The organism is Qipengyuania pacifica (assembly GCF_019857205.1).
Taxonomy (GTDB): Bacteria; Pseudomonadota; Alphaproteobacteria; order Sphingomonadales; family Sphingomonadaceae; genus Qipengyuania; species Qipengyuania pacifica.
Window position 1 is genome coordinate 1 of the sequence record NZ_JAHWXO010000014.1, and the last position, 44643, is coordinate 44643.

Genomic DNA, 44643 nt, shown 5'->3' on the forward strand with positions numbered 1-44643 from the left:
CGTCATTCCCATCGCGTTCGCGGTCATTCTCCTGTTGCTCTACATGGCGGTCGGGGGCTGGGTGCCGGCGCTCGCCGTATTCAGCGCGATCCCGCTGGCCCTGGCAGGCGGAATATTCTCCTTGGCCCTGCGCGGGATGCCATTCTCGGTTTCTGCGGCGGTAGGCTTTATCGCCCTGTCGGGCGTAGCGACCTTGAACGGGCTCGTGATGGTGACTGCGATCCGTCAGCGGCTCGACAAGGGCATGGCGCTCGATGACGCCATCGTGGCCGGTGGCCTGGCGCGCCTGAGGCCGGTTCTCATGACCGCGCTCGTTGCATCGCTCGGCTTCGTGCCGATGGCGATTGCGACGGGGACCGGCGCGGAAGTGCAGCGTCCTTTGGCGACAGTGGTCATCGGAGGGTTGATCACCGCTACCGCTCTGACCCTCTTCGTCTTGCCCGCAATCTTGAAGCTGGTTTTCAGTACCAGAGAAGATGACCGGACCTGGCGACAGCGCTGGTGGGATCGGCTGCGGCGCAACGTGACAAGCGATGAGCAGCGCGAGCTGAAGGACATCGCATGACCGATCGGGAAAGGAAAAAACGGTGCTGGCACTGAAGGAAGAGAACGGACTGCTCTGGATACGCGCCGGAGGCAGGCTGGGGGATGAAGCCTATGACCGCTTTGTTCCCCAATTCGAACATATCGCAGAGCGCGAGGCCGGTACCGTCCCGATGGTGATCGAGCTCGCGCCTGACTTTTCGGGTTGGGACTTCGGAGGTCTCTGGCGCGATCTCAAGTTCGACATCCGGCATAAGGATTGTTTCGGCCGGATCGCCATGATCGGCGACAGCAAATGGGAAGAGCGGGGCTGGAAATTGTCATCCTCACTCTTCCGCGCCGAAATGAAGTTTTTCCGGCCATCACAGCGTAGTCATGCGGAAAGCTGGGTACAAACCGGGGAGGACGCAGCATGAGTGGCGGACATGAGGTCGATGCCGGGTCGCCCGAAAAGCGCAAGACCCTGTGGGTTGTCCTGTGGCTTAACGTCGCCATCGCGATCGGCTTCTTCGCGGTCGGATATTTTGCCGATTCCAACGCGCTGTTGGCAAACGGCCTCGATAATTCATCGGATGCAATCGTTTATGCGCTCAGCCTGCTTGCGCTAACCCGCTCGCGGACCTGGAAACGCGGGGCCGCGCGTTTCTCCGGCATCATGCTGCTGGTCTTCTCCGCTGGGGTCATTTTCGATGCTTACCGACGGTTCGTGGAAGGTTCCGATCCGGGCGGCATGCTGATGATGGCGATGGCGTTCGTCGCGGGACTGGTGAATCTCTATTGCCTGCGCCTGTTGCAGAAGGTGGAGAACAAGGACGTCAATATGCGGGCGGCGACAACCTTCAGCTTCAACGACTTCATCTCCAATGGCGGGATCATCATCGCCGGCATCGTTGTGCTGATTACCGGTGCCAACTGGCCCGACCTAGTGGTCGGAATAGCGGTCGCCTGCATAGCGCTTTACGGCGGAGTGCAGATCCTGCGCGATACGCATATGGATGTGCACGACGAGGCGGGAACCGTCCACGGCGAGAAGAGGAATTGACGCTAATCGATACCTTGTTTGCCGCGCAGGACCTTTCGCGGGTCCTTGTCCTAGCGATGCTATCAGGCATCGGGGTCATGATTGGCGGCAAATTGGCAAAAGGCAGTTGGAGCTTCCTGCATCCGCTCCTGCCGGGCGGCGTTTCGGGTGCTTTTGCCGCCCTTGCCGTCTTGCTAACTCTTCCGCTGGGACAATCTCCTCTCACCCGCTGGACACTCACTGGTTTGATGCTGGCGGGCGGCCTGCTGCTTCTGATTTTCAACGAGCTTGGTCGATACGCAAAACTCAGACCGGATGATGACGGACCTGAGCGATGCTCCGATAGGCCAACCCTGGTACGTCGCATCTCGGTGTCGATGGCGTCCGATATCCTGCCTTACAGCGTTATCTTGGGTGCTGCCGCTGCTGCATCCGCGACGACAGCAATGGCGGTGTCTGCAGCGCTTGTTTTTGCGAACCTGGAAATAGGACGCCAGGCGATCGATGAATACCGATCCGCCCAAGTGAGCAGGATGGACCAGCTTGCGCTACTTGTCCTCTTTTCCCTGTTTTTCATCGGGATCGCTCTCTTGACCTTTTGGGCGCTGCACGGATTCACCGACAACGGGCGAGGTTGGCTAGCGGCTATTATCCCGGGCTTTCTTATAGTTGCATCGGCGCGCGCGCTGCTTCGCATGGGAACCGGATCGGTCGCCGCCAATCATATTACGCTCCTGGCATTCGTCGGAGGGTTCGCGCTGCTCGGCCTCGCGATCTCGGCGCTTGGAGAACTGTCGCGCGAACTCGATGTCTCGAACAGCACGTTCCAGCATTCCCCCGCGCAGTCCGTTACGACGACCAAGAGAACAGAAAAAGGAGGCAGGTAGTGGCACAATCGGGCGGTCATGCCGGGCACAGTCACGGCGAAGAAAGCATGAGCGACGGCCGCCTTGTATTGGCCGTCGCCCTCAACGTCCTGCTGACTGTCGCCCAGATCATCGGGGGGATATTGTCGGGTTCGCTCGCACTGATCGCCGATGCGCTGCACAATTTCAGCGACGCGGCATCGCTTGGACTGGCTCTGTTTGCGAGGCGGATCGGGCGCCGGCCAGCCGACAAGCTTATGACCTTCGGCTATGCTCGTGCGGAAGTCGTGGCGGCGCTCATCAATCTGACGACTTTGCTTATCATCGGTTTCTATCTGCTCGTCGAGGCGATCAACCGTTTCGCAGACCCTCAACCCGTTGAGGGGTGGACCGTAATCTGGGTCGCCGGGATAGCGCTGGTGATCGACGTGGTTACGGCGGTGATGGTTTACGCCAGCTCGAAGAACTCCCTCAACATGAAAGCCGCCTTTCTGCACAATGTGTCCGATGCGCTGGCGTCGGTCGGTGTGATCGTGGCTGGCGTACTCATTCTGCGATACGAACTTTATATTGCCGATCTGATCATCACTGTGGTCATTGCTGCCTATGTGATCTGGCAGGGCGTCACTTTGTTGCCTCGCACGGTGCGGCTCTTGATGGGTGCGGTGCCGGACGAAAGCGAGTTCGATCGCATTGTGAGCGACCTGCGTGACACAGAAGGCGTGGCCGACGTCCATCACGTCCATGTCTGGAGCATCAGTGAGCATTATCGCGCGCTTGAGGCGCATATCGTTCCTGCCGAATCTTCGTTGCAGGCTTTCGAGGATGTGAAGGCGCGGGCTCGCGGTATGCTCGAGACGCAGCACGCCATCGCCCATGCAACGTTCGAAGCCTGTCTCGCTGCAGACTGTGATCCCGACATGATCCCGGACCATCAGGTCGAGAAGAACCATCATCACGACCATGACCGCGACCATTGACAAGCGCGGCGATCGGGTCGGTCGCTGTGGGTAAGCTGCTTGGCAGCGCACGACATGAACCGCCCTGCAACCCGTAAAATGAGGACCAACGAATGAAAGCTTCCGATCTTATGGTCGCCGCGCTCGAGGCCGAGGGCGTCGAATATGTTTTCGCCGTTCCAGGCGAAGAGAACCTGGATCTCCTGGAATCGCTGCGAACTTCCGCCATCACGCTGGTTCTGGCCCGTCACGAACAGGGCGCTGGCTTCATGGCGGCGACCTATGGCCGCCTGACCGGCAAGGCAGGTGTGTGCCTGGCAACGCTCGGGCCTGGTGCCACGAACCTGACCACACCGGCGGCCTATGCCGCGCTCGGGGCCTTTCCGCTCGTCATTATTACCGGGCAGAAACCGATCAAGACCTCGAAACAGGCCCAGTTCCAGATTGTCGACGTCGTTTCCCTGTTTACGCCGCTCTGCAAGGCTTCGACCCAGATCGTGAACGGCAATCGCATTCCCTCGCTCGTTCGCGAAGGGTTCCGTCTGGCGCAGGAAGAAAGACCCGGAGCCGTCCTCCTGGAACTGCCCGAAGATATCGCTGAAGAGGAAACGATCGAACCGGTCATACCGCCGCATGACAGGCGTTATGCGGTCGCCGGAGATGCTGCGCTCGACGAAGCGGCCCGGCGTATTCTTGCTGCGGAACGGCCCTTGCTATTGATCGGAGCTGGAGCGAACCGCCGCCGCGCTTCGAAAGCGTTGCGCAAATTCGTGTCTGATACCGGCTTTCCCTTCTTCGACACCCAGATGGGCAAGGGCGTGGTCGATGAAGATAGCGAACTCTATCTGGGCACTGCGGCGCTATCGTCGGGCGATTATGTTCACTGCGCGATCGAGAAGGCCGATCTGATCGTCAATATCGGTCACGACGTGGTGGAGAAGCCGCCCTTCTTCATGGAGCCGGACGGTCAGACCGTCATCCATATCAATTACAAGGCGGCTGAAGTCGATCAGGTCTACTTCCCGCAGCTCGAAGTCATCGGCGACATCGCCGGATCGGTCGAGCGGCTGGGAAGCCGCCTCGATGGCAAGCTGCAGTGCGACCGCAGCTATTATACCGCCCTGCATCACGAGATTGCTTCGCACATCTCCGAGACCAGCGACGACGAACGTTTTCCGATGGTCCCCCAGCGCGTGGTTGCCGACGTACGCAGCGTAATGGCGCGCGATGATATCGTTGCGCTCGACAACGGCATCTACAAGATCTGGTTCGCCAGAAACTACATCGCCCACGAGCCTGGCACCATCCTGCTCGACAATGCATTGGCGACGATGGGCGCGGGCCTTCCATCGGCCATGATGGCTGCGATGCTGGCGCCGGGGCGCAGAGTGCTCGCGGTATGCGGCGATGGCGGGTTCATGATGAACTCGCAGGAACTGGAAACGGCCGTCAGGCTTGGACTGAACCTTGTCGTTCTCGTTCTGAATGATGCAGCATACGGGATGATCCGCTGGAAGCAGGACCAGCTTGGCTTTCCGGACTACGGCCTGACCTTTTCCAATCCCGACTTTGTCACCTACGCACAAAGCTATGGAGCGACCGGCCACCGTGTCGAGCGAAGCGCGGATCTGGTTTCGGTCCTGAACGCCGCATTCGAGGCTGGCGGCGTGCACCTTGTCGACCTGCCCGTCGATTATTCCGAAAACAAGAAGGTGCTGATCGACGAACTCGGCGCAAAGGTGTGCGAGCTATGAAAACGATCGTTCACAATCCCTTCGACCGCTCGCCGATTGCAGAAGTAGCGCTTGTCGACTGGGCTCAAATCGATGAATGGCTGAATGAAGCGCAGTTGCTCCACCGCGACCGCCATGGCTGGCTTGCCGTGCACGAGCGTATCGCCATCCTCCGGCGGGCTGCGGATATCATGCGCGAACGAGCCGAGGATCTGGCTCTCCAGATCGTCAGGGAGGGCGGCAAACCCCTGGTCGATGCGCGCGTGGAAGCCAGTCGCGCAATCAACAGCGTCGACTTGTGCGTTCAGGCGCTCAGCGATGGCGGCGGTCACAAGATCCCCATGGACCTGACAGAAGCGGGTGCGGGAAGGACGGCATATACATTCCGCGAACCGATCGGTCCTGTCGTGGCGATCTCGGCATTCAATCACCCCCTCAATTTGATCGTCCATCAGGTTGGACCGGCGGTAGCAGCCGGGTGCCCCGTTCTCATCAAGCCTGCGCTGGAAACGCCTCTGTCATGCCAGAGCTTCGTGAGCATTCTTCATGAAGCCGGCCTGCCCGAGGCCTGGTGCCGGTTCGCACCTTGCGGCAACGATATTGCCGAAAGAATGGTAACCGATCCGCGCACGGAGTTCTTCTCATTCATCGGTTCTGCGAAGATCGGCTGGATGCTTCGCTCGAAGCTGGCGCCGGGAACCCGCATTGCTCTCGAGCACGGCGGCGCGGCGCCGGTAATCGTGGACAGCGGCGTGGAGCGCGCAGCAGTGATCGCCTCGTTGCTCAAAGGCGGGTTCTATCATTCGGGTCAGGTCTGCGTTTCCGTGCAGCGCGTGTACGTCCCTGCTGCAGAATTGAAAGACTTCGCTCATGACCTAAGGCGAGCTGCCGAAAAGCTGGTAGTGGGCGATCCCGCCGATGCTGAGACCCAATGCGGACCCCTGATCCGAACGGAGGAAGTTGACCGCGTCGAACGCTGGGTCGATGAAGCCATCGCAGCAGGAGGCACCCTGGTGTGCGGGGGAAGCCGTCTGAGTGACACTCTTTTCTCCCCGACCGTCATTGTCGATCCTCCCGAAAGTGCCAAGATATCCCGGGAAGAAATCTTCGGCCCCGTGATCTGCGTGTATGGCTATGACGATATCGACCTGGCTATCGAGCAGGCCAATGCCCTGCCTTACGCCTTTCAGGCCGCTGTATTCAGCGATCGGCTGTCAATCGCCAATCATTGCATACAGTCTCTGGCGGGATCGGCTGTGATGGTGAACGACCATACGGCATTCCGCGTGGACTGGATGCCTTTTGCAGGGCTGCGCCGCTCCGGGCTGGGCGTCGGCGGGATCCCCTACACTATGGCGGATATGAGCATTGAAAAAATGGCCGTCTGGAACTGGCCTGCGGCGGCATCATAGCCCGTTCGACAGACCCGGGATGGCGACACGGGCAGCTTCGCACTCGTCGGCCTTTCCCGAAGTTAAGTCTCTTATGGGCGGCCGACAAAAGCCGTGCATTGGCGAGCCTGACCGAACTGGCGCACGAGGCGCGGACATCAAGGCTCGGCGGTACCCGCAAGTGCATCGATGATGCGGCAATCGCCTACAGTGTCTTGCTCGCAGGCAGCGATCATACGCCCAAGTTCCGTCCGCAACGCCTCCAGGCTCGCGATCTTGCGCTCGACCTCGCCGAGATGGCTTCTGGCCAGAGCGTCGATGCCCGCGCAGGACCGGTCGGCATCATCGGAGAGATCGAGCAATTCCCTGATGCGTGCCATGGAGAAGCCGAGATCACGCGCGCGCCGTATGAAGTTAAGGCGCGCTTCCTCTGCTGGTCCATAATCGCGATAATTGGCCCGCGTGCGTGGAGGGGCAGCGAGGATACCCTCACGCTCGTAGAAGCGGATTGTTTCGGATTTGACGCCGGTTATCCGGGCAAGTTGACCAATTCTCATGACAAAGGCTCCTGCCGCTTGACCTTGTAGTTACTACAAGGTGCATAGGGCGGATCGACGCAAGGAGTCGAGTAAATGGGAAAGACCTGCTGCGGCCCCGATGAGGCCGGTGCAAACAACAACGATCCGACATGGCGGCGCATTCTGTGGATCGCACTGGGCCTTAATGCAATCATGTTCGGCGTGGAGATCGTGGCAGGCATTGCTGCGGATTCGCGCGCCTTGCAGGCCGACGCGCTCGACTTTCTCGGTGATGCGGCAAACTATGCTATCAGTCTCGGTGTAGCGCGGATGGCGCTCGTCTGGCGCGCGCGTGCGGCTCTCGTAAAGGCGGCGACCATGCTGGCTTTCGGCCTGTGGGTGCTCGGCTCGGCCATCTGGGGTTTCTTTGTCGGGGCGTCGCCCGACCCGGGAACGATGGGCGCCATCGGTTCTCTTGCTCTGGCGGTAAATCTCGCCGTCGCCGCGATGCTGTTCCGGTATCGCTCGGGCGATGCGAACATGCGCTCGGTGTGGATCTGTTCGCGCAACGACGCGATCGGTAATATCGCCGTGCTGGCGGCAGCGATTGGCGTTTTCGGCACCGGCCGTGCGTGGCCCGATCTGGTTGTGGCGAGCATCATGGCAGGACTGGCGGTGTGGGGAAGTGCCGAAGTCTCCAAACAGGCCCGTGGCGAACTGCGCTCTACCTAAACTCCAGAATATCCCCGCGATCGGGGGTTGGAGGAAATACATTTCCGTCTACACCCTGCTATTGCGGATTAATTGCAACAGATATAGAGACCCCTCATGCATCGCATCGTCTCCGCCACCGTCCATCCGGCACTGCGGCTCATTCTGCTGGCGCTTGCGCTGTGTCTGTCCGTCACCGCGAACGCGGAAGAACCCGACGTGCGAACCACCTGGCGTCTGCTCGATTATATCGCGGTCGACTACGCCTCCGCCGTTTCCGAGGGACGTGTTGCCGACGAATTCGAATATCGCGAAATGGTGGAGTTTTCCGATGTCGTGGCGCGGCAGATCGCTGCATTGCCGGATACTAAAGACAATCAAGCACTCATCCGCCGATCGGACCAGCTGCGAGCTCTGATCGCCAATAAGGAACCCGCCGAGCGAGTTGGGCGCTTAGCGCGCGCGCTGGCAGCCTCGTTGCTGACAGCCTACCCGGTTCCGCTTGCCCCTTCGCAAGCGCCCGACCTTGACCGCGCCCGCACTCTCTTCGCGCAGAACTGCGCCTCGTGTCACGGCGCCGCCGGAAGTGCGCCACCGGCCGCAATGCAGGCACTTGATCCCCCGCCGATCGACTTCACCGATATCGACCGGGCGCGGCAGCGCAGTGCGTTCGGGCTTTACCAGGTCATCACGCAAGGGCTGGAAGGAACGTCCATGGCCAGCTTCGCATCGCTGTCCGACGAGGATCGCTGGGCGCTTGCATTCCATGCCGGCAGCATTGCTTTTGAAGATGTGGCCAAGGGCGAGCGTATTTGGCGGGAAGATGATGGCATACGCCAGCTTGTCCCCGATCTCGAGACGCTCGCCGCGCTCACACCGGAAAGTCTGGCCGAGCAGATCGGCGAGGACCGTGCGCTCGCCGTCATGGCCTATCTTCGCGCCAATCCCGATGCGGTGGGACAGGCAAATGACGCAGGTTCGCTCGCCTTCGTTCGCGATACGCTCGATCGCAGCCTGTCAGCTTATCGGGCTGGCAACCGAGAGGAAGCGCGGCAGCTTGCCCTGTCTGCCTATCTCGACGGGTTTGAACCCCTGGAGGCCCTCCTGGCAACGCGCGATGGCGGTTTGATGCGGGAGGTAGAACAGGCGCTCGGGCAATTCCGGGCCGGAATAGAGTCCGGTGCGAATCCATCCGAACTACAGCAACTAAGGGCTCGCATCGATAGTCTGCTGGCAAGAGCCGAGGAAGCGTTGGCTCCTGAGGCGGCCAGCGAAATCTCGACCTTTCTCGGGGCGTTCACCATTCTCCTGCGCGAGGGGATCGAAGCAATTCTGGTTGTGATCGCCATGATCGCCTTTGTGAAAAAGTCGCAGCGCTCCGAGGTATTGCCCTATATCCATGGTGGGTGGATCGCTGCTCTTTTCGCAGGTGTCGCCACCTGGGTCGTAGCAACCTACTTCGTAAGCATCAGCGGGGCGAGCCGCGAGATGACCGAAGGGATCGGCGCGCTGCTTGCGGCTGTCATTCTCGTATCGGTCGGGATCTGGATGCATGGCAAATCCCAGGCCGAGGAATGGCGGCGCTATATCCAGGAAAAAATGGGCAAGGCGCTTTCGCGCGGATCGGCATGGTTTCTCTTTGGTCTTGCATTCGTGGTCGTCTACCGGGAAGCGTTCGAGACTATCCTGTTCTACGCTGCCCTGTGGAACCCGCAGAGCAGCGGCATCATACTGGCAGGTGCCTTGTCCGCAGTAGCGCTGCTGGCGCTCATTGCATGGGCCATGCTGCGCTACAGCCGCAAACTGCCGATCACCCAGTTCTTCCGCTACAGTGCTATCCTGATTGCGATCCTTGCGGTCATTCTCGCGGGCAAGGGCGTGGGCGCTTTCCAGGAGGCCGGAGTTCTTTCCGCCACTTTCATTGCCGGCTTGCCGCGCCTCGCCGAACTCGGCTTCTTCCCGACTGTCGAGACGATCGGCGCGCAATTGCTCACGCTGCTGGCCCTGATTGCCGGATTTCGGGTAAGTCGATCACCATCGGGACCGCAGCCGGCAGCTGTCGAGGGATAGGAGATCCCGGTTTGCGATCAGCGGGGTCCGGTGCCGAGACGGCGCGCGAGCCACAAGGTGGCCGTGGGAACCGCGACCCACATCACGATCGGTACCAGGCCGATTTTGGTCCCGGGCACAAGCGGCATGATTGCACTATAGGACCACCCCCAGTCGGCACCGACAGCCAGCACTTCGACCATGGCAGTAATGGCCAGGCCGATTCCCAGGAACACGACAAAACGCGAGATCGGCCAGTCTACGAGCCACGGCGTTTTACCACTGCCGACAGAGGCACCGAGATAAGCGGCCACCATGATCCCGGCATCGCCGAACGAGGCCAGGCCGCAGCGACGTGCTGCCTCGGCAGGCGACAGACCTCCCGACTGGTAGAAAGGAAGCTGGAGCATCTCCCAGGCGAAAGCGATGAGAATTCCGAATATCGCGATCCAGAGGGCTGGATGAGCACCGCGCCATTCGCGCGATTCCTCAGAGATTTGGTCCTGATCCTGCATCGTCTGATTCGTCACTCCTGCGATCTCCGTCCCGTCCCCATCGCTCAGGTATCGAATTTGGGAAGAGCGAGGCCGCGCAGGCGCAGGGCGTTGCCGATCACCGATACCGAAGACAGGCTCATCGCTGCGGCCGCGATCATCGGGTTCAAAAGCAACCCGGTCCATGGATAGAGGACACCTGCTGCGACCGGTATGCCGAGCGCATTATACGCAAAGGCAAAGAACAGGTTCTGCCTGATGTTGCGCATAGTGGCCCGAGACAGGACGAGCGCCTGAACAACGCCGACGAGGTCGCCGCGCACCAATGTCACGCCCGCGCTTTCGATCGCGACATCGGTACCCGTTCCCATCGCGATGCCGACATGCGAAGCGGCAAGCGCGGGTGCGTCGTTTATGCCGTCGCCGGCCATAGCGACCCGGCGACCCTCGCTCTTCAACTGCTCGATCTTGCGATGTTTGTCCTCGGGCGAGACGTTCGCTTCGACTTCGTCGATACCGACCTGGCTTGCTACCGCACGCGCGGTGGCTTCGCTGTCGCCGGTAAGCATCACGATCTTGATGCCGCGCTCATGCAACGCGGCAATAGCGGTGCGGCTGGTTGCCTTGATCGGATCGGCGACCGCGATAAGGCCTGCCGGTGCCCCGTCCACGGCCACGAACATCACCGTCTGTCCGAGGCTTCGGCCTTCGTCCGCCGTTGACCGCCAGCCTTCTTCGAGCGCCCCTATACGCTCCATCATCTTTTCATTCCCGATCGCGACCAGGCGCTTGTCGACATTTGCCTGGATACCTTCGCCGGTCACGGATTCGATATCGGAAGCGTCGAGAATGGCAGCGCCCCTGTTTTGAGCCCCTTCCACGATCGCGTGGGCGAGCGGATGCTCGCTTCCTCTCTCAACGGCAGCGACAAGGCTCAGCAATTCCTGCTCGTCGAAATCTGACTGCGGTTTTACGTCGACAAGATCGGGCTTGCCCCGGGTCAGTGTGCCGGTCTTGTCGACAACCAGCGTATCGATCTTTTCCAGCGTTTCGAGCGCTTCGGCGTTCTTGATCAGGATGCCGTGCTGGGCTCCCTTGCCGGTGCCGGTCATGATCGACATTGGCGTCGCCAGTCCGAGCGCGCAGGGACAGGCGATGATCAGAACGGCGACCGCGTTGACGAGCGCGTAGGCAAGGGCCGGTGCCGGTCCCCAGATGGCCCAGACGACAAAACTCACGATAGCGACAAGGACGACGATGGGCACGAACCATCCGGTGACTTGGTCGGCGAGCCGCTGGATCGGTGCCCGGCTGCGCTGCGCCTCCGCCACCATCTGCACGATCTTCGAGAGCATGGTGTCCGCGCCGACCTGCGTCGCGCGCATGGTGAAGCTGCCGGTCTGGTTGACAGTGCCCCCGATTACCTGATCGCCCGCGCTTTTCTTGACGGGAATGGGCTCGCCACTGATCATGGATTCGTCGATGGCACTGCTTCCATCCTCGAGCGTGCCATCGACGGGGACCTTGTCGCCCGGACGCACGCGCAGAAGGTCCCCAGACGTCAATTCATCAAGCGGAACTTCGCGCTCGTCCCCGCGACCGAAAATCTTCATCGCGGTCGGGGGCGCGAGCTCGAGAAGCGCCCGCAAGGCGCTCGATGTGGATCCGCGCGCCTTGAGTTCGAGCACCTGCCCGAGCAGCACGAGGGTCGTGATAACCGCTGCTGCCTCGTAATAGACGCCGACCCGGCCCGCATGATCGCGGAAAGCCTCGGGAAAGATGTCCGGGGCGAGGGTTGCCACAAGGCTGAACAGATAAGCGATGGCAACGCCGAAGCCGATCAGGGTGAACATGTTGAGGTTCATGGTTCGGACTGATTGCAGCGCGCGGGTGAAGAAGGGCCAGCCGCCCCAAAGCACCACCGGAGTGGCCAGCAGAAGCTGCAGCCACTGCGCGAAAGCGGGTTCGATGATCTGATCGAACGGTCGCGACGGGATCATGTCGCCCATCGCATAAGCGAAGAGCGGCAGGGTGAAGAGCGCGCTCCACCAGAACCTTCGCCGCATGTCGACCAGTTCGGGATCGGGACCCTCGTTCAAGGTGACCGTTTCGGGTTCGAGGGCCATCCCGCATATCGGGCAGGAGCCCGGCCCCGGCTGCCGGATCTCCGGATGCATCGGACAGGTGTATATCGTACCTTCCGGGACATCCTCGACAGCATCGAGGTGCGCCTTCGAAAGGTAGAGCTCAGGATCGGCCCGAAATTTGTCAAGGCAGCGCGAGGAGCAGAAATAATGATGTGAGCCTTTGTGCTCGTGGACGAAGCTGGCGCCCTCGATTTCTACGCTCATGCCGCAGACCGGATCGACGGCAGTTCCGCTGGGGACCGGCTTGTCAGCCGTGTCGGAAAGAGTGTCGGTCATCTGTCATTCCCTATTAAGAGCGCGTCGTTCGAATACTCTGTCGAAGCACCAGGCGTTCCACAATGGCCGAATAGCTGATCCCGCCAGATTTTTGTCTGCAGACGCCACGAGGACAGCTCATGACTTGAGATATTTTATGAGTGCGAAGATCCCGAGTATTATTAAGCCCAGCAATCCAATCCAGACCGCACCCATGGCCAGCATCATCATGGGGTTCTGCATCATTCCATCGCAGGTCATCGTCATCTCCAGTATCAATGGTCAGGTCGGATTTCAGAAAGCTCGGAAGCCAGCGCCGCGCCCATCTCGGCACGGCGCTGTCTGATCCTTACTGCTTGGCAATCGCGGTCAGTTCGCCGCCGCCGCCTTCCGTGGTTTGAAATTCGAAGGTGACGCGATCGCCGACCGCGACCTTGTCCATGCTGTCCTCATCTGCGGAGAAGGCCATTGTCATCGCCGGCCAGCCAACCGCAGCGATCGGACCGTGATCGATCGTGATCTTGCCCTCGGCCTCGTTAATTTCCGTAACCGATCCTTCGCCGCTTCCGGCTTGTCCAGCTGCGGCGGAATCCATCATCGGCATGTCGTCCGACATCGGCATGGCATCGGCATCCGCCATGTCGTCGGACATCATCGTTCCAGGCTGTTCGGTTGTTTCGGCGGCATTGTCGCAAGCTGCCAATGCCAGCGGAGCTGCGAGCAAGATCATATAGGTTGTGGTACGCATTCTTCTTCTCCTTGGGGATTGACCGGTTTTTCCGGACGGGGCCGCCGCAACAGCAAATATGCGGCGGGAAGTACGAACATGGACAGGAGCGGCGCGGTAATCATACCGCCAATCATCGGTGCCGCGATCCGGCTCATCACCTCCGAGCCAGCTCCGGTTCCGATCAAGATCGGGAACAGACCCGCAAGGATCACCGCTACGGTCATCGCCTTGGGCCGGACACGCAAGAGCGCCCCTTCGCGGATCGCCTGATCCACTTCCTCGGCACTCAAATCACCACTTCGTTTCTCGAGGGCTGCCTTGAGATAGATCAGCATGATCACGCCGAACTCGGCCGATACACCGGCCAGGGCAATGAATCCGACGGCAGTTGCGACCGACTGGTTGTAGCCCATCAGATAGAGGAGCCAGTAGCCGCCTGACAGGGCGAATGGCAGCGTACCCATGATAAGCATTGCCTCGTCCCACCTTCTGAAGATCAGATAGAGCAGCAGGAAAATGATGACGAGCGTGGCGGGTACGACGATCTGCAGCCGTTCGTAGGCGCGGGTAAGGTACTCGAACTGACCCGCGTAGGACAGGCTGACGCCTGCCGGAAGATTGACGCCCGCGGCAACCGCTTCCTGGAGGTCGGCAACCACCGATGTAAGATCGCGGTCGCGCACATCCACATAGATGTAGCTGGTCAATCGTCCCTGCTCGCTCTTGAGCATGGGAGGGCCATCGCTGACGCCGATCCGTGCGACCGTGCCGAGCGTAATCTGTTGTCCCGACGGAGTCAGCAGAGGCAAGGTTCGCAATTCGTCCACGCTGTCACGAATTTCACGGGGGTAGCGCACATTGATCGGATAGCGCGCCAGGCCTTCGACAGTCCGCGCGACATTGGCCCCGCCTATAGCGCCCGAGACGATCTGCTGGACATCGGAGATGTTAAGGCCGTACCTCGCCGCTGCGGCGCGATCGATGTCGACATCGACATAGCGCCCGCCGGAAAGCCTCTCGGCCAGAGCCGAACTGACGCCGGGGATCGTCTTTGCCACACCCTCGACCTCGAGCGCCACCCGTTCGATCTCGGCAAGATCCTCGCCCGAGACCTTAACGCCGATCGGGCTCTTGATTCCGGTCGCAAGCATATCGATGCGATTACGGATAGGGGGTACCCAGACATTGGCGAGACCGGGCACTTGAACGACCCGGTCGAGTTCTTCGATCAGCGCATCGGTCGTCATGCCTTCGCGCCATTCCTCCCGCGGCCGGAACCGGATCGTGGTCTCGAACATGGTGAGCGGAGCCGGGTCGGTAGCCGTATCTGCACGGCCGGCCTTGCCGAAGACTGTTTCGACTTCCGGTACCGATTTGATGAGGCGGTCGGTCCGCTGCAGCAGCGCCGAGGCCTCGCCTGGCGATAGACCGGGAAGGGCGCTCGGCATGTAGAGCAGATCGCCCTCGTCGAGCGGCGGGAGAAACTCTCCGCCGAGCTGCGAGAAGGGGATCAGCGTGGTGAGGAAGATTGCGCCTGCAACCGCGAGCGTGGCTTTGGGCCAGCGCATCACCCAATTAAGCCCCGGTCGGTAAATCCTGGTCAGCCAGCGATTGAGGAAATTGGAGTCTTCTGACGGTATCTTACCCCTGATCAGCCAGCCCATCATCACCGGAACCAGCGTAACCGACAGCAGCGCAGCGGCCGCCATGGCATAGGTCTTGGTGAAGGCAAGCGGTGCAAACAACCGGCCTTCCTGGGCTTGCAGGGTAAACACGGGCAGGAACGACAAGGTTATGATCAGAAGGCTGAAAAACAGCGCGGGTCCGACCTCTTTCGAAGCATCGGCAATGATGCGCCAGCGTTCGTTGACCGAAAGCACCGTCTCGGGATTTTCATGCTCCCATCGCTCGAGATGCTTGTGCGCATTTTCGATCATCACAACGGCTGCATCGACCATGGCGCCGACCGCGATAGCGATCCCGCCCAGCGACATGATATTGGCATTCACCCCCTGGAAACGCATCACGATGAACGCCGCCAGCACGCCCAGGGGAAGGGTTATGATCGCGACCAGCGCTGAGCGCGCGTGCCACAGGAAAAGGGCGCATACGAGCGCGACGACGATGAACTCCTCGATCAGCTTGGTCGTCAAATTCTCCACCGAGGCGTCGATAAGCTGCGATCGGTCGTAGGTGGTGACGATCTCGACGCCCTCGGGAAGGCTCGCCTGCAATTCGTCCAGCTTTTCCTCGACCGCCTGGATTGCGCTGCGAGCGTCCGCGCCCTGTCTGAGAACGATGATGCCGCCGGCGACCTCTCCTTCGCCGTTGAGCTCGGCAATGCCGCGGCGCAGCTCCGGCCCGACCTGGATTGTGGCGACATCGCCAAGGGTAACCGGAACCCCGCCAGTTGCAGTCCTGAGGGGAATCTCGCGGAAATCGTCCAGCGTCGTCAGATAGCCCGACGCGCGTACCATGTATTCGGCCTCACCCATCTCGACGATCGAACCGCCGGCCTCCTGGTTGGACGACTGGATGGCGTTTACGATCTCGGCATGCGTGACGCCGAACGATGCCATCCGGTAAGGTTCGAGCACGACCTGGTATTGTTTGACCATGCCGCCGACACTCGCCACTTCGGCGATGCCTGGAATGGTCTTGAGCTCGTATCGCAGGAACCAGTCCTGCAGGCTTCGCAGCCCCGCCAGATCATGTCCGCCGGTGCGGTCGACAAGCGCATATTCGTAAATCCACCCCACGCCCGTCGCATCCGGACCGAGCGTGCTCGTAACACCCTCGGGCAGGCGGTTCTGCACCTGATTGAGATATTCGAGCACCCGCGACCGTGCCCAGTAAAGGTCGGTACCGTCCTCGAAAATGATATAGACGTAGCTGTCGCCGAACATCGAGTAGCCGCGTACGGTCTTCGCTCCCGGCACCGACAGCATGGTCGTGGCCATCGGGTAGGTCACCTGGTCCTCGACAATCCGGGGCGCCTGGCCCGGATAGTTGGATCGGACGACAACCTGGACATCGGACAGATCGGGCAAAGCATCGACCGGAGTTGTGCGGACGGCCCAGAACCCGCCAAGGGTCACAGCTATGGCGGCGAGGACGATGAAAAGCCGATTGGCGATCGAGGCATCGATAATGCGCGCGATCATTGCCCGGCACTCCTGATGGTCTCGATACGGGGGCCGGCGTCCTGCTGGGTGAAGGTAAAGCGCACTCTATCGCCTTCCTCGAACCCGCTGATCTGCGCTGCATTCTTCGTGCGGAAACTCATCGTCATGGCGGGCCAGTCTAGCCGCGGGACAGGTCCGTGCCGCAGCGTGACGGAGCCATCGGCAATCTTCTCGATCGTCCCGATTGCGCTGAATGTCGCTGGTTGGTCTTCACCGTCCCGGTCCGGGCCTGCCTCATCGATCGCACGAACATCGAGCCCTGCCAGGCTTGCCTCGGAATCGAGCAGGAACTGGCCCGAGGTCACGACCTCTTCGCCTTGCGAAAGGCCGGCCAGCACTTCGGTCCTGCCTCCCGCCTCACGGCCGATCCGGACTTCGGCAGGCATGAAGCCGCCCTCGTCCTGCTTGATCATGACGATGGTGCGGCGCCCGGTCCGGATCACCGCTTCGGAAGGAACCAGCAGAGCGCGCCGGGTGTCGGGGGTCAGCGAGACCTGCGCGAACATGCCCGGCTTGAGCCGTCCGGAAGGATTGGGCAATTGTGCGCGGACGGTGATTGTCCGGCTGGCATCCTGTACGCTCGGCAAGATCGCGATGATCGGTCCGGAAAATCTCTCATCGGGAAACGCGGTCAGGGTTGCACTGACAGGTTGGCCGACCCGGATATTCGCTGCTTGTGTTTCGGGCACCGATGCCTCGAGCCAGATCGGCGAGAATCCGGTTATTTCCGCCAGGGTCTGGCCTGCCATCACGGTCATGCCGGGTCGCACGCCGAGCATGGTGATGGCCCCGCCGGTCGGCGCGGTGACCGTGATCGTCGCCTGCGCGCGGCCGGTCCGGCCCACCGATGAAATTTGCCCATTCGACATGCCGAGCAGCCGCATCCGCTCGCGCATGGCCTGTGCAAGCTGTTCATCGCCGCTGTTCAGGACGGCCAGATATTCCTGCTGCGCTCCTCCCCATTCGGGTACGAGAATATCGGCCAGCGGCGCGCCTCGGCTCACCACATCGTCTGGAGCACGCCCATAGGTTCGTTGTACAAAGCCGCCAGCCCTTGGCTGGACAATTGCAACGTCCCGCCCGTTGTAAGCGAGAACACCGGTAACGGACACGTCCGGCTCAAGTACGCCGTATTCGGCCTCGGCGGTGCGGATGCCGAAGTTCTGGACAAGCCCCGCGTCGATCTGAACCCCGGAGGTGGCCTCCTCGCCAGCGCATTTGGGAACAAGTTCCATATCCATGAACGGCGATTTTCCAGGCTCGTCGAAACGCTGTCCCGGCACCATCGGATCGTACCAGTAAAGCACGTCCTCACATTCGGCGCTGGATGATCCCCCGTTGCCATTTGCCTGACTTCCGCTCTCACCCAGCTGCGATAACCCGTATCCTGCGGTGACGCTGATCAGGGCGACCGTTGCCGCCATCGTCCAGGATTTCTGGCGCGGCGACAGTTTGTCCCACGCGGCTCCCATTTTGGCTCTCATGGCTGGAACTCCGTATAGGTCAGTCGCAAGGTCGTAGCGGCTTCAACTGTCGCCTCCTCACGCTCAAGGATCTCGATTTGTAAGAGCGCCAGCGCCTTGATCGCTTCGATGACGTCGAGCAGTTCGGCGCGGTTTGCCGCGAAGCTGGCCCTTTCCAGATCAGCACGGCTTTGGGCGAGGGGTAGCAACTCCTCCGTGGCTCGCTGCCACTGCCGGTATGCGCTGCGCCAGGCGGCAAGGTCGGCCTCGAATTGCGCTTGCAGTTCGCGCAAGCGATCAAGCTGGATTGCTTGCGCTGCGCTCGCTTCGGTTTCAGCGGCGGCAATCCTCGGATTCTGCCGCCTGCCCGCAAAAATGGGGAGCGTGATCGAGCCCATGACCGAGACGACATCGCCGAACATCGGATCGCGCCGGCCATAGCTGACATTGATGCCGAAATCGGGCCGCTTCTCCGACCGGGCGAGATCGATCCTCGCCTCGGCCTGGCGCACCTGCGCGACAGCGAGAATGATCTCAGGATTATATTCCAGGGTCGCCCGAAGTTGTTCAACATCGACATCGGGCGCCGGAATGCTTCCAGTCGCCGTTGCGTCTTGCAAGGCAATGTATCGCGCAAGCATGGCCTGCGCCGCCTCGCGCTCAGCGTCGATGAGCGTCCGCATATCCTCGACCTCCAGCACGGCCCGGCGAATTTCGAGGCTTTCACCTGGCCTCGCCGATCCCGCCGCAACGGCGCTTCGCGCCAGGGGCACCAGCCTTTCGATCTGTGCAAGGGCGTCATCGGCAACGTTGAGGGCCTGTTGTGAGTAAGCGAGCGAAATCCAGGCCCTTCCCGCACCAAGACGCGCCATATGGCGCGCATGAGCGAGCTGCGCGGTGGCGAAGTCGATATCGGCTGTGGCCATCCCGGCTCGGGCGTGTCGTTTCGCAAGATTGGGAATATCCTGCTCGACGCCGACCTGGATCTGCGTGGGAAGCTGTCGATCCAGCTGAAACGCGGCCGGGCCGCTGATTGGCAGATTCTGGATACCCGCACGCAGCCTGGGATCCGGCAGTTCGTCGGCAGCATCCGCGACCTGGCGGCGGGCATCGACTTGTAGTTCTCGCGCTCTAACCTGGGGCTGGTCGGCCACGGCGGCTCTCAAGGTTTCTTCATACCCAATCGACTGGGCGTAACTTGCGGGCGCCAAGGCCAGCAGAACCGGAAGTGCGGTCCAACGTAGTCGTTTCATGATTCTCATTCCGCTAGAGTGCGCGACCAGTACGCGTTCGGGACAATCAGCCAGCGACTTTGGTGCCAGCAGAATGTCCAGCCATAATTTGCAGAGATCCCCCTGCATCGATTTCAGGCCTCAGCTTGCGGAGGTGGCGGTTCCGGTCCTGCTCCAGTCTCACCCGGTGTAGAGCTGCCGAAACCGGTGAATCGCAAGCGCGCGGCTGACAGCGTGCGTACTTCCGACGCATCGTTGCCAATCGCCATCGGCGCGATACAGCCGAGCGAAACAAGGCAACCAGCGCCTACCTTATCACAAGGCGGTTTTTCACCTTCGTTTGGAACCCCAGACGTGAGCAGTTCATCGCACTGGCGCTCGACCATTATCGGCTCCTGCGGAAGCGTCGACGCATGAGCTGCCGATTGGACGAAAAGTCCAAATCCAATCAGAATGAGGCCGAATGCGCGCAGCATTCCGATCACCCGGCACCAAGAGGGCGCGACTTGGCAGTCAGGCGCGAGTCAAACCGCCTCAGCCAAGGGAAAATCGTTGTTGTCGGGCTAGGTGTTATCATGAAGTTTGCTGGCTCTTATGAGCAAAAGGGTCCTGCCCCGCAGGCTAGTGCGGGGCAGGTGGGGGGTGAAGCATTCGACAAAGATTGGCGCCCGGTTTTAACCTTCTTCGCCCTGCGACATCTGTTCCTGCTTTTTCTTCATCATTTCGTTGCAGTTACGCATCATCTCCATCATTTCGGCGCGCATTTCGGGATCGTTCATCATGGCCATCATGCCCGACATCTCCATTCCGGACATATCGCCCTGCATCTCGCCGCGCTCCTGTTGCTGCGCGCCTTGCGCTCTGTCGGGCTGATGATCGACCTTCGGCTGCGCTATGGCCGCTGATGCGAGGCCAATCGTTGCAAGAGCACCAAGCGCGGTAATTTTGAAGTTGTTCATGGGGTTTTCCTTTCATTTATCAAATAGCGCGCTGCACAAATCTTCAGGTCATCGTGCGAGCACACATGCGAATCGTATCGAAATCACGTCCCGGTAGATGTCCCGTTCTTGCGCATGCACATTGCAAGCATGGCCAGGCAGGGCAGTACATAAAGAAACGGAAGAATTGCTGCGAAGCCGAGCCACATGGATCCGAGCGCAAGCGCAGCGAGTGCCAAAACAGCGCTGGCTGCGAGCAGCCATTTGCGCCGCTGGCTCGAAACACCCGAACAAGATACGCCCGACTTCTTATTCGAGGTACTGGCGGTCGCAGAGACCGGCACCAGGGCGCGGGACGACGGGATGTTCATTTCTTTTCCTTCATCGAATCAACCAATACGAAGAAGATAGGGCTTCCCATCATTGGAAGGTCAAGGCATTTTGTGGAGATTTTCTCGGCTTTCAGCCAGCCACCTTGCATTCCCATCATTGGAAGGTTAAAGCGCCCGCATGAAACATTCACACACGATTGGCGAGGCGGCTGCAGCGAGCGGGGTTTCTGCCAAGATGATCCGACATTATGAAAAGATCGGTTTGATCGAGGCGGCGGACCGGACCGATGCCGGGTACCGCCTCTACACTCCGGCAGATATTCATACGCTCCGGTTTGTGCGGCGCGCCCGCAATCTGGGCTTTTCGGTCGACGATATTTCCGAACTGCTCGATTTATGGAAAGATAGTGCCCGAGCGAGCAAGGACGTGCGCCGAGTAGCGGATGGCCATCTTTCGGCCCTGCGATCGAAGGCTGCCGAAATCCATTCGATGATAGACGCGCTCGAACATCTTTTCGAGAATTGCACGAATGACGAACGTCCCGACTGTCCCATCCTCAAGGACCTCGCGGACGATGCCAATCCGGCTCGTGCCAAGGACGTTGGTCACAAGTTTGGCTTCGAGCGCGTTTGCTAGGCTTCGGACGGTGCTCAGTATCGCGCAAAGACGCTCGTGGTACGATCCGTTCTTACGCCCGTAATCGTCCACGTGCCTGTCTTGGCACCGCCCATGCCCGGCGAACCTGCAGGCATGCCGGGAAGCGTGATGCCTGAAATCCGCGGGCGTTCCTCCAGCAGGCGGTCAACGCTGTCGGTCGGCACATGTCCATCGACGAAGTAGCCGCCGATGAGCATCGTGTGGCATCCCTCGAGCCCGGCGGGCACACCCTGGCGTTCCTTGATTAGGGCGAGGTCGTGGGTCGCGACCATCTTCACCTCATATCCGCTGGCTTCGAGATAGTCGCCGTAGCTCTCACAGCAACCGCACTGAGGGTTCTTGAAGATCGTGGCAAACGGTCTTGCTTCCTGTGCCGCCGCTGCCGAGGGCAGCAGCGCGAGGGCCGAAAACGACATCAAAACCTTGGGTAACAAACGCATCAGTTTTTCCTTTCAGTTAACTCGAATGGTGGCCATCATCCCTGCGGCCTGGTGTTCGAGAATATGGCAATGAAACATCCAGTCGCCCGGGTTGTCCGCTACGAACGCGATCTCGACGCGTTCTTCGGGCGCCATGAGGACGGTGTCCTGCCACTCTTGATATCGTGTCGGCTGTCCATTGCGCGACAAGACGCGGAAACTGTGGCCATGCAGATGGATCGGGTGCCACCACGCAGTCTCATTGGTCATGTCGAGGAGAAGCGTGGTTCCTCGCACGGCAGATATAATCGGATCGTGAACATGGCCGCTCGCCGAAACGCCGTTGACGGTCCAGCCCATCATTCCTCCGGACATCATTCCCGAACCTCCCATCCGCCCCATCATCATGCCGGAGCCGGTTCGTTGTTCGTTCCTCGCGTCAGAGCCGCTGGCTGTTCGCCCCATCATGCCCATCATCCCGCCCCCGAATATGATCCGGTGACGCTCGGCCGTTGCCAGTTCGGGTTCGGCGAGAGGGTTGGGCGGCAGCGGCGCTGGGTCGGACAGACGCCTTTCCCTGACCTCTTTGCCCTGACACTCGAATGTGGTGAGTTCGTATTCCAGTCCATCATAGAAGACATCGCGCAGTGAATGCCGGGTCCCGGCGGGATAATCGAAATCGACGATCAGATCCGCCCGCATTGCCGGCCCGAGAAGCAGGGGCGCGCTTAGACGGTGAGGCTCGACGGGCTGGCCGTCGAGCGCGACGACCATTGGATCGAGTTCACCGAAATCGAGCCCGAAGATGCGGGCATTGGCAGCGTTCACGAGCCGCAGCCTGATCCGCTCATTCGGCCTCGCAATCAGTGGTGCCGCCGGCTTTCCGTTGATAGTGATCGTGTTGCCGATCCGGCCTGCCATCATCGCGTCGTGCCGACTGCCGAACCCTCCACTTATTTGCCCCTGGTCATTGAGCCTCCAGTCGTCGAGCATCCAGACGAGGTCGCGATCGACCTGCGGCGGATCTGCCTCTTCGATAATGAGCGGTCCGTAGAGGCCGCGACCGACCTGCTCGAAGCTGCGCTGATGGGGATGGTACCAGAAAGTGCCCGCATCCTCCGGCGTAAAGGCATATCTGAACCTTTCGCCGGGCTCCACGGGGGGCTGGGTGAGGTGGGGAACGCCATCCATCGCGTTGGGAACACGAACGCCGTGCCAATGGATGGTTGTTTTTTCCTCGAGAGCGTTTTCCAGCAGGACCTCGAAGGCCTCTCCCTGCCCAAGCCTGAGAGCAGGACCCGGTACCGAGCCATTGTAACCCCACACCGGTATTTGAGAGGCTTCGCCGACGAGTGGCGCGCTGGTCGTTCCGGTTTTGAGGACGCGGCGGCCGGCGGTTGTGCTGGCACCCACCGGCGTTCTACCTCCGGCTCCCAGAACGGCGGCCAATCCGCCGCCAATGGCCAGAGCACCGGAACCGGCGAGGACCGCGCGGCGCGTCAATCGTGATTCTTTTGATTGCATAGAAAGCATCTCCGCATCGCCAGATTAAGGTTCGACCGACAATGTAGTCCTTCCCATCATGGGAAGGTCAAGGCCGCCTATTGGACATAGACCGTTAAAGGCACGGAAGACCCCGAAACTTCTCTGTATGAAGGACGCGCAGGCAGGTGCAGGACAATTGTCCTCAACCCCGAACTTCGCGCCTACCGTTCGCCGGAGTCCAGCGCCGCTTCTCTTGATATGCGGGTTCAGATTTGGCGCATGGTCATCGTCGCCGTTAGCTTCTTGGCTGCTGCGATCTCTTGGCCAGCTCTTTCCAACGACCGGGGCGTGGCAGCAGCATTGGAACCTTGCGCATATAAGCGCGATACTCGTCGCCAAATTTACGGATCATGTCGCGTTCTTCCTTGCGGGCGAGAAGATAGTAGGCGAGCACGATCACCGGGAACAGAACGGCCGAAAAGATTGTCGGCCAGTGAATGACGCCTTCTCCGAACAGAGCAAGAAACAACCCGGTATACTGCGGGTGCCGTACGAAACGATATAGTCCATCGGTGACAAGCCGTTCATCGTGACGCGCCTTATAGACCGCGCGCCATCCGTGAATGAACATTCCCACGCCGATGATCGCTAGCGAGTAGCCTATCAGCATCGAGACAAACATCCCGGTTTCGCCTAGACCCACGAGTGTCGACCACAGGTTGGCGCTGACATACTCCCGATCGATCCCGAATGATCGTATGAGAAGGTATACGGTCAAAGGGAAGCCGAACATTTCAGCATAGAGGGCGATGATGAAAGCCTGCACAAGGCCGGCGCCGGTCCATTCGCGCCATCCACGCGGGGCGAAGTACCGGTAGAAAATCCACGATACGATGACGATCATGATCGCCGCTAAACCCCAAGCCATCGGTTTTTCCCCTTCGCTTGCCTATGCCGACAGGGTTTCCTGTCTTGCGTAATGCAGCCCGCTGCCACGCAGTTCTGGCATCGCCACAGACCGGGGATATGCTGCGGCTCATTCCGCAGCTCCACACCGAACAGCCTGCGACGGTCCACTCTCCGGGGCCCGGCACCAAGGTGCCGCTTACCATCGTTGGAGGGTCAAGAGGTATTTGCATCAAGCACGAATAAAGGTCTCGATTGAGACAAACCCATCCTTGGTCGTTACAGCCTTGGGCCAAGGAACGGACCCGGCACCAAATTGTTGAAAGTCTGGAATCTTGCGAGCCGGCCTTGACCTTCCCATGATGTCAAACATTAGGTTTGCTGGACCCGACGATTCGATGCGGCGGTCACGTCCTCCATTTGATTTGGCGGAGATGGCTTCCCATCGAACGGAACGCCAAACTTTTGGAGAGACAGATGAAAACCAGCGAAATTATGACTAGCGATCCGGCATGCTGCAAGGAAGACCAAAGTCTTCAGGACGCTGCCACACTTATGGTCGAAAATGATTGCGGGCAAATCCCGGTCGTCGACGATGAGGGTGGTCTTGTCGGCGTGATCACGGATCGCGACGTGTGTTGCCGGGCCATCGCTGAGGGAATGTCGGCGGAGACACGCGTCGGAGACGTGATGACCCGGTCGGTTGTCAGCGTTACTCCCGACACCTCTCTGGAAGACTGTCTGGCATCCATGGAGAAAAACCAGGTTCGCCGTGTCCCGGTTATCGACGATGACGGGAAATGCTGCGGCATGGTTTCGCAAGCCGATGTCGCCCGTACCGGAAGCGATGCGAAGACGGCCGAGCTCGTGCAGGAAGTTTCCCAGTCACGCGCAGATGGGAAATCCTCCGGCTGTTGTTAGGGCGGCGACATGCAGCAGCCGCTCCTTGAAGGGAGCGGCTGCCGTCTTCATCGTACCGAAGTCGAACATCTTCCGGCTACCAAATCGAGGGCACTCCCATGGACAAGCGTATCGTTCTGATTACAGGCGCGAACGGATATATTGGGCGCGCGCTGACGCAGCGCCTCGGCAGGACATATCGCGTGATTGGTCTCGACCGGTCTCCCGTCGAGGATAATCCCGATCTCGCCGCTTCTTATTCGATAGATCTCGCCGATGACGCGTCCGTGTCTGCTGCCCTCGAAAAGGTCAGGGACGATTTCGGAGACCAGCTTGCCGCCTGCATCCACCTGGCCGCCTATTTCGATATCACCGGCGAGCCCAATCCTCTCTACGAGACGGTCAACGTCGAGGGTTCACGCCGACTGATCACGGAGCTGCAGGCCTTCGACATCGAACAGTTCATCTATGCAAGCTCCATGCTTGTTCACGAGCCCAAACCGCTGCCGGGCGTACGTATCGACGAATCCAGTCCGCTTGGACCGACCTGGCCTTACCCTCAATCGAAGGCCGATGCGGAACAGGTACTGCGCGAGAACCGTGGCGACATTCCGGTTGTGTTCCTGCGGTTTGCCGGGGTCTACGACGACAAGGGGCATTCCGCCTTTCTCGCCGAACAGATTGCCGGCGTCTATGAGCACCGCGTGTCGGCGCATCTGTATCCGGGGATGTTGTGCGCTGCACAATCGGCACTGCATCTTGAAGATCTGATCAAGGCGGTCGAGCAGACTATCGCGCGTCGCGCTGACCTCGAGGACGATTTGCCGATACTTGTCGGCGAGCCCGAAACGCTGGGCTATGCCGAGATACAGGACATCGTCCATTGCCAGATCCACGGCAAGGAATGGACGACAGTGCGCATTCCAAAGAGCGTGGCGAAACTGGGCACGTGGGTCGAGGAAGAAGTCCTTGGCCATGAAGGCTTCGTCAAGCAGTGGATGGTCGATGACGCCAACGCCCATTACATTCTTGATATTTCACGTGCCCGGAACCTGCTGGGGTGGGAGCCAGAGCACTCGCTCCGCGACACACTTCCGATCATCATCGACGCGTTGAAAGCCGACCCGCAGGACTGGTACGAAACGAACAAGCTGAACACGTCCCGCGTGGCCTGGCATCCAAAGCGTTCGGACGCAGAGAAGACCGAACCGGCGCGACCTCAATCGCAAGACACCGATATCGCGCATGATGGGCACCAGATGGACGGCGACATGAACAATATGGACGGCGATATGCAGCATATGGACGGACCCCAGCGCGGTACCCGCTGGACGCAGTTTGCTGTCATCGGACTCGGCCTCTGGCTTGCTGCAAGTCCGGGTGTTTATGACGTCGTATCCGCCGATACTGCCCGTGCGTCGGTCGTAGCGGTCACTCTCGAGCGGGGTTTGCCGTCGATCGAATGGCGGGCCAACGCTCTTGCTCTGAGCGATATGCTGAGCGGGATCGCATTGATGATTTTCGGCGCGATGTCGCTTTCGAAGCGTACCGCATGGCTAGGGCAGTGGGCGACAGCCTTTATCGGTATCTGGCTGCTTTTCGCGCCCTTGTTCTTCTGGAGTCCGAGCGCGGCCCAATATCTGACCAATATGCTTGTCGGTACATTGGCAATCGCATTTTCCGTGCTGGTGCCGATGATGCCCGGAATGAGCATGGAAGGGATGATGGACAAGAAGTCCATCCCGCCCGGGTGGACCTACAGTCCCTCGACCGATGCCCAGCGATTCCCGATTGTTGCGATGGGCATTATCGGCCTTTTGATATCGCGCATGCTCACCTCCTACCAGCTTGGCCATATCGATATGGCGTGGGAGCCGTTTTTCTCCGGATCGCTCGCAGATCCCAAAAACGGGACCGAGGAAATCATCACTTCAGATGTATCCAAGGCCTGGCCGATCCCGGATGCCGGGCTTGGAGCGGTCAGCTATGTGCTTGAAATCCTGATGGCGGTCATGGGAACCCGCGCACGCTGGCGCACCATGCCGTGGATGGTCACCTTCTTCGGCATTCTGGTCATTCCGCTGGGTGTGGTCAGTATCTATTTCGTGATCATTCAGCCGATCGTGATCGGAACGTGGAGTACGCCGGCGCTGATTGCTGCCCTTGCGATGCTTATCATGATCCCGTTCTCTCTCGATGAAGTCATCGCCATGGGGCAGTATCTCTACTGGTCGAAAAAGGAAGGAAAACCGCTCGTCCGAACCTTCTTCAAGGGCGGCGCGGTGGCACACGGCGAAATCGACGATACCGACTATATGACCGATGCGCGCTCGATCTGGAACAACACGGTGCGCGGCGTGACCTTCCCGTGGACCCTGATGGCCAGCACGGCTCTGGGAGCCTGGTTGATGCTGACAAGGATAACGCTTGGCAGCGAGGGGGCGATGGCCAACAGCGATCACGTGGTGGGTGCTTTGGTGATTACGGTGGCAATCATCGCGACTGCGGAAGTCGCGCGCACCCTGCGCTTCATAAACGCTGCATTCGGAGCTTGGCTTGTCGCAGCGCCATTCCTCCTAGCGGGAGCGTCGTCTGCCGGAACGGTGGCGTCGGTTGCGGTCGGTCTGCTTTTGATCGGACTGAGCCTGCCTCAAGGCAAGCGTAGCGGTGAGCATTATGCTGGCTGGGATCGGTTTGTCGTATGACCGGTTGACCCGAGCAAAGCGGATCTGGCGCTCTTCCTTTAGGAACAGGATGAAGACGAGGTCGGACCCGCATTCTTCTCAGAGCATCGCTAGAAATGTGCCCTGAGTTCCCACAAGATAAGTAGGAGTATTTACATGACCCTTTCAATTGGCTCGACAGCCCCCAATTTCACAGCCCAGACCACACAAGGCAGCATTCATTTCCATGATTGGATGGGTGACAGCTGGGCAATCCTCTTTTCCCATCCCAAGGCATTTACACCGGTTTGCACGACCGAGCTTGGTTATATGGCCGGGCTTGGCGAGGAATTTGCCAAACGCGACACCAAGATTATTGGCCTTTCGGTCGACAGCAGCCAGGATAATCGCGATTGGCTTCCCGATATCGAGGAGGTGAGTGGAAATAAGGTCGACTATCCCGTGGTCGGCGACAGCGACCTTCAGGTCGCCAAGCTTTATAATATGCTGCCGGCCGACGAAGCGGGTAATGCGGAGAGGCGAACCGCAGCCGATAACGCCACCGTCCGCGCTGTCTATATCATCGGGCCAGACAAGAAAATTCGCGCCATGCTGCTTTATCCGATGAGCAGCGGGCGGAATTTCGATGAAGTGCTCCGGCTGCTGGATTCGGTGCAACTCACCGAACGCAAGGGTGTAGCGACACCGGTTAATTGGCAGAAGGGTGATGATGTGATCATTCCGCCTTCCTTGTCGGACGAAGATGCGAAAGCCAAATATCCCGATGGCTGGGACGAAAAGAAACCGTATTTGCGTGTGATCCAAGAACCGATCGACTAATTGCGCGAGCAGGTTGCCAGCAATTGCATGTCGGCGTGAATATAGCATGCTCATGCTAGGATTTGAGCGCGTCGCCACACCTGCGAGTGGATCTATCTGTTCGATATATAGATTGGCAAGAAGCGTAAGCGATTAGGTGTACGGTAAAACCAAATCCGGTCCCGATCGGTTTTCTCCTCGTTAATCGAATGGCGGCCCCACCTCCCCCTGAACCCTGCGGATCGCAGGTGTCCCGGGGCCGTTCAGGAACCCCGCGCTTCACCCAACCCTGGCGCGGGGTTCCGCCTTTCAGGTACAATAGCTGTTGAGCGCGGCTATGTTGGTCAAAGGACTGCGGCGTCCGCCGAGCTTGGACACCTCAGCTGCGTGACGGGGTTGAGGAGCTGTCAGAAAGTTTGACGCAATTGACCTCGACCTTCATTTGGTGGAGGCCTATGCCACATCCGCGAAATACAATGAACCCTCGCGTGTGAAGCCTCTGTTCGAAAGAGTACTATGGCAGACCTATTTGAAGACTTCATATGGGTAAGGGCCGTTCGTGGTTGCTAGTCGCTTGATGGCCGAACCGACTCATGCTGTCGAACCACTACCTTTGCACGACGGCAAGACGACCGTTGTTAGCATCATAAGCAGTTCGGCTGCTGTTTTGGCAGCTTGCTCTTGCTGCATTCTACCGATGGTGCTGGTTGCCGCCGGGCTGAGTGCGAGCCTGAGCAGTGTTTTGGCACCTCTGGGTTCGCTCCATTGGCCAATGACCGCATTTTCGGTGATTGCGGTGGCGGCTAGTTGGCTCATTGTTCTGCGCAAGTATCGGCATAAGAGTCATTGCCACTCCCAGGCCGCAGTTAAATGGCTCAAGAACCGTCAGATAATTTTGCTCCTGGTTGCAACCGTGATGAGCTTCATCGCGGCCGCCTGGGGCTATTTCGAGCCAACTCTCATGAAAGCATTTATGTAATCCGAGGTTCTGAGAGAACGACACTCGGACTGGCTCCTTTTACTGCGATAGCGAAACTTTGCGGGGGCCTATAAAGCGCGACCGGACAATGAGGGTTCAGACGATCTTCTGCGCGCAACGTCCTACAGACAAATGCGCCTTGGCAATGTTCGAGGGGAAGCATCTTCGGAATCGAGCGAAAAAAAAGCGGTCTTAATTGCGACAGGTTCAAAAAAGCCCCCCAATCCCGAAGGACTCCAATTCGATTATCATCCCGATGTGGTTCTGATGATAGCCTCCCCGGTTCGATCAAATGATTGGGAATGCGGATAGCGCGCAATAGCCCGCACATGGCTCCGCGGCGGCCAAGGCAATCCAACCTATCCCTGCGGTGATTTCCCGCCGAGCTCGTGCAGTCGCTCGACAGCCTCTTCAGAGCAATTTCCGCATTTCAGATTGGTAGGCACGGCCACGTCGATTTTTTCAAGGTAGGGCACGTCCAGCACGGCCCTGATCTGCTGGAATTCGAAAAGGTGAGACATCGCCATTCAAGCGGGGGTTGCGTTTGCCTGCCTGTATGATCGTCGAGACGCGCCCCCCAGCACAATCAAGCGCAGGATAGACCAGCGTGTCTTCCGGTAGGCCAAACAGCTTTCGCGGACGGCCCTGAAGGGATCGCGGGTTGGCCATTTTCGAGGTTTTCCGGCTTTTTAGCCCTGCGCGTTTGCCCATGCGCCCATGGAGCCCAGATAGACGTCGAGGTGTTTGAAGCCTTGGCTTGCGAGCCAGCCCGCTGCTACGCTCGCCCTCATGCCGCTGGCGCACATCAAGGTGTAATGACGGTCGCGATCGAGCTCTTTCCAGCGGGTGTTGAGCTCGCCGACATAGACATGTTCGGATCCATCGATGCTGCCTTGCTGCCGTTCGTCAAGGGCGCGCACGTCGAGCAAGGTCCAATCTTCGCTGTCCTCAGCGAGCCTGCGTGCGACTTCCTCGGTGTCGATCATGGCAATACTTTGCATCGCTTTGCCCTGTGCGGCGGCTGGGATCACGCCGACATAACCGCCGACAATATTATCGAGACCAATGCGCACCAAATGCGCCATAGCTTGAGCGAGCTCGTCTTCTTCGGAAGCGATTAGGGCTATCGTGTCGCCTTCGCTGATGAACCACCCGGCAAAGGCGGGTATCATTCCCACTGGAAGGCACACGGCACCCTGCATATGACCGGCGGCATAGGCGAGCGGCTCGCGTACATCGACCAGGTGATCGGCGCCGCTCTCGCCAAGGTCATCCAGCCCCAGAAGCCTTGGCCGCATGACTCGCGGCGCGGCATTGGCCCCTTCGAGATTGAGCCGCTCCATTAGCCGAAAGTAGGGTGGCTGGTAATGATGCTCTGCTACTTTCGCCTTGATGAACTCGTCGCGGTCAGCAATGCGCAGCCGCGGGTTGTTGCGCCGCTCATGGCCGATTGTCGAGAATTCCCGGTCTGCCATTCCGGACCCGCAAACCGATCCGGCACCGTGCGCCGGGTAGATGATCGTCTGGTCACCCAGAGCGCAAATCTTTTGCAATGAATCGTACAGGAGGCCCGCGACCTCCCGCGCGCGCTCGGGATAGAAATCGGTTCGGCCGACGTCGCCCACGAAGAGCGCATCGCCGGTGAACACGCCGACCGGTCCTTCGGGATAATCGTCGTCGTGAAGGACGAAGGCGAGATGATCGTCGGTGTGACCGGGGGTTTCGAGCACTTCGACCCTGATCTTACCGATCTCGAAAACATCGCCCTCTCGCGCGGTGTCGGCGAACACAACCTCATCCGCAGGGTTTGGACCGTGCAGAACCCGGGCGCCGGTCATTTTGGCCAGTACCGGCGATCCCGTGATGAGATCCTCATTCCTGTGCGTTTCGAAGATATGCGTGATCTCCAGCCCTTCGGCGCGGGCTCGCTCGAGATATATCTCGCAGTCGCGGCGCGGATCGATGACCGCTGCCTTGCCCTGCGAACCGATCAGATAGGAAAGGTGCGAAAGGCCGGGGGTCTTTATCTTCTCAAGCAGCATATCTTACCTCGTTGTTGGAATGTTTCCGCAAGTCCGCATCGATCTAGTCGATCCCGAGTTCGGCCTTGAGCGCCGAGACGTTCTCGAAGCGGTCTGCTTCTGGACGCGCGATGGCGGGCTTGGCGTTGACCCAGGTGTTCTCGCAGACGAATTCGAGCATCGCTGCCGCGAGGTCGGCGTGCCTGCAGCGAAAGCAATCTTGGGCAAGGCGCTCGTCGGTAATGACGGCTTCACCCGTATAGGGTTCGTCGAGGAGCCAGCCCGGTCGCGCAGCCGTCCATTTCAGGCCTTTCGCGCGCTCCAGAAGATCTTCCATGGCGCGCATCTGTTCGAGAATATTGTGCAAGGCTGGTCTTGCTGTGAGCTCGAACCATGCAGGAACGCTGGGCTGCGGCTCTACGAACGCCGCCGATATCACGACGATCCGGGAAATGCCGGTCGCCGACATCGCTTCCACAAGCCTGCGGGTTCCCTCCGTGTAAAGCGGAGGCGGATCGATCGCCGTGGATGGGCTAAATCCTATACCGAGTGCGGAAATAACAGCACGGCAACCTTCGAGCTCGCTGCTGAAGTCGTCATTGAGTACATCGCACTGGAGGTACTCGACGTTGTCGACCCGGTCCGATGGTTCGGGCAAGGTGTGCTCGAACGCTCGAACTTCGATGCCCTTGTGAACCGCATGGCGCAGTATTTCCGTGCCGGTCTTTCCTCCGGCACCGAAGACCGCAAGGGGGGCTGCATCGCTCACAGGCTCAGCTTCCACTGTAGCACCTCATTATAAATTCGGCCGCGCGTGCCGGGCCAATCATGATCATGGAGCGGGCACCGACGCACGCTGGCGCCCGCTCGCTCGTGTTCACGCCTCGCTGTTGCCGCAGGTCGTGTACCCCCAGAACCCGAACTCGTCCTTCATCCGGGGGCCGGCGACGATGAGTTCCTGCATCTGCAGGCCCGCGTCTCCTTCGTCATCGAGAAGGCGCGTGCGGATACGAAGCTCACCATCCGCATACTCACCCGAGGCGCTTGCTGTGACAGGGATCAGCTTGCCGTTGATCTTGATCGCGCCGCCACCGCTGTTGTCGTAGACGAACGACGGAAACGCGACCTCAGTCAGGCGAAACTGACACGTGTTCTCGGCTCCCAGCGTGGCGAGGTCCGCGTCGCTCATGGTCTCGGGCAGCATGAGGCCCGGGCTGAGGTTGGCAAGAGCGCTCGCAGCACTCTCTATCGGCGCCGCAGTTGCCGGGGGATCGAGCTGTGCTTCGCGATCATTGCCGACCGCGGTATTGGTGTTGCAGGCCGCCAGAGGGAGGGCTGCAAGCGTCAGGATTGCGATCTTGTTCATTGCTGCATCTCCTCGGGCAGGCGTTCTTCGGTGCGCGGACCGTTTTCCTCGATGTCCTGGATGAGATATTTCATCTCGGCGATCTCGCGCCGCTGCGCGACGATGATGGCCTGCGCGAGTTCGCGAACCCGCGGATCCTTCAGGCTCGCTCTCTCGCTGGTCATGATCGCGATCGAGTGGTGCGGGATCATCGCGGCCATGTATTCGGTATCGTCCACCGTGGTCTGGCTGCGTACGAGCCATAGCGCGAGCGCGAAGACGACGGCTCCGACACCCAAGATGATGAAGTTCTTGGTCCGGTCCTTGTACATGCCCCACATGAAGAGAAGCATGACCACCATCATCATCGCGCCCATGACGAACATCATCCAGAAGCGCGTCTCGCTCCAGAAAACGTCGTCCATGTCGAAGCTGTTGGCATACATCAGGAAGAACATGATCACGGTCGAGGTCGATACCATTGCCATGAACCGCCAGTAGTTGCCGCCCCCTCCACCTTTTTCTTGTGCATCGTGCCTAGCTTCAGCCATATCAATTCTCCTTTTCGCTCATGGTTTGATAGACATATTGGGCGGTGCAACTGATCATCAGGAACCCGGTAAGGGCGGCGATGCCGGAAATGGCGCGCATGTGCCCGGCGGGCAGAATATCGCCGAGACCGACCGTCGAGATCGTGATCAGCGCGAAGTAGTAATAATCCATCCAGCTGTTGATGACGTCCTTCTCGAGCCCGCCAAGGCCCCAGACGGAAGCGAGATACATTCCGCCCGCGAATATGCCGGCGATGACCAGATGGCTGAGAAGAACGAGGCTGGAGCCTGCAAGCAGCCGGAAATGGCGTGGGTCCTTGCCTGGCGGAGAAACGGCTTTCGCCCCGCGCAGCATCAACATGTGGAAGTAGAGAGAGATCGCGAACAGCGCGAAACCGAGAAGCAGTGCCCAAATCATAGCGAGACCCAACCCAGGGCCTTGGCACCCATCCAAAGACCCATACCGATCATGAACAGGTTCTCGGTCAACGATACGAAGCCGAGCGGCACGTTGCTGCTTCCGCCGACGCAAGCGCATTTCAACTCGCGCTTGTCGATGTAGACCGCCTTGAACACGCTGACCGCGCCGACCGTCCCTATGAACAGCGATACCGGAACCGAGACGATCGGAAGCGCGTGCGCGACCATTAATATTCCAGCCAAACCCTCACCGAACGGATATAGAAATCCATATCGTACCCAGCGTCGCGCCAGCAGATCGTAGTTGAGGAACATGGTCGAGAAGCTGCGCACGTCCTGCAACTTCTGGATCGCGAGCAAGGCCATCGATAGGCTGACAAACCATTCGACCGCTTCCACCGTGAAAATCGTGTCGAAAACGTACCAGCTAATTGCCAGACCCAGGAGGAAAGCGACGCCGAAAATGGCAATGACGGGCTGGTAGCTGGTCTCGTCATCACCGGCTTGCGTTCTTTTCTTGCCGACATGCTCACGGACATCGTCGTAACCTCCGATGCGCTTCCCGCCGATGAAGGTTTGGGGGGTGGTTTCTACCCCATGCTGCTCTTTGAACGCATCGGTCTCCTCGCGCGTTTTCAAATGGTGGTCGTCCACCTCGAAACCTTCGCGTTTGAGCAAATCGACCGTTTTCAATCCATACGGACAAACGTGGTCCGGCATGACCATTCGGTAAACGGTGGCAGTTTTAGTCGTCACGATATGCTCCGTCTTGAATTTCTTTTGATCCGCGAACTTGGCGCCTCGATCCTCGTCGGCTTTTGGTCGCTGCCTTTGCGCTCGTGTTCTACTAACGGGGTCACCGCCTCTCTTCCGCCGGTCTTTCTGAAGCGGAGTCCATCGCTTGCGAACGCCTGGACAAATAGAACCATTCGGCGATGAAAACGGCGGCAATGCCTGCGACCGCATAGGCGACGACCGCAGGGTCGGTTTTGAGCTTGGCGAAGGCAAAAGCTGTCAGGACTACGCTGTCCGCCACGAGTGCCGACCATAGCACCCAGGCACGCGCACCGATCTCTTCCCGCAAACCGCGCAGCACGCCCCAATGCACAAGCATGTCCATTACGAGATAGAAAAATGCTCCGAGCGAAGCGATCCGCGACAGATCGAACAGGACCGCGAGCGTGCCGGCAATCACTACGGTATAGACCAGCATGTGACTGCGGATCGGTCCGCTCATGCCGAAATGGCTATGCGGGATCATCTTCATCTCGGTCAGCATCGTCAGCATTCGCGAAACGGCGAAAACACTGGCGATGACACCCGAGGTCGTGGCTGCGATCGCGATTGCGACTGTGAAATAGAAGCCAAGCTCTCCGAGCGCGGGGCGCGCAGCTGCCGCAAGAGAGTAATCGCGCGCCTCGACTATTTCTGAAGTGCTGAGGCTGGCGCCGACCGCCACCGCGACGAGAAGGTAGACGACCACGCATACTGCGATCGAAATGATAATGGTTCTGCCGACATTCCGATGCGGATCGATGATTTCGCCGCCGCTGTTGGTGATGGTGGTGAAACCCTTGAAAGCGAGGATCGAGAAAGCGACCGAAGCGAGCAACGCGTCGAGGCCCGAAAGCGCGACCGGCTCTGCGAAGGCACCGCCTGAAAATCCGGTGGCCCAGATCGCCGCAATTGCGAACAGGGCGATGCCGCCGATCTTGATTGCCGACATAATGAGCGAAAACCCGCTGACCGATTTGTTGCCGGCAGCATTCACGAAATAGGCGAAAACGATGAGGGCCAGTGCCGCGACGGAGACCAGAATGCCGCTGCTTTCGAGCCCAAAGGGCCGCAAGGCATAGGTCGCGAAGGTCCGAGCGACCAGGCTTTCGTTGATGACCATCGACAGCGCCATCAGGAGCGATGCCGATGCTGCAACGACGCCCGGTCCGTAAGCCTTCTGAAGGATCATCGCGATGCCGCCAGAGGAGGGCCAGCGGTTCGACATCTTGATGTAGCTGTAGGCGGCAAGCGAGGTAACCAGCGCGCCGACTATGAAAGAAAGCGGAAATAACGGTCCAGCCAGTTCGGCAATCTGGCCGGTCAGTGCGAAGATACCTGCGCCAATCATGACGCCGGTCCCCATCGCGACACCGCCCAGCAACGTTATCGAGCCCGCATTCTCGCTATGTTGATCGTCGCCATCTGTCTGCAAGTCTTTCCCCTGTCTATGTCATCCCGTCCGAGAAGCATCACGACAAGCAGTACGTTGGGCAGAGGTTCACCCCTTAAAAAGATCCAGCATTTCTGACCGAGCTTTTGACTATCGCATTTCTCCTATTTCGTGCGTGCTGCAATCATACAAATTGGAAGGGTCCGGGACTGTGGGGGCAGCCAGCCCGGACCCGGCGAGAAGTTCGACAGGCTTCTGTGTCGCTTCCCGCAATTAGTCCTCATCGCCTGCAACCTTTCATGCCGACGCATGGAGTGGCTTCACCCCCTTACGGAAAGGACGCGAAGACGCTCTGTCCGGTTGGGCCAAAGGCGATGACGTCGTAAGGCTGGATCCGGTTTCCGGCCTCCATGCCGGGCGATCCCAGAGGCATTCCCGGAACCGCGAGGCCGGCAACGCCGGCGGGCCGTTCGCGCAAAAGCTTGGCGACGGCTTCTGCAGGCACGTGACCTTCGATGATGTATCCATCGACCTCCATCGTATGGCATGACCATAACTCATGGGGTACGCCCCGCGCGGTCTTGATCGCCGCCATGTCGTTGCTGTCGACCGATGCCACCTTCGTGTTCATCCCGTCTTCGACATGGCCTGCCCAGTTGAGACAGCACCCACATCCTGGATCCCGGAACATCGTATAGGTCGCTGCCTGAGCCACGTTCGAACAGGCTGCCAGCACGAGCAAGGCCGCGCCGCTAATCGATCGCCGGAGCAGCGAAGGCTTTTTCAAATTCATTGTGCAATTCCTTTCTTGTATCCGCGCCATAGCGAGATCGTCCCGGTTGCCGTCGGGAACCGTTGGAGCAGGCATGGCTCGGTGAAGATTTCGGCGAACAGTTTTTCGACTTCGCCGTCGGCGCTGGGCTGCGTGTCGCTTATGCCGTCAAGAGACTGGACGGTCGCCCGGAAGAGGCTCCGCATGAGTGGGCTATCCTGCTTCATATAATCGGAGATCAACACGGTTCCGCCTGGCACGAGCAAGCTTTCGATGGTTTCCAGGATTGTCTGCTTCTTGCGCAAGGGGACCTGGTGCAGGACGAGGCTGCTGACGATCTTGTTCGGCTGCCACCCTGCGGGTAGCTCGAGGCTTTCGAGAAAGCCATTGTGCCATTTCACGAGATCGGCTCCCGCGCCAAACTTGCGCCGCGCAAGCGCGAGCGCATCCGGGTCGGGTTCGACACCGATCAGACCCGCTTCCGGACAATCCGTCATCAAGGCCTTGAGAAGAGTGCCGGTTCCGCTGCCAACATCGATCACCCGGTCGCCGGGGACAAGGTGCAGCTCTTCGACAATCCTTTGTCGCCAGAGATGTTCGCGGGTGAACAGACCGATCGCCCGGTCGTAAAGGGGCGTCAGAAAGCTCTTGCCAAGAAGAGGCGTAAATTCGCCGTGATCTTCAGGTGCGGTGATATTGTTCACGAGCTGGTTCCCATTCATCCCGGCTTCGACCCGATTCTGACAGACCCGTCTCGATTACGTATGGTGGTGGACATTCCCTCAAAAAAAGAAGTTTAAGGGATTGTGCAGGCGAGCGCGTATAGGACACGTGCAACCCACAGGAGTTTTTCGGATGCGTGACAATCACTCTCTTGATGCGGTGCTCGGAACCCTTTCCGCCACCGGCACCAGCGAGGTCCCCGCCGACTTCATGGATGGCGTTTGGCAGCGCGCCGGACAGCTTGGCGAAATCGCCGACCGACGCCGCCGGACGGCTCTGTTCGTCGGTCTGTTCGTCGTCGGGCTTGGAGCTGGCGCCGGAACGAGCGGTTGGCCCGGCGGCTATGGCACGTCTTCCGCGTCATTTGGCGAGAGTCTTATCCTCGGCGAACAGCTGTCCCCATCGGCGCTCCTCCATGTGGAGCAATAGGGTTTGAAGACGACGCATATCGTTCTCGCGGTGCTTCTCGCAGCACTTGCAGGATGCCTCGGCGCGATTGCCGCGGACCGCTGGGCCAATCACGAGGCTGGCTCCGGCCTCCACGATTTCGTGCACGACGAACTCACCCTGACGGCCGACCAGGAGCAGCGTCTCGATGCGCTCGAGGCTCGTTTCGCTGTCGAAAGGGCACGGCTCGAAGGATCGGCGCGCGCAGCCAATGCCCGGCTCGCCCAGGCGATGGAAAATGAGCACGAGTACGGTCCCGAGGTTTCGGCCGCGATCGACGAGGTGCATGCGCGTATGGGCGATCTGCAGAAAGCAACGGTACGGCATGTCTTCGACATGCGTGAAATTCTCGAACCCGAGCAGCAACGCCAGTTCGACCGCAAGGTCTCCGACGCCTTGACCCGCGACCCTCGCGACTGAAGCGCCATGTCGGGGGCGGGCGACAATCCGGATGAGGCCCTTGTTTCGCAGGCGAGGGCTGGAAACAAGCGGGCTTTCAGCCAACTCGTCGAGCATGAAACTGGTCGGCTTCTCGCGCTCGGGACACGCATGCTTTCCTCTCCTTCTCAGGCCGAGGACGTTGTTCAGGACAGCCTCGCTTCGGTGTGGCTGACGCGCCATCGGCTTGATCCGGACAAGCCGATCGGACCCTATCTGACAACCGTCGTCCTCAACCGCTGCCGGGACCGTTTGCGCCGGCGCAAGGTCGCGGGCTTTTTCGGACTGTCGGGTGATGACGAACTCCATTCCATCGCCGACGATTTGCCTGGTCCTGAAGCGTTGGCCGTTTCCAGGGAAGAGCTCAATCTCGTTCAGGCCGAGATCGCGCGAATGCCTGTAAGGCTGCGCGAAGCGCTTGTGCTCGTGACCATCGAGGGGCGTAGCCAGGCCGAGGCGGCCGATCTTCTCGGAACGACCGAAAAGGCGATCGAAACCCGCGTATATCGCGCGCGCAACAGGCTGAAGGAGCGCTTCGAAAAACTTTGAGGGGTTGGCTGGGCGCGCGCGTAAGTAACGGTAAACGCCAAGTCAGGAGCCCTTTATGATCGCCGTCAATCGACGCAAGTTTCTCGGAGCCGGAGCAGGAGGAATGGGTCTGCTCGGCCTTGCCGGGGCGATGCCTGCCTGGGCACGGGGCGCGGACATCCTCGCAGGTAACGCCCGCAAGGGGCTGGACGAGATATCCGGCCCCAATATCGACCTCACCGTTGCCCGATCGGCCTTCGCGACCGGCAACAGGCGCGGCGGCGCGATCGCCGTCAATGGCACGATCCCCGGTCCGCTGTTGCGATTGCAGGAAGGCACGACCGTCCGGCTCAATGTCCATAACCAGCTCGAGGAAGATACCTCGATCCACTGGCACGGTCTGCTCGTGCCGTTTCAGCTCGATGGAGTGCCTGGCGTGAGCTTTCCCGGCGTCAAACCGGGAGAGACCTTCACCGCCGAATTTCCGGTTCGCCAGTCGGGTACCTACTGGTGGCACTCGCATAGCGGCCTGCAGGAACAGGCCGGGCATTACGGCGCGATCGTGATCGACCCCGCCGGACCCGATCCGGTCCAGGCCGACCGCGAATATATCGTGGTGCTGAGCGAATTCAGCGAAATGTCGCCCCACACGATTTTCGACAAGCTCAAGAAGGGCGAAGGCTACTTCAACTACAACCAGAACACCTGGACCGACGATTACCCGCTTTCGGGCGAGGATCGCCGGATGTGGGCGAAAATGCGCATGATGCCGACGGACATCCTCGACGTGTCGAGCGCGGCTTATACCTATCTTCTGAACGGCCATGGCCCGCTCGACAATCTGGAATACCTCTTCCGCCCGGGCGAACGCGTGCGGCTGCGCTTCATCAATGCCGGCGCCATGACCTTCTTCAATATTCGCATTCCCGGCCTGCCGATGACCATCGTTCAGGCGGACGGGCAGAACGTCGAGCCGGTTGAGGTCGACGAGTTCCAGATCGGCGTGGCCGAGACCTATGACGTCGTCGTGACGCCGGGCGCGCAACAGGCCTACACGCTGGTCGCTGAGTCGATGGACCGCTCGGGCATGGGTATTGCCACACTCGCGAGCGCACCCGGCGCGCGCGCCGCCATTCCGCCGCTGCGCGATCCGCCGCTCCTGACCATGGCCGACATGGGCATGAGCGGCATGGACCACGGCTCGTCTGGCGATGCCGGCATGTCGGGTATGGACCATGGAAGTGGCGGCGACATGGCGGGGATGGACCATGGTTCGTCCGGCCAATCCGAGATGGCAGGCATGGCCGGAATGTCGGGCATGCAGATGCGCGATACCTCGCTCCTGCCACCCGATGTGAAGGTCGGTCCCGGTCTCGACATGGTCTCGATGAACCCGGTCGACCGTATGGGCGATCCCGGCGTCGGTCTCGCCGATGTGCCGCATCGCACGCTCGACTATCGCAAGCTGCGCGCTCTGACGCCGCACCGCGAGGGCCGCACGCCGTCACGGCGAATGGAAATTCATCTGACCGGAAATATGGAGCGCTACATGTGGTCGTTCGACGGCAAGAAGTTCTCCGCCGTCTCCGACGAGCCGATCCGTTTCGCCTATAACGAGCGCGTGCGCGTGAAGCTCGTCAACGACACGATGATGGCGCATCCGATCCACTTGCACGGGCACTTCTTCGAGCTGGTCAATGGCGCGCCGGCCGATCGTCAACCGCTCAAGCACACGGTAATCCTGCAACCGGGTGGCAGCGCGCAGTTCGATTTGACGGCGGACGAGCCGGGCGACTGGGCCTTCCACTGTCACCTTCTCTACCACATGCATGCCGGGATGTTTCAGATCGTCACGGTCGCCAATCCCGACGGGAGCGAAGCATGAAAATTCGTATTGCCAGCCTGCTCGCATCGGTCGCAGCCGGCTCAGTTCTCGCCTCCCCCGCGGCGGCACAGCATGCCGGTCATTCGCCGACGGAACCGCAGCAAAGCGCCGAGGCGCAGTCTGACGCGAAGACGAAGTGCGAACTAGAAGCCGAGCGCCATCGCGCAATGGGGCATCCCGTAGCAGATGGAGCATGCGAACCGGCTGCTCAGCCTGAAGCCGCCATGGACCGCTCGCAGATGGATCATTCAACCATGGATCATGGTTCGATGACCGCTCGGGATGGTCATTCTGGCATGACAATGCCGATGGACGCTGCCCGTCCACAGGCATCGCCCGAAAGTCATGACGGAATGGATCACGGCTCTATGCCGCAGGGCAAGCCTGCCGAAGGCGCGATGGATCATTCGCAGATGAATCACGGCGAGATGGGACAGGCGGAAGCCAGTTCGTCGATGGACCATGGGCAGATGGATCACAGCCAGATGAGCCATGGGGAGACGCCTTCGCAGGACATGCAGGGCATGGACCATTCGGCGATGCAGATGGGCGCGGACGATGATATCCCGCTGCTGCCGCCTCCTCCAGAAGCCGGGAGCGGCCCCGCGCGCGCGGCGGTCGCCATCTGGGGCGAGGAAGCCATGAACGAAGCGCGCCGCGAGCTTGTCCGCGAGACCGACGGAGGAATGCGCTTCTGGTTTCAGGGCGATCGGCTCGAATACCGCGCCCGCGAGGGGAAGGATGGATATCTGTGGGACATCCAGGGCTATTATGGCGGCGACATCGACAAATTCTGGTTCAAGTCAGAGGGGGAGGGCAGCTTCGGCGAACCCATAGAAGGTGCCGAGGTTCAGGCGCTCTGGAGCCGCGCCATTGCGCCCTTCTTCGATTTCCAGGCGGGTGTTCGCCAGGACCTCACCGGTCCGGAGCGCACCCATGCGGTGATCGGCATACAGGGCCTCATGCCGTACCGTTTCGAGGTCGATGCTGCGGCCTTCGTGTCCACCAAGGGCGATGTGACCGCGCGGATCGAGGGCGAACTCGACCAGCGCATCACGCAGCGGTTGATCCTCCAGCCCAGAGCCGAACTCGCGCTTTCTGCGCAGGACATTCCCGAGCTGGGCATTGGTGCCGGTCTTGATCGGATCGAGGCGGGCCTGCGTCTACGCTACGAGTTCGCGCGCGAATTCGCACCCTATGTCGGCGTTTCGCAGGAATGGCGCATCGGCGACAGCGCGGATTTTGCGCGGGCCGCCGGAGAGGATCCGAGCGTCACCAATTATGTCGTCGGTGTGCGATTCTGGTTCTGAAATTTCAAAAAGGATAGAACTTCCATGACCAAGACTTTGACACGCATCGCGGCGACTGCGCTTGTTGCCACGCTGATACCGCTGCCAGCCTTCGCCCAGCAGATGGACCACTCTTCCCATGCGAACCATCAGATGCACGCGATGGACGCTTCGGCGGACGATGTCGCGGGCGCTGAAGAAACCCTCAAGGCCTATCGCACCGCTCTTGAAGCGCGCGACGCGCAGGCAATGCGCGCGCTCTTCACCGAGGACTCGGCCATCTTCGAGAATGGCAAGGCCGAAGGAAGTTTCGCGAATTACATGGAGCATCATCTCGGACCCGAGCTCGACGCGATCGTGAGCTTCACCTTTACCGACCCCACGCTGACCGTCACCCGGATGGGGCACATGGCCCATGCCTATGAGACGTATGGATATCGTATCGAACTTACCGATGGCCGGGTGATCGAGCGCGACGGCGTGGCGACATCGGTGCTTGCTCACGATGCGGACGGGTGGAGAATCGTCCAGTACCATTCCTCGTCGCGCGCGCCGCGCAACTGATTACGGCTTTCGAAGAGGTAGCACCGGTTGGCAACGCCGTCGCTGAAGCTGCGCTTGCATGTGCTCGGCAGCAAGATCCACAAATGGCTGGCGATTTTCGTCGGTGTCCAGGTCCTCTTGTGGATGGGAACCGGCGCCCTCATGTCGTTTCTCGACCTGGAAGAAGTTCGCTCCGAACATGTCGTTTCGCGTGAACGAGAGGCGCTACCCGCCGACGCCCCGCTCCCGGCCTGGGTCGCAAGCGACGGTACTCTTGCAGCGGTAGCGACACGTTCGCTCGACGGCGATGCCGTGACCGAGGTCCGAAAGGTCGACGGTAGCGTGAGCCTCCACGATCCGGTGACAGGGCGCAAACTCTCCCCCATCTCTGCTGCGACGGCAAGATCCATCGCGTTGCGCGCATGGACCGGACCGCGCACGACGATCGAGGGCGCGCGGCTCGTTCACGAACCGGTGGGAACCGAGTTTCGCGGACCATTTCCGGCCTGGCAGGTCACCTATGCTGACGAGGCTTCGACGCGCATCTACATCGATGCCAGCAGCGGCACGCTCGGGGCGGCGCGCAGCGATACATGGCGCCTGTTCGATTTCATCTGGGGCCTGCACATCATGGATTGGACCGAGCGCGATCGCATCAACAGTTGGTGGCTGCTCCTGTTCGGTATTGGCGGCACGATCATAGCCCTGTCGGGTTTCGTCCTGCTGGCGAACCGGATGCCGAGGCTGCGTCGTCGCACAAAGAAGAGCAAGCTCGCCTGAGCCCATGGGGCTTATTCGCGTGGGCGCACTGGGCCAGGAGCCGAATGCGTTCGACGATCGCGATCGAGTCGTCAGCAGACGTGATACGGCGGACGCACATCTGTCGCACCAATACCATCAAATTAATGTGAGGGGCACGCGGCTGCCGTGCGTATCAGGCACATAGGTCGCACTGCAACTGCCGGGCCGGGAGATATACGAGACATGAAAGCCCCCTCATTTTTGGCGCTGCTCGCCGCAAGCCTGCTCTTCGTCGGACCCGTTCAGGCTCATGGCGACGAAAAGCACGGCGAACAGGCGAGCGCCGCGCCTGCTGCCACCAATGGCGATGCGCACGACCAGGCGGCCATGGCGCAGATGGGCGAGACTGCCGATGCTGGCGAGTCGTCCGGCGCGCACGACGAAGCGGGCGGAGGCCATGACGAGGCCAGTGGCCATGCGGATGTGGGCGAGGCCGGACTCATGGCCGTAATGAAGAAGCTGCATCCGGCAACGATCCATTTCCCGATCGCCTTGTTTCTCATGGCTGCGGCCACCGAATTGTTCGTGATGCGCCGGAAAGGAGCGGGCCTGGAAAGTGCGGTGCGCGTGCTTGTCTACGGCGGAGCCATCGGCGCGGTGGTCGCAGTCCTGTTCGGATGGATTCACACCGGGCTGTGGTTCGGCGGCGACACTGTCATGCAGGTGCATCGATGGAACGGTATGCTGATCGCGGTTCTCGGTATTGCGATGGCGTATCTCGCGAGCAGGCCGAGCCAGAGCCGTGCATGGTTGCGCGCCTCGATCTTCTCCATGGCGGCACTCGTTCTCATCCAGGGCTTTCTTGGCGGCGAGCTCGCGCATGGACCGAACCACCTGGGTATTTCCTGGCTCTGAAGGAGTTGAAAAGCATGCGTACTTCCAGATTGAATGTAGCGATCGGGTTTCTCGCGATCGCGCCCTTGATGTCCGCTCTTGCTGCTTGCGACGAGGCGCAGAAGAGCACACCGATCACCGAGGTTTCGCCTATGGGCGAAGCTGCGGTGGTGGCTGGTACGGCACCCGAAGCGGGCCTTGCAGACCCGGCAACTTCCCCCTCCGAAGGTGAGGCAGCGACCGCACGGCAGGACGCTACTTCGCCAGATGATGCCGCCACGCCCGCGTCACGGCGCGCCGCCTCGCCCGCATCACGCGCGACTGCCACACCCGCAGCGCCAGTAGCGCGCACGCAACCCGCGAGCGAAGCGACCCAACCCGCCGATCCCCATGCGGGCCATGACATGTCCTCGATGGCCGATCACGACATGGAAGGCATGTGATCGGACGCGTTTCCCGGTGACCCGGCAATTCAGGGCATAC

45 protein-coding genes are annotated in these 44643 nt (G+C 60.1%); 23 read left to right on the top strand and 22 right to left on the bottom strand.

The window, feature by feature from the left end; translation table 11 throughout:
- From KYK83_RS15665 to KYK83_RS15695, 7 genes are all read left to right on the top strand, one after another.
- On the top strand, positions 1-565 hold a 565-nt coding region (locus KYK83_RS15665), incomplete at its 5' end, for an efflux RND transporter permease subunit (protein ID WP_222828940.1).
- A gap of 22 nt (positions 566-587) precedes the next feature.
- Positions 588-959, top strand: coding sequence for an STAS/SEC14 domain-containing protein (locus KYK83_RS15670; protein ID WP_222828941.1), 372 nt, complete (start codon positions 588-590; stop codon positions 957-959).
- Positions 956-1585 carry a cation efflux transmembrane domain-containing protein gene (locus KYK83_RS15675; protein ID WP_054522854.1) on the top strand — a complete coding sequence of 210 codons (630 nt, stop codon included), beginning with the start codon at positions 956-958 and terminating at the stop codon, positions 1583-1585. Before KYK83_RS15670 ends, KYK83_RS15675 begins: the two co-directional genes overlap by 4 nt.
- 77 nt (positions 1586-1662) lie before the next feature.
- Positions 1663-2451 (top strand): hypothetical protein, encoded by a 789-nt coding sequence (locus tag KYK83_RS15680; protein WP_222828942.1) that lies wholly within the window; start codon positions 1663-1665, stop codon positions 2449-2451.
- Positions 2451-3410 (top strand): cation diffusion facilitator family transporter, encoded by a 960-nt coding sequence (locus tag KYK83_RS15685; RefSeq protein WP_050775921.1) that lies wholly within the window; start codon positions 2451-2453, stop codon positions 3408-3410. Before KYK83_RS15680 ends, KYK83_RS15685 begins: the two co-directional genes overlap by 1 nt.
- Before the next feature lie 92 nt (positions 3411-3502).
- On the top strand, positions 3503-5143 hold the full coding sequence (locus KYK83_RS15690) for an acetolactate synthase large subunit (RefSeq protein WP_156843020.1): 1641 nt from the start codon (positions 3503-3505) through the stop codon (positions 5141-5143).
- Complete coding sequence (locus KYK83_RS15695; RefSeq protein ID WP_156843021.1) at positions 5140-6534, top strand: aldehyde dehydrogenase family protein; 1395 nt, start codon at positions 5140-5142, stop codon at positions 6532-6534. The genes KYK83_RS15690 and KYK83_RS15695 overlap by 4 nt, the downstream gene beginning before the upstream one ends.
- A 137-nt stretch (positions 6535-6671) precedes the next feature.
- Here KYK83_RS15695 and KYK83_RS15700 read toward each other — a convergent pair whose 3' ends face one another.
- A complete protein-coding gene (locus KYK83_RS15700) occupies positions 6672-7070 on the bottom strand; it encodes a MerR family transcriptional regulator (RefSeq protein WP_060703638.1) in 399 nt (132 codons plus the stop codon).
- Positions 7071-7145: 75 nt separating this feature from the next.
- Between KYK83_RS15700 and KYK83_RS15705 the strand changes: the two genes are divergently transcribed.
- Together KYK83_RS15705 and KYK83_RS15710 are read left to right on the top strand one after the other, a co-directional pair.
- A complete protein-coding gene (locus KYK83_RS15705; protein WP_222828943.1) occupies positions 7146-7763 on the top strand; it encodes a cation efflux transmembrane domain-containing protein in 618 nt (205 codons plus the stop codon).
- A gap of 96 nt (positions 7764-7859) precedes the next feature.
- Entirely contained in the window at positions 7860-9812 is a 1953-nt protein-coding gene (locus tag KYK83_RS15710) for a cytochrome c/FTR1 family iron permease (protein ID WP_156843022.1), read from the top strand.
- A gap of 17 nt (positions 9813-9829) precedes the next feature.
- Here the strand turns inward: KYK83_RS15710 and KYK83_RS15715 are convergent, their stop codons facing one another.
- The 8 genes from KYK83_RS15715 to KYK83_RS15750 all read right to left on the bottom strand — a co-directional run bounded on the left by KYK83_RS15715 (position 9830) and on the right by KYK83_RS15750 (position 20606).
- Entirely contained in the window at positions 9830-10321 is a 492-nt protein-coding gene (locus tag KYK83_RS15715; RefSeq protein WP_224801916.1) for a hypothetical protein, read from the bottom strand.
- A gap of 29 nt (positions 10322-10350) precedes the next feature.
- Positions 10351-12708, bottom strand: a complete 2358-nt coding sequence (locus KYK83_RS15720; RefSeq protein WP_054523305.1) for a heavy metal translocating P-type ATPase — start codon at positions 12706-12708, stop codon at positions 10351-10353.
- Positions 12709-13036: 328 nt separating this feature from the next.
- Complete coding sequence (locus tag KYK83_RS15725; RefSeq protein ID WP_231679377.1) at positions 13037-13435, bottom strand: copper-binding protein; 399 nt, start codon at positions 13433-13435, stop codon at positions 13037-13039.
- Positions 13414-16581: an efflux RND transporter permease subunit gene (locus KYK83_RS15730; protein ID WP_008603831.1), complete on the bottom strand. Its 3168-nt coding sequence runs from the start codon at positions 16579-16581 to the stop codon at positions 13414-13416. The genes KYK83_RS15725 and KYK83_RS15730 overlap by 22 nt, the downstream gene beginning before the upstream one ends.
- Positions 16578-18074, bottom strand: coding sequence for an efflux RND transporter periplasmic adaptor subunit (locus tag KYK83_RS15735; protein WP_054524469.1), 1497 nt, complete (start codon positions 18072-18074; stop codon positions 16578-16580). Before KYK83_RS15735 ends, KYK83_RS15730 begins: the two co-directional genes overlap by 4 nt.
- An 8-nt stretch (positions 18075-18082) precedes the next feature.
- Positions 18083-19318 (bottom strand): TolC family protein, encoded by a 1236-nt coding sequence (locus tag KYK83_RS15740; RefSeq protein WP_222828944.1) that lies wholly within the window; start codon positions 19316-19318, stop codon positions 18083-18085.
- A 653-nt stretch (positions 19319-19971) separates the two neighbouring features.
- Entirely contained in the window at positions 19972-20256 is a 285-nt protein-coding gene (locus KYK83_RS15745; RefSeq protein ID WP_054523306.1) for a hypothetical protein, read from the bottom strand.
- Between the two features lie 83 nt (positions 20257-20339).
- Positions 20340-20606, bottom strand: a complete 267-nt coding sequence (locus tag KYK83_RS15750; protein WP_008603835.1) for a hypothetical protein — start codon at positions 20604-20606, stop codon at positions 20340-20342.
- A gap of 139 nt (positions 20607-20745) precedes the next feature.
- Between KYK83_RS15750 and KYK83_RS15755 the strand changes: the two genes are divergently transcribed.
- Positions 20746-21204: a Cu(I)-responsive transcriptional regulator gene (locus tag KYK83_RS15755; RefSeq protein WP_008603837.1), complete on the top strand. Its 459-nt coding sequence runs from the start codon at positions 20746-20748 to the stop codon at positions 21202-21204.
- Between the two features lie 14 nt (positions 21205-21218).
- Here KYK83_RS15755 and KYK83_RS15760 read toward each other — a convergent pair whose 3' ends face one another.
- From KYK83_RS15760 to KYK83_RS15770, 3 genes are all read right to left on the bottom strand, one after another.
- Entirely contained in the window at positions 21219-21665 is a 447-nt protein-coding gene (locus KYK83_RS15760; RefSeq protein WP_054523307.1) for a DUF411 domain-containing protein, read from the bottom strand.
- Between the two features lie 12 nt (positions 21666-21677).
- Positions 21678-23147 carry a multicopper oxidase family protein gene (locus tag KYK83_RS15765; RefSeq protein WP_008603839.1) on the bottom strand — a complete coding sequence of 490 codons (1470 nt, stop codon included), beginning with the start codon at positions 23145-23147 and terminating at the stop codon, positions 21678-21680.
- A gap of 277 nt (positions 23148-23424) precedes the next feature.
- Positions 23425-24057, bottom strand: coding sequence for a methyltransferase family protein (locus KYK83_RS15770; RefSeq protein WP_038283547.1), 633 nt, complete (start codon positions 24055-24057; stop codon positions 23425-23427).
- A 455-nt stretch (positions 24058-24512) separates the two neighbouring features.
- Here KYK83_RS15770 and KYK83_RS15775 point away from each other — a divergent pair, with 455 nt between their 5' ends.
- The 4 genes from KYK83_RS15775 to KYK83_RS15790 all read left to right on the top strand — a co-directional run bounded on the left by KYK83_RS15775 (position 24513) and on the right by KYK83_RS15790 (position 29396).
- The gene (locus tag KYK83_RS15775) at positions 24513-24956 is read left to right on the top strand and encodes a CBS domain-containing protein (protein WP_038283550.1); all 444 of its coding nucleotides are present in this window, start codon (positions 24513-24515) and stop codon (positions 24954-24956) included.
- 98 nt (positions 24957-25054) lie between these two features.
- Complete coding sequence (locus KYK83_RS15780; RefSeq protein WP_008603842.1) at positions 25055-27640, top strand: vitamin K epoxide reductase family protein; 2586 nt, start codon at positions 25055-25057, stop codon at positions 27638-27640.
- 135 nt (positions 27641-27775) lie between these two features.
- Entirely contained in the window at positions 27776-28438 is a 663-nt protein-coding gene (locus KYK83_RS15785) for a peroxiredoxin (RefSeq protein WP_054523308.1), read from the top strand.
- Positions 28439-28994: 556 nt separating this feature from the next.
- A complete protein-coding gene (locus tag KYK83_RS15790; protein ID WP_149864703.1) occupies positions 28995-29396 on the top strand; it encodes a hypothetical protein in 402 nt (133 codons plus the stop codon).
- Positions 29397-29755: 359 nt separating this feature from the next.
- On the opposite strand, the gene KYK83_RS15795 is transcribed toward KYK83_RS15790, so the two are convergent.
- The 10 genes from KYK83_RS15795 to KYK83_RS15840 form a co-directional block, all read right to left on the bottom strand.
- On the bottom strand, positions 29756-29917 hold the full coding sequence (locus KYK83_RS15795) for a hypothetical protein (protein ID WP_222828945.1): 162 nt from the start codon (positions 29915-29917) through the stop codon (positions 29756-29758).
- Positions 29918-30085: 168 nt separating this feature from the next.
- Complete coding sequence (locus KYK83_RS15800) at positions 30086-31438, bottom strand: MBL fold metallo-hydrolase (RefSeq protein WP_222828946.1); 1353 nt, start codon at positions 31436-31438, stop codon at positions 30086-30088.
- Between the two features lie 43 nt (positions 31439-31481).
- Entirely contained in the window at positions 31482-32186 is a 705-nt protein-coding gene (locus KYK83_RS15805) for an NAD(P)H-binding protein (RefSeq protein ID WP_222828947.1), read from the bottom strand.
- A gap of 108 nt (positions 32187-32294) precedes the next feature.
- Complete coding sequence (locus KYK83_RS15810) at positions 32295-32783, bottom strand: DUF6692 family protein (RefSeq protein ID WP_222828948.1); 489 nt, start codon at positions 32781-32783, stop codon at positions 32295-32297.
- Entirely contained in the window at positions 32780-33244 is a 465-nt protein-coding gene (locus KYK83_RS15815; protein ID WP_008603933.1) for a DUF305 domain-containing protein, read from the bottom strand. Before KYK83_RS15815 ends, KYK83_RS15810 begins: the two co-directional genes overlap by 4 nt.
- Before the next feature lie 70 nt (positions 33245-33314).
- Positions 33315-33731 carry a potassium channel family protein gene (locus KYK83_RS15820; protein WP_008603934.1) on the bottom strand — a complete coding sequence of 139 codons (417 nt, stop codon included), beginning with the start codon at positions 33729-33731 and terminating at the stop codon, positions 33315-33317.
- Positions 33728-34459 carry a glutaredoxin family protein gene (locus tag KYK83_RS15825; RefSeq protein ID WP_009823997.1) on the bottom strand — a complete coding sequence of 244 codons (732 nt, stop codon included), beginning with the start codon at positions 34457-34459 and terminating at the stop codon, positions 33728-33730. The genes KYK83_RS15820 and KYK83_RS15825 overlap by 4 nt, the downstream gene beginning before the upstream one ends.
- A 130-nt stretch (positions 34460-34589) precedes the next feature.
- The gene (locus KYK83_RS15830; protein WP_222828949.1) at positions 34590-35942 is read right to left on the bottom strand and encodes an APC family permease; all 1353 of its coding nucleotides are present in this window, start codon (positions 35940-35942) and stop codon (positions 34590-34592) included.
- A gap of 286 nt (positions 35943-36228) precedes the next feature.
- The gene (locus tag KYK83_RS15835; RefSeq protein WP_156842686.1) at positions 36229-36693 is read right to left on the bottom strand and encodes a DUF411 domain-containing protein; all 465 of its coding nucleotides are present in this window, start codon (positions 36691-36693) and stop codon (positions 36229-36231) included.
- Complete coding sequence (locus tag KYK83_RS15840; RefSeq protein ID WP_224801920.1) at positions 36690-37376, bottom strand: class I SAM-dependent methyltransferase; 687 nt, start codon at positions 37374-37376, stop codon at positions 36690-36692. Before KYK83_RS15840 ends, KYK83_RS15835 begins: the two co-directional genes overlap by 4 nt.
- A 151-nt stretch (positions 37377-37527) precedes the next feature.
- On the opposite strand from KYK83_RS15840, the gene KYK83_RS15845 reads away from it, so the two are divergent.
- The 9 genes from KYK83_RS15845 (at position 37528) to KYK83_RS15885 (ending at position 44603) form a co-directional block, all read left to right on the top strand.
- Positions 37528-37824 (top strand): hypothetical protein, encoded by a 297-nt coding sequence (locus KYK83_RS15845; RefSeq protein WP_009823994.1) that lies wholly within the window; start codon positions 37528-37530, stop codon positions 37822-37824.
- 3 nt (positions 37825-37827) lie between these two features.
- Positions 37828-38262, top strand: a complete 435-nt coding sequence (locus KYK83_RS15850) for a Spy/CpxP family protein refolding chaperone (protein WP_008603940.1) — start codon at positions 37828-37830, stop codon at positions 38260-38262.
- Between the two features lie 6 nt (positions 38263-38268).
- A complete protein-coding gene (locus tag KYK83_RS15855; RefSeq protein WP_151884812.1) occupies positions 38269-38829 on the top strand; it encodes an RNA polymerase sigma factor in 561 nt (186 codons plus the stop codon).
- A 55-nt stretch (positions 38830-38884) separates the two neighbouring features.
- Entirely contained in the window at positions 38885-40693 is a 1809-nt protein-coding gene (locus KYK83_RS15860) for a copper resistance system multicopper oxidase (protein ID WP_160661432.1), read from the top strand.
- A complete protein-coding gene (locus tag KYK83_RS15865) occupies positions 40690-42003 on the top strand; it encodes a copper resistance protein B (RefSeq protein ID WP_222828950.1) in 1314 nt (437 codons plus the stop codon). Before KYK83_RS15860 ends, KYK83_RS15865 begins: the two co-directional genes overlap by 4 nt.
- Before the next feature lie 24 nt (positions 42004-42027).
- Positions 42028-42546, top strand: a complete 519-nt coding sequence (locus tag KYK83_RS15870) for a YybH family protein (protein WP_082851464.1) — start codon at positions 42028-42030, stop codon at positions 42544-42546.
- A 27-nt stretch (positions 42547-42573) separates the two neighbouring features.
- Entirely contained in the window at positions 42574-43305 is a 732-nt protein-coding gene (locus KYK83_RS15875; protein ID WP_160767367.1) for a PepSY domain-containing protein, read from the top strand.
- 204 nt (positions 43306-43509) lie between these two features.
- Positions 43510-44181, top strand: a complete 672-nt coding sequence (locus KYK83_RS15880) for a DUF2231 domain-containing protein (protein ID WP_222828951.1) — start codon at positions 43510-43512, stop codon at positions 44179-44181.
- Between the two features lie 14 nt (positions 44182-44195).
- The gene (locus KYK83_RS15885; protein ID WP_222828952.1) at positions 44196-44603 is read left to right on the top strand and encodes a hypothetical protein; all 408 of its coding nucleotides are present in this window, start codon (positions 44196-44198) and stop codon (positions 44601-44603) included.
- Positions 44604-44643: the final 40 nt, after the last annotated feature.

Bases quoted from the DNA above. Each gene is read 5' to 3' on its own strand.
- KYK83_RS15675 (WP_054522854.1), top strand. From the start codon at position 956: ATGAGTGGCGGACATGAGGTCGATGCCGGGTCGCCCGAAAAGCGCAAG.
- KYK83_RS15680 (WP_222828942.1), top strand. From the start codon at position 1,663: ATGATTGGCGGCAAATTGGCAAAAGGCAGTTGGAGCTTCCTGCATCCG.
- KYK83_RS15690 (WP_156843020.1), top strand. From the start codon at position 3,503: ATGAAAGCTTCCGATCTTATGGTCGCCGCGCTCGAGGCCGAGGGCGTC.
- KYK83_RS15695 (WP_156843021.1), top strand. From the start codon at position 5,140: ATGAAAACGATCGTTCACAATCCCTTCGACCGCTCGCCGATTGCAGAA.
- KYK83_RS15700 (WP_060703638.1), bottom strand. From the start codon at position 7,070: ATGAGAATTGGTCAACTTGCCCGGATAACCGGCGTCAAATCCGAAACA.
- KYK83_RS15705 (WP_222828943.1), top strand. From the start codon at position 7,146: ATGGGAAAGACCTGCTGCGGCCCCGATGAGGCCGGTGCAAACAACAAC.
- KYK83_RS15710 (WP_156843022.1), top strand. From the start codon at position 7,860: ATGCATCGCATCGTCTCCGCCACCGTCCATCCGGCACTGCGGCTCATT.
- KYK83_RS15720 (WP_054523305.1), bottom strand. From the start codon at position 12,708: ATGACCGACACTCTTTCCGACACGGCTGACAAGCCGGTCCCCAGCGGA.
- KYK83_RS15725 (WP_231679377.1), bottom strand. From the start codon at position 13,435: ATGCGTACCACAACCTATATGATCTTGCTCGCAGCTCCGCTGGCATTG.
- KYK83_RS15730 (WP_008603831.1), bottom strand. From the start codon at position 16,581: ATGATCGCGCGCATTATCGATGCCTCGATCGCCAATCGGCTTTTCATC.
- KYK83_RS15735 (WP_054524469.1), bottom strand. From the start codon at position 18,074: ATGGGAGCCGCGTGGGACAAACTGTCGCCGCGCCAGAAATCCTGGACG.
- KYK83_RS15740 (WP_222828944.1), bottom strand. From the start codon at position 19,318: ATGAAACGACTACGTTGGACCGCACTTCCGGTTCTGCTGGCCTTGGCG.
- KYK83_RS15745 (WP_054523306.1), bottom strand. From the start codon at position 20,256: ATGAACAACTTCAAAATTACCGCGCTTGGTGCTCTTGCAACGATTGGC.
- KYK83_RS15750 (WP_008603835.1), bottom strand. From the start codon at position 20,606: ATGAACATCCCGTCGTCCCGCGCCCTGGTGCCGGTCTCTGCGACCGCC.
- KYK83_RS15755 (WP_008603837.1), top strand. From the start codon at position 20,746: ATGAAACATTCACACACGATTGGCGAGGCGGCTGCAGCGAGCGGGGTT.
- KYK83_RS15760 (WP_054523307.1), bottom strand. From the start codon at position 21,665: ATGCGTTTGTTACCCAAGGTTTTGATGTCGTTTTCGGCCCTCGCGCTG.
- KYK83_RS15770 (WP_038283547.1), bottom strand. From the start codon at position 24,057: ATGGCTTGGGGTTTAGCGGCGATCATGATCGTCATCGTATCGTGGATT.
- KYK83_RS15775 (WP_038283550.1), top strand. From the start codon at position 24,513: ATGAAAACCAGCGAAATTATGACTAGCGATCCGGCATGCTGCAAGGAA.
- KYK83_RS15780 (WP_008603842.1), top strand. From the start codon at position 25,055: ATGGACAAGCGTATCGTTCTGATTACAGGCGCGAACGGATATATTGGG.
- KYK83_RS15785 (WP_054523308.1), top strand. From the start codon at position 27,776: ATGACCCTTTCAATTGGCTCGACAGCCCCCAATTTCACAGCCCAGACC.
- KYK83_RS15790 (WP_149864703.1), top strand. From the start codon at position 28,995: ATGGCCGAACCGACTCATGCTGTCGAACCACTACCTTTGCACGACGGC.
- KYK83_RS15795 (WP_222828945.1), bottom strand. From the start codon at position 29,917: ATGTCTCACCTTTTCGAATTCCAGCAGATCAGGGCCGTGCTGGACGTG.
- KYK83_RS15800 (WP_222828946.1), bottom strand. From the start codon at position 31,438: ATGCTGCTTGAGAAGATAAAGACCCCCGGCCTTTCGCACCTTTCCTAT.
- KYK83_RS15810 (WP_222828948.1), bottom strand. From the start codon at position 32,783: ATGAACAAGATCGCAATCCTGACGCTTGCAGCCCTCCCTCTGGCGGCC.
- KYK83_RS15815 (WP_008603933.1), bottom strand. From the start codon at position 33,244: ATGGTATCGACCTCGACCGTGATCATGTTCTTCCTGATGTATGCCAAC.
- KYK83_RS15820 (WP_008603934.1), bottom strand. From the start codon at position 33,731: ATGATTTGGGCACTGCTTCTCGGTTTCGCGCTGTTCGCGATCTCTCTC.
- KYK83_RS15825 (WP_009823997.1), bottom strand. From the start codon at position 34,459: ATGGTCATGCCGGACCACGTTTGTCCGTATGGATTGAAAACGGTCGAT.
- KYK83_RS15835 (WP_156842686.1), bottom strand. From the start codon at position 36,693: ATGAATTTGAAAAAGCCTTCGCTGCTCCGGCGATCGATTAGCGGCGCG.
- KYK83_RS15845 (WP_009823994.1), top strand. From the start codon at position 37,528: ATGCGTGACAATCACTCTCTTGATGCGGTGCTCGGAACCCTTTCCGCC.
- KYK83_RS15855 (WP_151884812.1), top strand. From the start codon at position 38,269: ATGTCGGGGGCGGGCGACAATCCGGATGAGGCCCTTGTTTCGCAGGCG.
- KYK83_RS15860 (WP_160661432.1), top strand. From the start codon at position 38,885: ATGATCGCCGTCAATCGACGCAAGTTTCTCGGAGCCGGAGCAGGAGGA.
- KYK83_RS15865 (WP_222828950.1), top strand. From the start codon at position 40,690: ATGAAAATTCGTATTGCCAGCCTGCTCGCATCGGTCGCAGCCGGCTCA.
- KYK83_RS15870 (WP_082851464.1), top strand. From the start codon at position 42,028: ATGACCAAGACTTTGACACGCATCGCGGCGACTGCGCTTGTTGCCACG.
- KYK83_RS15880 (WP_222828951.1), top strand. From the start codon at position 43,510: ATGAAAGCCCCCTCATTTTTGGCGCTGCTCGCCGCAAGCCTGCTCTTC.
- KYK83_RS15885 (WP_222828952.1), top strand. From the start codon at position 44,196: ATGCGTACTTCCAGATTGAATGTAGCGATCGGGTTTCTCGCGATCGCG.